The organism is Bradyrhizobium sp. SZCCHNR2028 (genome assembly GCF_032380995.1).
GTDB lineage: Bacteria > Pseudomonadota > Alphaproteobacteria > Rhizobiales > Xanthobacteraceae > Bradyrhizobium.
Window position 1 is genome coordinate 1 of the sequence record NZ_JAUHJF010000029.1, and the last position, 54414, is coordinate 54414.

The 54414-nt window shown below is 65.6% G+C and carries 60 protein-coding genes and 1 pseudogene (1 of these 61 only partly in view); 27 read left to right on the plus strand and 34 right to left on the minus strand.

Annotated elements, in window-relative coordinates; all coding sequences use genetic code 11:
• Positions 1-449: 449 nt before the first annotated feature.
• Complete coding sequence (locus QX121_RS28960; RefSeq protein WP_315813666.1) at positions 450-2426, minus strand: hypothetical protein; 1977 nt, start codon at positions 2424-2426, stop codon at positions 450-452.
• A 240-nt stretch (positions 2427-2666) separates the two neighbouring features.
• Here QX121_RS28960 and QX121_RS28965 point away from each other — a divergent pair, with 240 nt between their 5' ends.
• Together QX121_RS28965 and QX121_RS28970 are read left to right on the plus strand one after the other, a co-directional pair.
• Positions 2667-4979, plus strand: a complete 2313-nt coding sequence (locus QX121_RS28965; RefSeq protein ID WP_315755711.1) for an NADP-dependent malic enzyme — start codon at positions 2667-2669, stop codon at positions 4977-4979.
• Between the two features lie 148 nt (positions 4980-5127).
• On the plus strand, positions 5128-5583 hold the full coding sequence (locus tag QX121_RS28970; protein WP_315774570.1) for a DoxX family protein: 456 nt from the start codon (positions 5128-5130) through the stop codon (positions 5581-5583).
• A 9-nt stretch (positions 5584-5592) separates the two neighbouring features.
• Here the strand turns inward: QX121_RS28970 and QX121_RS28975 are convergent, their stop codons facing one another.
• The 4 genes from QX121_RS28975 to QX121_RS28990 all read right to left on the minus strand — a co-directional run bounded on the left by QX121_RS28975 (position 5593) and on the right by QX121_RS28990 (position 9815).
• Positions 5593-6153, minus strand: a complete 561-nt coding sequence (locus tag QX121_RS28975; protein ID WP_315813667.1) for a dihydrofolate reductase — start codon at positions 6151-6153, stop codon at positions 5593-5595.
• 19 nt (positions 6154-6172) lie between these two features.
• Entirely contained in the window at positions 6173-7135 is a 963-nt protein-coding gene (locus tag QX121_RS28980; protein WP_315813668.1) for a polysaccharide deacetylase family protein, read from the minus strand.
• A gap of 161 nt (positions 7136-7296) precedes the next feature.
• Positions 7297-7872, minus strand: coding sequence for a glutathione peroxidase (locus QX121_RS28985; RefSeq protein ID WP_315813669.1), 576 nt, complete (start codon positions 7870-7872; stop codon positions 7297-7299).
• A gap of 155 nt (positions 7873-8027) precedes the next feature.
• Positions 8028-9815, minus strand: coding sequence for a L,D-transpeptidase (locus QX121_RS28990; RefSeq protein ID WP_315813670.1), 1788 nt, complete (start codon positions 9813-9815; stop codon positions 8028-8030).
• 226 nt (positions 9816-10041) lie between these two features.
• On the opposite strand from QX121_RS28990, the gene QX121_RS28995 reads away from it, so the two are divergent.
• Complete coding sequence (locus QX121_RS28995; protein ID WP_315741115.1) at positions 10042-10593, plus strand: CreA family protein; 552 nt, start codon at positions 10042-10044, stop codon at positions 10591-10593.
• Here the strand turns inward: QX121_RS28995 and QX121_RS29000 are convergent.
• Positions 10583-10792 (minus strand): hypothetical protein, encoded by a 210-nt coding sequence (locus QX121_RS29000; RefSeq protein WP_315741116.1) that lies wholly within the window; start codon positions 10790-10792, stop codon positions 10583-10585. The genes QX121_RS28995 and QX121_RS29000 overlap by 11 nt on opposite strands.
• Positions 10793-11168: 376 nt before the next feature.
• On the opposite strand from QX121_RS29000, the gene QX121_RS29005 reads away from it, so the two are divergent.
• Positions 11169-11561, plus strand: coding sequence for a hypothetical protein (locus QX121_RS29005; protein ID WP_409999382.1), 393 nt, complete (start codon positions 11169-11171; stop codon positions 11559-11561).
• 53 nt (positions 11562-11614) lie between these two features.
• On the opposite strand, the gene QX121_RS29010 is transcribed toward QX121_RS29005, so the two are convergent.
• Both QX121_RS29010 and QX121_RS29015 read right to left on the minus strand, forming a co-directional pair.
• Positions 11615-12418 carry a hypothetical protein gene (locus QX121_RS29010; protein ID WP_315813671.1) on the minus strand — a complete coding sequence of 268 codons (804 nt, stop codon included), beginning with the start codon at positions 12416-12418 and terminating at the stop codon, positions 11615-11617.
• Between the two features lie 10 nt (positions 12419-12428).
• A complete protein-coding gene (locus tag QX121_RS29015; protein ID WP_315813672.1) occupies positions 12429-14150 on the minus strand; it encodes a type I secretion system permease/ATPase in 1722 nt (573 codons plus the stop codon).
• A gap of 126 nt (positions 14151-14276) precedes the next feature.
• On the opposite strand from QX121_RS29015, the gene QX121_RS29020 reads away from it, so the two are divergent.
• Positions 14277-16013, plus strand: coding sequence for an adenylate/guanylate cyclase domain-containing protein (locus QX121_RS29020; protein ID WP_315813673.1), 1737 nt, complete (start codon positions 14277-14279; stop codon positions 16011-16013).
• Positions 16014-16024: 11 nt separating this feature from the next.
• On the opposite strand, the gene QX121_RS29025 is transcribed toward QX121_RS29020, so the two are convergent.
• From QX121_RS29025 to QX121_RS29035, 3 genes are all read right to left on the minus strand, one after another.
• Positions 16025-17371 (minus strand): HlyD family type I secretion periplasmic adaptor subunit, encoded by a 1347-nt coding sequence (locus QX121_RS29025; RefSeq protein ID WP_315813674.1) that lies wholly within the window; start codon positions 17369-17371, stop codon positions 16025-16027.
• A 112-nt stretch (positions 17372-17483) separates the two neighbouring features.
• Complete coding sequence (locus tag QX121_RS29030; RefSeq protein WP_315772245.1) at positions 17484-17753, minus strand: DUF6719 family protein; 270 nt, start codon at positions 17751-17753, stop codon at positions 17484-17486.
• Positions 17753-17905 (minus strand): hypothetical protein, encoded by a 153-nt coding sequence (locus QX121_RS29035; RefSeq protein WP_315712328.1) that lies wholly within the window; start codon positions 17903-17905, stop codon positions 17753-17755. The genes QX121_RS29030 and QX121_RS29035 overlap by 1 nt, the downstream gene beginning before the upstream one ends.
• Positions 17906-18051: 146 nt before the next feature.
• Between QX121_RS29035 and QX121_RS29040 the strand changes: the two genes are divergently transcribed.
• From QX121_RS29040 to QX121_RS29050, 3 genes are all read left to right on the plus strand, one after another.
• The gene (locus QX121_RS29040; RefSeq protein ID WP_315813675.1) at positions 18052-19332 is read left to right on the plus strand and encodes an ArgE/DapE family deacylase; all 1281 of its coding nucleotides are present in this window, start codon (positions 18052-18054) and stop codon (positions 19330-19332) included.
• Between the two features lie 126 nt (positions 19333-19458).
• Complete coding sequence (locus QX121_RS29045) at positions 19459-19857, plus strand: PaaI family thioesterase (protein WP_315755696.1); 399 nt, start codon at positions 19459-19461, stop codon at positions 19855-19857.
• Between the two features lie 126 nt (positions 19858-19983).
• The gene (locus QX121_RS29050) at positions 19984-20640 is read left to right on the plus strand and encodes an N-acetyltransferase family protein (RefSeq protein ID WP_409998061.1); all 657 of its coding nucleotides are present in this window, start codon (positions 19984-19986) and stop codon (positions 20638-20640) included.
• A gap of 95 nt (positions 20641-20735) precedes the next feature.
• Here QX121_RS29050 and QX121_RS29055 read toward each other — a convergent pair whose 3' ends face one another.
• The 3 genes from QX121_RS29055 to QX121_RS29065 form a co-directional block, all read right to left on the minus strand.
• Complete coding sequence (locus tag QX121_RS29055; RefSeq protein ID WP_172109527.1) at positions 20736-21041, minus strand: hypothetical protein; 306 nt, start codon at positions 21039-21041, stop codon at positions 20736-20738.
• Positions 21042-21118: 77 nt separating this feature from the next.
• A complete protein-coding gene (locus QX121_RS29060) occupies positions 21119-21817 on the minus strand; it encodes a DUF2161 domain-containing phosphodiesterase (protein WP_315741125.1) in 699 nt (232 codons plus the stop codon).
• A gap of 95 nt (positions 21818-21912) precedes the next feature.
• Complete coding sequence (locus tag QX121_RS29065) at positions 21913-22593, minus strand: SDR family oxidoreductase (RefSeq protein ID WP_315755694.1); 681 nt, start codon at positions 22591-22593, stop codon at positions 21913-21915.
• Positions 22594-22724: 131 nt separating this feature from the next.
• Here QX121_RS29065 and QX121_RS29070 point away from each other — a divergent pair, with 131 nt between their 5' ends.
• Positions 22725-23423 carry an SGNH/GDSL hydrolase family protein gene (locus tag QX121_RS29070; protein WP_315813676.1) on the plus strand — a complete coding sequence of 233 codons (699 nt, stop codon included), beginning with the start codon at positions 22725-22727 and terminating at the stop codon, positions 23421-23423.
• A gap of 94 nt (positions 23424-23517) precedes the next feature.
• The gene (locus QX121_RS29075; protein WP_315780518.1) at positions 23518-23733 is read left to right on the plus strand and encodes a hypothetical protein; all 216 of its coding nucleotides are present in this window, start codon (positions 23518-23520) and stop codon (positions 23731-23733) included.
• Positions 23734-23764: 31 nt separating this feature from the next.
• Here the strand turns inward: QX121_RS29075 and QX121_RS29080 are convergent, their stop codons facing one another.
• Both QX121_RS29080 and QX121_RS29085 read right to left on the minus strand, forming a co-directional pair.
• Positions 23765-24508 carry a tyrosine-protein phosphatase gene (locus QX121_RS29080; RefSeq protein WP_315774582.1) on the minus strand — a complete coding sequence of 248 codons (744 nt, stop codon included), beginning with the start codon at positions 24506-24508 and terminating at the stop codon, positions 23765-23767.
• 263 nt (positions 24509-24771) lie between these two features.
• On the minus strand, positions 24772-24966 hold the full coding sequence (locus tag QX121_RS29085) for a DUF2735 domain-containing protein (RefSeq protein WP_315741128.1): 195 nt from the start codon (positions 24964-24966) through the stop codon (positions 24772-24774).
• A 544-nt stretch (positions 24967-25510) separates the two neighbouring features.
• Between QX121_RS29085 and QX121_RS29090 the strand changes: the two genes are divergently transcribed.
• The 3 genes from QX121_RS29090 to abc-f all read left to right on the plus strand — a co-directional run bounded on the left by QX121_RS29090 (position 25511) and on the right by abc-f (position 28916).
• Positions 25511-26545 (plus strand): glutamine synthetase beta-grasp domain-containing protein, encoded by a 1035-nt coding sequence (locus tag QX121_RS29090; RefSeq protein WP_315712320.1) that lies wholly within the window; start codon positions 25511-25513, stop codon positions 26543-26545.
• Positions 26546-26732: 187 nt separating this feature from the next.
• A complete protein-coding gene (locus QX121_RS29095) occupies positions 26733-27191 on the plus strand; it encodes a hypothetical protein (protein ID WP_315741163.1) in 459 nt (152 codons plus the stop codon).
• A gap of 102 nt (positions 27192-27293) precedes the next feature.
• A complete protein-coding gene (gene abc-f / locus QX121_RS29100) occupies positions 27294-28916 on the plus strand; it encodes a ribosomal protection-like ABC-F family protein (protein ID WP_315813677.1) in 1623 nt (540 codons plus the stop codon).
• Between the two features lie 58 nt (positions 28917-28974).
• Here the strand turns inward: abc-f and QX121_RS29105 are convergent, their stop codons facing one another.
• The 3 genes from QX121_RS29105 to QX121_RS29115 all read right to left on the minus strand — a co-directional run bounded on the left by QX121_RS29105 (position 28975) and on the right by QX121_RS29115 (position 31013).
• A complete protein-coding gene (locus tag QX121_RS29105; protein ID WP_315813678.1) occupies positions 28975-29970 on the minus strand; it encodes a DUF3592 domain-containing protein in 996 nt (331 codons plus the stop codon).
• Between the two features lie 194 nt (positions 29971-30164).
• Complete coding sequence (locus QX121_RS29110; protein WP_315741131.1) at positions 30165-30410, minus strand: hypothetical protein; 246 nt, start codon at positions 30408-30410, stop codon at positions 30165-30167.
• Between the two features lie 168 nt (positions 30411-30578).
• Complete coding sequence (locus tag QX121_RS29115) at positions 30579-31013, minus strand: DUF1810 domain-containing protein (RefSeq protein WP_315780526.1); 435 nt, start codon at positions 31011-31013, stop codon at positions 30579-30581.
• 226 nt (positions 31014-31239) lie between these two features.
• Here QX121_RS29115 and QX121_RS29120 point away from each other — a divergent pair, with 226 nt between their 5' ends.
• Positions 31240-32283, plus strand: a complete 1044-nt coding sequence (locus tag QX121_RS29120) for a DUF2778 domain-containing protein (protein ID WP_315741164.1) — start codon at positions 31240-31242, stop codon at positions 32281-32283.
• A 66-nt stretch (positions 32284-32349) separates the two neighbouring features.
• On the plus strand, positions 32350-32607 hold the full coding sequence (locus QX121_RS29125; RefSeq protein ID WP_315712312.1) for a hypothetical protein: 258 nt from the start codon (positions 32350-32352) through the stop codon (positions 32605-32607).
• A 1235-nt stretch (positions 32608-33842) separates the two neighbouring features.
• Here the strand turns inward: QX121_RS29125 and QX121_RS29130 are convergent.
• Positions 33843-34301, minus strand: coding sequence for a hypothetical protein (locus QX121_RS29130; RefSeq protein WP_315741133.1), 459 nt, complete (start codon positions 34299-34301; stop codon positions 33843-33845).
• A gap of 363 nt (positions 34302-34664) precedes the next feature.
• Between QX121_RS29130 and QX121_RS29135 the strand changes: the two genes are divergently transcribed.
• Both QX121_RS29135 and QX121_RS29140 read left to right on the plus strand, forming a co-directional pair.
• Positions 34665-34901, plus strand: a complete 237-nt coding sequence (locus tag QX121_RS29135; RefSeq protein ID WP_315712310.1) for a hypothetical protein — start codon at positions 34665-34667, stop codon at positions 34899-34901.
• A gap of 129 nt (positions 34902-35030) precedes the next feature.
• On the plus strand, positions 35031-35621 hold the full coding sequence (locus QX121_RS29140; RefSeq protein ID WP_315798487.1) for an NAD(P)H-dependent oxidoreductase: 591 nt from the start codon (positions 35031-35033) through the stop codon (positions 35619-35621).
• An 82-nt stretch (positions 35622-35703) separates the two neighbouring features.
• Here the strand turns inward: QX121_RS29140 and QX121_RS29145 are convergent, their stop codons facing one another.
• Complete coding sequence (locus tag QX121_RS29145; protein ID WP_315741135.1) at positions 35704-35952, minus strand: hypothetical protein; 249 nt, start codon at positions 35950-35952, stop codon at positions 35704-35706.
• 380 nt (positions 35953-36332) lie between these two features.
• Between QX121_RS29145 and QX121_RS29150 the strand changes: the two genes are divergently transcribed.
• The 4 genes from QX121_RS29150 to QX121_RS29165 all read left to right on the plus strand — a co-directional run bounded on the left by QX121_RS29150 (position 36333) and on the right by QX121_RS29165 (position 40905).
• Positions 36333-37220 carry a LysR substrate-binding domain-containing protein gene (locus QX121_RS29150; RefSeq protein ID WP_315813679.1) on the plus strand — a complete coding sequence of 296 codons (888 nt, stop codon included), beginning with the start codon at positions 36333-36335 and terminating at the stop codon, positions 37218-37220.
• Between the two features lie 121 nt (positions 37221-37341).
• Positions 37342-38643 carry a 4-aminobutyrate--2-oxoglutarate transaminase gene (gabT, locus tag QX121_RS29155; RefSeq protein WP_315813680.1) on the plus strand — a complete coding sequence of 434 codons (1302 nt, stop codon included), beginning with the start codon at positions 37342-37344 and terminating at the stop codon, positions 38641-38643.
• A 40-nt stretch (positions 38644-38683) separates the two neighbouring features.
• Entirely contained in the window at positions 38684-39982 is a 1299-nt protein-coding gene (locus tag QX121_RS29160; RefSeq protein ID WP_315813681.1) for an ArgE/DapE family deacylase, read from the plus strand.
• Positions 39979-40905 carry a glyoxylate/hydroxypyruvate reductase A gene (locus tag QX121_RS29165; RefSeq protein ID WP_315741165.1) on the plus strand — a complete coding sequence of 309 codons (927 nt, stop codon included), beginning with the start codon at positions 39979-39981 and terminating at the stop codon, positions 40903-40905. The genes QX121_RS29160 and QX121_RS29165 overlap by 4 nt, the downstream gene beginning before the upstream one ends.
• 12 nt (positions 40906-40917) lie before the next feature.
• On the opposite strand, the gene QX121_RS29170 is transcribed toward QX121_RS29165, so the two are convergent.
• Both QX121_RS29170 and QX121_RS29175 read right to left on the minus strand, forming a co-directional pair.
• Positions 40918-41301, minus strand: a complete 384-nt coding sequence (locus QX121_RS29170) for a hypothetical protein (protein ID WP_315780533.1) — start codon at positions 41299-41301, stop codon at positions 40918-40920.
• Between the two features lie 141 nt (positions 41302-41442).
• Positions 41443-41676: a DUF6894 family protein gene (locus QX121_RS29175; RefSeq protein WP_315741140.1), complete on the minus strand. Its 234-nt coding sequence runs from the start codon at positions 41674-41676 to the stop codon at positions 41443-41445.
• Positions 41677-41884: 208 nt separating this feature from the next.
• Here QX121_RS29175 and QX121_RS29180 point away from each other — a divergent pair, with 208 nt between their 5' ends.
• The 4 genes from QX121_RS29180 (at position 41885) to QX121_RS29195 (ending at position 44672) form a co-directional block, all read left to right on the plus strand.
• The gene (locus QX121_RS29180) at positions 41885-42067 is read left to right on the plus strand and encodes a hypothetical protein (RefSeq protein ID WP_315741166.1); all 183 of its coding nucleotides are present in this window, start codon (positions 41885-41887) and stop codon (positions 42065-42067) included.
• 222 nt (positions 42068-42289) lie between these two features.
• Positions 42290-43174 carry a hypothetical protein gene (locus QX121_RS29185; RefSeq protein WP_315813682.1) on the plus strand — a complete coding sequence of 295 codons (885 nt, stop codon included), beginning with the start codon at positions 42290-42292 and terminating at the stop codon, positions 43172-43174.
• Positions 43164-43553 (plus strand): cytochrome C, encoded by a 390-nt coding sequence (locus tag QX121_RS29190; RefSeq protein ID WP_315813683.1) that lies wholly within the window; start codon positions 43164-43166, stop codon positions 43551-43553. Before QX121_RS29185 ends, QX121_RS29190 begins: the two co-directional genes overlap by 11 nt.
• A 282-nt stretch (positions 43554-43835) precedes the next feature.
• Positions 43836-44672, plus strand: a complete 837-nt coding sequence (locus tag QX121_RS29195; RefSeq protein WP_315741143.1) for an HD domain-containing protein — start codon at positions 43836-43838, stop codon at positions 44670-44672.
• A gap of 9 nt (positions 44673-44681) precedes the next feature.
• Here QX121_RS29195 and QX121_RS29200 read toward each other — a convergent pair whose 3' ends face one another.
• The 6 genes from QX121_RS29200 to QX121_RS29225 all read right to left on the minus strand — a co-directional run bounded on the left by QX121_RS29200 (position 44682) and on the right by QX121_RS29225 (position 50693).
• Entirely contained in the window at positions 44682-45356 is a 675-nt protein-coding gene (locus tag QX121_RS29200) for an HAD family hydrolase (protein ID WP_315780537.1), read from the minus strand.
• Between the two features lie 203 nt (positions 45357-45559).
• Positions 45560-45967 carry a hypothetical protein gene (locus QX121_RS29205; protein WP_315798494.1) on the minus strand — a complete coding sequence of 136 codons (408 nt, stop codon included), beginning with the start codon at positions 45965-45967 and terminating at the stop codon, positions 45560-45562.
• 107 nt (positions 45968-46074) lie between these two features.
• Positions 46075-46281: a hypothetical protein gene (locus tag QX121_RS29210; RefSeq protein WP_315712292.1), complete on the minus strand. Its 207-nt coding sequence runs from the start codon at positions 46279-46281 to the stop codon at positions 46075-46077.
• A gap of 133 nt (positions 46282-46414) precedes the next feature.
• Positions 46415-47305, minus strand: coding sequence for a hypothetical protein (locus QX121_RS29215; RefSeq protein ID WP_315813684.1), 891 nt, complete (start codon positions 47303-47305; stop codon positions 46415-46417).
• Between the two features lie 522 nt (positions 47306-47827).
• Positions 47828-49894 carry a PAS domain S-box protein gene (locus tag QX121_RS29220; RefSeq protein ID WP_315813685.1) on the minus strand — a complete coding sequence of 689 codons (2067 nt, stop codon included), beginning with the start codon at positions 49892-49894 and terminating at the stop codon, positions 47828-47830.
• A 61-nt stretch (positions 49895-49955) separates the two neighbouring features.
• Positions 49956-50693, minus strand: a complete 738-nt coding sequence (locus QX121_RS29225) for a Crp/Fnr family transcriptional regulator (RefSeq protein ID WP_315712288.1) — start codon at positions 50691-50693, stop codon at positions 49956-49958.
• A 253-nt stretch (positions 50694-50946) separates the two neighbouring features.
• Here QX121_RS29225 and QX121_RS29230 point away from each other — a divergent pair, with 253 nt between their 5' ends.
• Entirely contained in the window at positions 50947-51276 is a 330-nt protein-coding gene (locus QX121_RS29230) for a hypothetical protein (protein WP_315813686.1), read from the plus strand.
• Positions 51277-51392: 116 nt separating this feature from the next.
• Here QX121_RS29230 and QX121_RS29235 read toward each other — a convergent pair.
• The 5 genes and pseudogenes from QX121_RS29235 to QX121_RS29255 form a co-directional block, all read right to left on the minus strand.
• A pseudogene (locus QX121_RS29235) lies at positions 51393-51536 on the minus strand (DUF305 domain-containing protein); the annotation flags it as partial.
• Positions 51537-51562: 26 nt separating this feature from the next.
• On the minus strand, positions 51563-52357 hold the full coding sequence (locus QX121_RS29240) for a DUF72 domain-containing protein (RefSeq protein ID WP_315813693.1): 795 nt from the start codon (positions 52355-52357) through the stop codon (positions 51563-51565).
• 95 nt (positions 52358-52452) lie between these two features.
• Positions 52453-52659 carry a hypothetical protein gene (locus QX121_RS29245; RefSeq protein ID WP_315755673.1) on the minus strand — a complete coding sequence of 69 codons (207 nt, stop codon included), beginning with the start codon at positions 52657-52659 and terminating at the stop codon, positions 52453-52455.
• Positions 52660-52788: 129 nt separating this feature from the next.
• Positions 52789-52986, minus strand: coding sequence for a hypothetical protein (locus tag QX121_RS29250; protein ID WP_315755672.1), 198 nt, complete (start codon positions 52984-52986; stop codon positions 52789-52791).
• The gene (locus tag QX121_RS29255) at positions 52959-53180 is read right to left on the minus strand and encodes a DUF2231 domain-containing protein (RefSeq protein WP_409998062.1); all 222 of its coding nucleotides are present in this window, start codon (positions 53178-53180) and stop codon (positions 52959-52961) included. Before QX121_RS29255 ends, QX121_RS29250 begins: the two co-directional genes overlap by 28 nt.
• A gap of 488 nt (positions 53181-53668) precedes the next feature.
• On the opposite strand from QX121_RS29255, the gene QX121_RS29260 reads away from it, so the two are divergent.
• On the plus strand, positions 53669-54414 hold the 5' portion of the coding sequence (locus QX121_RS29260) for a 3-hydroxybutyryl-CoA dehydrogenase (protein WP_315741150.1). It continues 106 nt past the right edge of the window; only the first 746 of its 852 coding nucleotides appear in the window; its start codon is at positions 53669-53671; the stop codon falls past the right edge of the window.

Sequence of the window (54414 nt, forward strand, 5' to 3'; positions counted from 1 at the left end):
GGTGGTGTGGGAGGGGTGGAGTCGCGAGACTCCCCCCTATCCCGATAGGCCTTCACCCGGCATTCCCTGCGCCCTCTTCGAATGGCAGAGGGCCGAACGACCGGACGAACTCGGGCGGAGAACGCCGCGAGATCGTGGAGGCGCGGGTTGAGTTCATGCGCATGAATCGGCGACATGGTGAGAGCGGACGTTATGGGTCCCGCGCGGTCCTCACCGTCGGCGCCGATGTCAGCCCATGCGGAATCCCTCCGTCGTCGTTCCGGGGCGCGCGCAGCGCGAGCCCGGAATCCATACTCCCGAACAGTAGTTGGTGAAGAATGTCGTGCGTTCAGGCGTCTCGATCCTCGCGCAGAGTCGGGACTATGGACTCCGAGCTCGCGCTGCGCGTGCCCCGGAATGACGGAGGAGAGAGGCGGGTACTCGCTCCTCCTTCCACGTCACGGCTCAAGTTACGGCGCGGTCTGCGCCTCGATCTTGAACTGCGCCAGCGCGCTCGGCGGGTCGATGGCGATGAGCTGGGCGAGCTGCAGGGCCGGGACCTTGGCGCGCGGCGAGAGCTTCAGCGTGAAGGTCTGGTGCGGCCGCTCGACGAAGCGGCTGATCGCATCGACGGCACCGGCGACATCGACGTTGTCGGCCGCGACCTGCGCGCCGATTGCCTTGATGCTGTCGACCAGCGCCTTGCGCGCGGCGTCCCGCGTGATCGAATGACCGCGCGCATAATTGGCGACGAGCACGTCGACCGCGCCGAGATCGCGCAGGGTCAATTCCAGCCCGCTGGCCTCGATCTGCGCCGCGGCCGTCGTCGCCTGCTGCAGGTCGATGGTGAACACGTCGCGCGGCACCTGCGACAGCGACATGCTGGCCGAGGCTGCGATGAGGTTGCTGACCTCGAGCTTGAACGGTTGAAGCGCGAAGGCGCCCGAGCTCTCGGTCCAGCCGAGGCCGAGATCGGCGTCGAAGGCGGCGGTGTCGATGCCGGCGACCAGCAGCGGCAGCAAGGCCGGATTGGACGTATCGAGCGGTCCGGCCATCTTGGCGACCAGGTGTGCCTGGGTCGGGATGGGACCGACGAACTGGCCCCAGTCGAGGCTGAAATTGTCGATCTGGACCGGCTTGGTGCTCGCCTTGTAGGACGTCGTCAGCGCCTTCAGCTCGATGCCGCCGATCAGCTTGAACAGCGCCAGGGCTTCGGCCGGACCTGGCTTGGCTCCCGGTACGGCGAATTTGGCGGTGTGGCGCAGCAGGCCGCCCATGTCGAAGCGCTTCACGGCGAAGCGGCCGAGCTTGACCGGTCCGTTCGGGGTCCGGCCGTCGAAGCCCTCGAACGCGACGTCGCCCTTGCCGTCGTCGAGGTCGAACCGCGTCAACGCGACCTTGACCGGGCCGTCGGGAGTCTCGACCGCGAGGCCTTTGACCTCGACGTTCTTGAACAGGACGCCGTCATAGATGCTGGCCACCTTGTCGATGAGGTCCGGCGTCATGGCGCTCGTTCGCGGCGAGGTCGGCGTCAGGGCGGCGACCAGCGCCGGCAGTTGGATGCGCGACGGCCGCACGCCGAACTGGTCCATCGTGAGGCTGTCGATGTGCATGCGCATGCCGAGATCGGACGTGATCTCGTAGAGGCCTGCCCCGGCGACGCCGCTCAGGCGGACGACACGATCGTCGGTGGCGGACTCGGGCGCGAGCAGAGCGACGATGGCGTTGACGTCGATGTCCTTGGTCACGACGTCGAGCATGCGGCCGCGCACCGTCTCGACCTTGCCGTTCGGCGGTTGCGCCGCGGTGCTGAAGGTGACCTCCTGGATCTTGTAGTTGCCGATGCGGCCGCCCTTGATGTCGTCCACCACCAGCCCGGAATAGCCGAACTCGGTCGGCCCGACCGAGGGGCCGCCTTCCATCGTGCCGGTGACCCGCGGCACCGTGGCCGAGGTGGCGCTGATGGTGGCGAGCTGTTGGGTGAGCGCGTGGGAGGTCTCGAGCATGCCGGCGCCGGCCGGGAGCGCGGCGAACCGCGCCGGGCCGGCATAATCCTTCACCAGCAGTTGCGGCAGCTTGTAGCTCAGCCGGAGCGGCGACGGGCCGGGGATCTGGCCGGCCATGGCGATGTCGCTTATCTCGATGCTGGCGGCCGTGACATGCTCGGAATCAGGCTGGCTCAGCCCGGTCGCGGTGATGGTGCCGAGCGTGACGCTGGCCGGCGGCTGGGCGGCCGATTCGAGCTTGACGTCGGCGATGGTCAACTTGCGGCTCCACAGGTCGAAGGCGACCTTGCCATGGGTGGCCGTGGCGCCGCTCTGCCGGATCTGGGCAAAGCTGGCCTCGACCTCGCGCTCGGCGCGGCTCTGGGCGTACCAGGGCAAGCCGACGAAGCCGGCGACGGCCAGCGCGGCAGCCGTGAGAATTCCGATCAGGATACGGGTCATTTGATGTGCTCCGCCCAAGGCTTAGGCAGCAAGTGATGATGGTCTCAATGAAATCGATGGAGTAGGGATGTGCTTCTGCGAACTGGGGAATCGCTGGCCCGGGATGCCGGCGAACATGGTTTCGGATGTTGCATGAAAGCCGCCCAACGTGCATCACATGCACTTCCACCGGCCGGAAAAACCGACGTCTGACCGAGACTCAAGAGACCAAAAATCCGGGTCGGAAACGCTGGAGCACGTATGTCGTCGTCCTATTCTGAAGATCTTCGTTCCGCAGCCCTGGCCTATCACCGGCTGCCACGGCCGGGCAAGCTGGAGATCCAGGCTACCAAGCCGCTCGCCAACCAGCGCGACCTGGCGCTGGCCTATTCGCCGGGCGTTGCCGCCGCCTGCACCGAGATCGCCAACAGCCCGGCCGAGGCCGCCACGCTGACTGCGCGCGCCAACCTGGTCGCCGTCGTCTCCAACGGTACCGCCGTGCTCGGCCTCGGCAATATTGGCCCGCTGGCGTCCAAGCCGGTGATGGAGGGCAAGGCGGTCCTGTTCAAGAAATTCGCCGGCATCGACGTGTTCGACATCGAGATCGCGGCCGACACGATTGATCGGGTGGTCGAGACGGTCGCGGCACTGGAGCCGACCTTCGGCGGCATCAACCTCGAGGACATCAAGGGACCGGAGTGCTTCGAGATCGAGGCGCGGCTCAAGGAGCGCATGAAGATCCCGGTCTTCCATGACGACCAGCACGGCACCGCGATCATCGTCGGCGCCGCGATCAAGAATGCGCTGTCGCTGGCCGGCAAGCAGCTCTCCGAGGTCAAGATCGTGACGTCGGGCGCCGGCGCCGCCGCGATCGCCTGCCTCAATCTGCTGGTCTCGATGGGTGCGCAGCGCAAGAACATCTGGGTCTGCGACATCGACGGCGTCGTCCATGAGGGCCGCAACACGCTGATGGACCCGTGGAAAGCGGTCTATGCGCAGAAGACCGACAAGCGGACCTTGGCCGAGGTGATCGGCGGCGCCGACATCTTCCTCGGGCTGTCCGCCGGCGGCGTGCTGAAGCCGGAGCTGCTCAAGCAGATGGCCGAGAAACCGCTGATCATGGCGCTGGCCAATCCCAACCCGGAGATCATGCCGGAGGAGGCGCGCGCGGCGCGGCCGGACGCGATGATCTGCACCGGGCGCTCGGACTTCCCGAACCAAGTCAACAACGTTCTCTGCTTCCCGTTCATCTTCCGCGGCGCGCTCGACGTCGGCGCCACCGCCATCAACGAGGCGATGAAGCAGGCGGCGGTCGACGCGATCGCGCAGCTTGCCCAGGACCCGCCGTCGGACGCGGTCAGCCGCGGCTTCGACACCGGCGAGACGCAGGGTTTTGGTCCGGGTTCGCTGATCCCCTCGCCATTCGATCCGCGCCTGATCCTGCGCATTGCGCCGGCGGTGGCGAAGGCGGCGATGGAGTCCGGAGTCGCGACGCGGCCGATCACCAATTTCGACGAGTACACCGCGCTGCTGGAACGTTTTGCGTTCCGCTCCGGCCTGGTCATGAAGCCGGTGTTCGCCAAGGCGAAGACGCAGCCGGTCCGCGTGATCTATGCCGAGGGCGAGGACGAGCGTGTGCTGCGCGCCACCCAGGTCGTGCTGGAGGAGAAGCTGGCGCGGCCGATCCTGGTCGGCCGTCCCAGCGTGGTCGAGGCCCGCATCAAGCGCTTCGGCCTGTCGATCAAGGCCGGGCGTGATTTCGACCTGATCAACCCCGAGGACGATCCGCGCTACCGCTCCTATGTGCAGAGCTACATCGAGATCGCGGGACGGCGCGGCGTGACGCCGGATGCGGCGCGCACGGTGGTGCGTACCAACGCCACGGTCATCGCGGCGCTCGCGGTCGTCAGGGGCGAGGCGGATGCGATGATCTGCGGCGTCGAGGGGCGCTACATGAGCCATCTGCGCCACGTCCGTGAGATCATCGGCTTCATGCCGGGGGTCAGCGACTACGCGGCGCTGGCGCTCACCATCACCAGCAAGGGCGCCTATTTCATCGGCGATACCCAGGTGCGGCCGGATCCCACGGCCGAAGAGCTCGCCGAGATGGCGTCGCTCGCGGCCAACCACGTCACGCGATTCAACATCAAGCCGAAGATTGCCTTCGTCTCGCATTCCGATTTCGGTGGCTACGACACCGAGTCCTCGCGCAAGATGCGGCAGGCGACGGCATTGCTGAAGCAGCATCGTCCCGACCTCGAGGCCGACGGCGAGATGCAGGGCGACACCGCGCTGTCGGCGACCGCGCGCAAGGCGATCCTGCCGCATTCGGATCTCGAAGGCTCGGCCAATGTCCTGATCATGCCGAATCTCGACGCCGCCAACGTCGCCTATCAGATGATCAAGGTGCTGGCGGATGCGGTCCCGGTGGGGCCGATCCTGATCGGCCCGGCGCGCCCGGCGCACATCCTGACGCCGTCGGTGACGGCGCGCGGCATTCTCAACATGACGGCGGTGGCCGCGGTCGAAGCCCAGGAACGGGCGGGGAGGGCGCAGCCGACGCTGTTTGCGTGACGTTGTTGGCGTGATCGAAGTGTGGCGGAATTCGTCCGGTTTCGGTCGTATTCCGCCCGCCTTTATTGTTGAAAAGCGTTCGCGACGTCACATATCCGGCCCGGTGGGCCGGCGACACATCGTTTGAAGTTGATCCGTGAGGGCGAGAATGCCGGGTTTCATTACATTCGGGCGCGTTCTGTTCGCCGTGATCTTCATCTACACGGGCGCGACCAAGCTGTTCGGCATTCCCGCCACCGCCGATCTCATCGCCGCCAAGGTCACGATTCCCACGATGCTCGCGCCCTATGCGGCGCAGCTCGAGGCCGCTGCCAGGATGCCGATGCCGCAGATCCTGGCGATCGCGGCCGGCGCGTTCGAGGTGCTCGCCGGCGTGATGATCGCGCTCAATTTTCTCGGGCGTTTCTTCGCGGCTCTGATGATCGTGTTCGTCGGCGCGACCATCTTCTACTTCCATGACTTCTGGAACCAGGCCCCGCCCGACAACGCCAAGACCCTGATCGACGCGCTGAAGAACCTGTCGATCATCGGCGCGCTGTTCATGATCTTCGGCTACGGCAAGGGTCCGAAGGCACCGGAGCAGAGCGCGTATGGAGACATCTAGAGGGGAGCCTCAAGCGGTGCGTTTCCAGGCGGTCACGCTGACGTCGTGGACGGGATCGAGCATCAGCTGATTGGCGGGCGTGTAGCCGTGGGCCGTCAGCACCTGCTGCGGCGAACGGTCGGGACCGATGCCGGGAAAGCACGGCGCGCCGCCGGGCAGGGAGACGTGGGGCGCGAGCGACAGGAAGAAGGTCTCGTAGCGGTCCATGAACATCTCGAACACGACGGGGCCGCCGATCACCGCCACCGTGCCAGAGCCGACGCCCGCGGCTTCACAGGCGGCTTCGAACGAGGCACCCGCCGGATTCCAAAGGGTGGAGAGCGGCTTTTCCGGATCCGGCGCCAGCCCCGCGACCTTGCCGGTCACGACGATGCGCCGGCGCTTCGGCGAATTCGGCTGGTCCTCATAGGAGTTGCGGCCGTGGACGATCAGATCGGCGCCATCGAGGGCCTGGGAAAAGAATGCGGCGTCGCCGGGAAATTTCAGGGCGGGCGGCATCGCATTGCTCGCGTCGGCCAACATCCCGTCGGCCGACACGATCACGTAACCTTCGAGACGAAGCTTGGTCACTGACGAAAGGAATCCTGTCTCATTCGGACACTGTCGTCACAACGCTCGAGACCGGCCGTTGGCTCACCGTCGGCAGCTTCGCGACCTTGCTGAGCTGCTCGTCATATTGCGGCAGCGACTGCACCGGCGCCTTGGCGCGCATCGCGACCACCTTGTAGCCGCCGGCCTTCAGGCGGCGCAGCAGCTCGGGCAGGGCCTCGGCGGTGTGCTTGTGGAAGTCGTGCATCAGGATGATGCCCTTGCCGAGCTTGTCGAGCTTCTTGAAGGTGACGTCGATCACCGCCTGCGCATTGCGCGCCTTGAAGTCGAACGAGTCGAGATCGCAGGAGAAGATGCCGATGTTGCGGGTGCCGAGATAGGTCACGATCTCCGGCGGATGCTGCAATGCCGGGAAGCGGAAGAACGGCGCCGGCGAATTGCCGCCGAGCGCCCATTTCACGGCGCTGATGCCGAGCTCGATCTCTTCCTTGCGTTGATCCTCGGTCAGCTTCTTGTTGGTCAGCGCCGCGTGCGACCAGGTGTGCGTGCCGACCGTGTGGCCGGCATTGTAGACCTGCTTCAGGATCTCCGGATAATAGGTCGCATGCTTGCCGATGATGAAGAAGATGCCGGTGGTGCACTGGTCGGCAAGCGCCTTGAGCACGCTGGGCGTGTTCTCCGGCCATGGGCCGTCGTCGAACGTCAGGACCACTTCATGATCCTTGAGGAAGTCGAGGTCCTTGAAGTGCTCGAAGCCGAATCCCGGACCGCCCGTCGTGTCGATCTCGACGGTGCGGCCGACGCCGAGCGCATCGGGGTTCATGCAGGGTGCGCGCGGCGGCTGCGTCTGGGCGGCCACGGCGGGAACAGGGGCCGGTGCGGGACCAGCAGCAGCCGGGGTCGGCGCCGCCGCCGTGCGCTGCGCCTGCGACCAGGCCGCGCCAGACGTCAACAGCGAAGCCGCCAAAGAACTCGCGAACACCAATCCTGCTGCAATCCGCATCGTGTTTCCTCGGGGTTGTTGCAACGGGAGCGCCAGCGTCGAGAGTCGCTCCGTCATCCGGTTGGGGATACTAGCCCAGCTGCCGGATGGGCGCCAAAAGGAAACGAGGCAAAAACACGGGGGAAGTTGCCGGCTTCCGCCGCATTCCTGCCGAGTGTTGCTCAGCCGTCCGCCAGCAGCCGGGCGACCGCGGTCTTGACCCGCGTATCCGTCGGCTCGACCGAGGAGGCGAACACGTCGGTGATGTAGCCGTCACGGCCGATCAGATATTTGTGAAAGTTCCAGCGCGGCGTCTCCTTGGGCCGCGCCTCGGCGGCCCAGCGGTAGAATGGGTGGGCGTTGGAACCGGTGACCACCGCTTTTGCGGTCATCGGGAAGGTGACGCCGTACTCCTTGTTGGCCAGCTCGGCGATGTCGCCCGCGATGCCGGGCTCCTGGTTGAAGTCGTTGGAGGGGACTGCGATGATCGCTAGCCCGCGCTGATGGAACTCGCTCCACAGCTTCTGGAGGCCGGTGTATTGCGGGGTATAGCCGCACTGGGAGGCCGTGTTGACCACCAGCACCGGCTTGCCCGCGAAATCGGCGAGCCGGATCGGCTCACCGGCCAGCGCGGGGAAGGAGAAGCGATAGGCGGTCATCTTGCTCACCGCATTGTCGGCATGAGCAGCCTGCGACGTGAGCGTCGCGCCCGACAACGAGGCGCCGATGCCGAGAACAACCATCCTGCGATCGATCATTGTGAATCTCCCTGAGCAGAGCCAGCCCCGTCAGCATGAATGTGCCCGCGCTCGACCGGCCGCTGCTTGAACGGCCGCGACGTGGCGCTGGATCAGACTGCGTTCCGGCACGGGATACCCCTGCCGTGGGGCGGAAAGAGGGACGTCGTCGGTCGTCAGCGCAGCGAAAGGATGAACTCCGTGCCCTCGCCGGTTTCGCCCTGGTTGATGCCTTGATCGGAGACGATCAGCGAACTTCCAGTCGACAGGGCTTCGCCGAGCCACGCCATGACGTCGGCGGGAATGGTGATGCGATCGAGCGCCTCGGCTGCGCTGCTCAGCGGAACGACCTGTTTCAGCTCGGCATCGGCGCCCGCGGACCTCTTACCGCGCCGGGCCGCCTTGGCCGCGACATCGGTCGCCGCGGCGCTCCGCGCCGAGGAGGGCAGCGAGACGACCGACCAGCGCATCGTCGCCGGATCGGCCTTGTCAGCCGTCGCGGTGAACACGTGGGTGCCGAGCGGCTTGTCGCCCGGTGCGATGGTGACGGGGGTGTTGAACACCGGAGCGAAGTTCTGCCGCACGTACAGCTTCGAATCCTTGCGGCTGATGAAGATCGCGATCTGGCTGTTGCGCTTCAACTCGGGCTTGGGCGCAATCGGCTTGTCCGGTGCGGCAACACGCGACTGATCCTTGGCGAGATCGTTGGGGTCGACTGGCTTCGCCGGTGCCTCTGCCGCCGGTGTGGGCGGCGGCGCAGGCTGGTCCGCGATCGCGGCGTCGGCAGGCTTGGACTCAGCCGACTTGGAATCAGCAGGCTTGAGCTCGGTTGAACCGGTGGCTTCGGCATTCGCCGACGCCGCAGCCGGCCTCTCGATAGCCGGAGCGGCCACCTGCGCAGCAGTCGTGGGCTGCCTCGCCGGAGCTACTTCGCTGGGGGCAGACTTGGCCTCGTCCTGCTCCTCGATCCTGACCCCGGCCGGGGCGCCTGGCTTGGCCTCTGCGTCGGCGGTCGCGTGCTCAATCATGGTCTCGGCGACACTGGGCTTCAGATCGGCAGCATCGCTCCGAACCTCCGCCGCGGGTGAACGCGGTGGTTCGGCGCTTGGCGAAGCGTCCGAGATCTTCGGTGGCAGCCCATTGGCGTTGGTGGCATCGGCGGTCCGCACCTGGCCCGACGCGGTTGGCGATCCTTCGAAGCGGGGGCTCTCGGCATGACCGATCGTGGCGCGCAGATCCGTCGTCGCGACTGTGATCGCGGTGGTGATGGCGGTGCCCTTGTCCGACTTGATCGCTGCGGGCGCAGTCGCATTGGGTTGCACCGATGCGCTCGGCTGCGGCGCCTTCAGTGCAGCGAGCATCGGATGCGAGAAACTCGCAGGAGCCACCTCGCTCGGCGTGACCAGGACCCGGGATCCCATCCGCGTCCAGCCATAGATGCGGGTTGCAAAGCTTGCCGGCATGCGGATGCAGCCATGCGACGCCGGGTAGCCCGGCAGCACGCCCGCGTGGAGCGCGACGCCGGACCAGGTGATGCGCTGCATGAACGGCATCGGGGCGCCGCTGTAGATGTTGGAGCGATGGTATCTCTGCTTCTGAATGACGCTGAACACGCCCATCGGCGTGGAATGCCCCTTCATGCCGGTCGAGACGGGTGCCTCCGCGAACAGGCCGTTTGCGTCGTAGACCTTCAGCTGCTGCTTGTTGATCGACACCGCGATCGTGAGCGGCGCTTGCGGCTTGGCAGCCTCCTTCTCGGTCTTGGTCAGCGTCTCAAGGTGGCGCGCCTTGGGCTTGCGCGGAGCGGCCGGGCGTACGGTCGGAGCAATGGTGATGGGCTGCGCGTCGTTCCAGTAGTAATAAGACGCTGCGCCAGCCTGTGAGGTCACTGCTATGGCAAGCGGGACTGAAACGATTGCTGCACAATAGAACCGCCCCCTGGCGGCTGCACGAACGCAGAGCATTCCGGCAAATCCTCAAGAACCATCTGGTCTTTAGTGTCGCAGACGGAGTCTGCGTTCACCAGCTTGGGCTTCTGCCCTGCGTGATTTCGTTCCAATCGTAGCAGAAAAGCCTCACATCCCGTTAAACGGGGTAGTGGAAGGTCAGGGGCTGGAGCGCCTTCCTTGCAGGCATTTGTGTCCCTACATGGGCGGTATGCCGAGCATCGGCGGTATAACGGAGACCGACATGTCGTTCAGAGCCACCAAACGGTTTGATCTGTGGCTGAAAACCCTCGTTTGCCTACTGCTTATCGGATTGTCCTCGCCTGTGATCTCAGCATACGCCGCAGACGAGCCGGATCTGATCTTCCGTCGGTCGACCGTGTTCAAACTGCTCAGCCCGAATGACAAGCTCGCGACCTATGGCGTTGATGATCCAGAGGTAGAGGGCGTCGCCTGCCACTTCACGGTGCCGCAGAAGGGCGGCTATGCCGGTTGGCTGGGCCTGGCCGAGGAAGTCTCCGACATCTCGCTCGCATGCCGGCAGATCGGCCCGATCAGGTTCAAACGCAAGCTCGAACAGGCCGACGACATGTTCCGGCAGCGACGGTCGCTGTTCTTCAAGAAGATGCAGATCGTTCGCGGCTGCGACGCCAAGCGCAACGTGCTCGTCTACATGGTTTACTCAGACAGGCTGATCGAGGGATCGCCGAAGAACTCGACCTCCTCCGTTCCGGTCATGCCTTGGGGCAAAGCCGACGACGGCGTGGTCCAGAAGTGCGGCGATTTCATTCAATAAGGGACCTGCCAAGAGACGATCGGCTGCCGAAAGCCTTGCCGGGCAATTTGTGCTTGGCAGGATCGTGGCAGCCGATCAGCCGCACCAGGCTCTGTGGCGTCGAGCCGGCGTAGCTCTCGGTTCGCTGCTGCGCCATCGGTGCAGCCAGGGAGCTGCGGCGTGATACCTTCGGTTTGGGTGTGTGCGAGCGCTTGTCCATGGTGACCCTGAGGGAGCAACGTCGTCTCCCAACGCGCCGCGCGCTGCTGGGTTGCCGTGGTGAGCTGGGAGGTTCTCCCTGCCGGCCACAGTTAACGTAAGGTCGTTAAGAAGCTCGCCATCGGCAGAAATGGCGGCTGCCCCGGAGGGCGCTGGCTCGCCCAAGGCAAGTGAAACATTCTTCTGCTTGGGGTTTTAGATCACTCTCGTTTTGATTGTATTTTGTGTCGTCGGGTCGGTCGCGATGAAACGAAGCGGCGGGGCCATGAAACCATTTTGGGCCTGTGCCGCAGGCCGCTTGAAACGTGAAGCGGATATGAAACCAATGCTGGCGTCAGCGACATGCGAATCGTGTCGTCCGGGCCCGCGTGGATGACATGACGAAAAACGAATACCAGCGGTCCACCATGCGTTTTCGACTGGGTGCTGCGGCGCTTGCCGTGCTGTCGTGCCTCTTCTGGTCCTCCGTCGAGGCGCGGATAACGACCCGATTGCCCGATCTGCGCAGCGAGTTCGTACGGCAATGTGCGCCTCATATGCTTGACCGGTGGGCGCATCCTGAAGCTGTCTGCTCCTGCCTGCATGATCATGCGGCCGCGATGGTGGAGGATGCCGACTTGCGAGAGGCGCTGCTGCGCGGCATCAGTGAGACCGGCGTGCCGACCATCGAGACCGATTGGGTGCCCGCGCCGAAGCAGGCCGAGATCGGTCCTACGTTCACCAAGATCGCGAAGCCTGCCCTGCAGTGCATGTTCGATCCGGCCAGCTGATCAGCCGCCGGACCTGACGTCGATCGGCGTCCATCGTCCGGCGGTGCTGGTTGTCAGTCCAGGCCATACTGCGACATCAATGACTGCACCTCCGGCCGGCGCATGATGCGCGAGATCCGCGTGCTGATGGCGTCGTCGTCGCTGTGCCTCGACGATCTCGCACTCGGCTTGGGAGCAGGGCGGGCCGCTGACGCATCGGCACTCGTCGGCTGATGCCGCGCAAGTGCAGTCTTTTCGGCGGATGGCAAGGTCGTCGCTTTCGTCCGCGTCGTCTGCGTGGGCGCCGCGGCCGTCAGACCGGGCTGGGTCGGCGCGGCAGCAGGAGCGACTGCGGGGACGATGGCCGGTGAAGCTGCGGTCGTGGCGGGCGGCGTCGCGGTCGGTGCCACAGGGCGTGTTTCAGTGGTGGCCGCCACGGGCGGAGTTGCGAGCACGGCATTCGACGCCTTGGCAGCTTCAGCAACGGGCGCGGCGGCCGTGAGCGAGTTGGTACGCGATTGCAACAAAGCCCCCTCAGGTGCCGGGACGGGCACGGCCAATGCGGTGAGCGTCGATGCTGGCGCCGAGATCGGCGTCGGCGGCTCGATTACCGGAAGCGGGGCTGCGATGGAAGCACCGCCCGAGGCGGCGGACTCGCTGACGATCCTTTCACTGCTGTCCGGCGCCGGCTGCTTGATGTCGCCGGGGACGTTGAGAGCTTGGGTTTGCGCGTGGGCCAGCATCTGACGCGCGGTCATCGGTGTCTCCGCTGAAGCCGACATCGGCAGCAGGACGGCGGTCGCGAGCGCCAGCTGGAGTGTCCGTGCGTGCGATGTGAACTTGATCATGGCTGGCTCCTTGCGGTGTGCGATCTGCATTGGGGTCCGTTCAGGCCGCGGCGCTGGCCGTCGCCCGGTCGTGGGCGACGACGACACGCTGGCCGCGCATCTTGGCGATCACCTCGTCGCGCGGGCCGAACGCCAGCGTCTTGCCGAAGGCCATCACCATGATGCGGTCAACATGCGCCAAAAGCTGCGGCCGGTGCGTGACGACGATCACGGTTCGGCCGGCGGCCTTCGCCTGGGCCATGGCCTGCGCCAACGCCCGCTCGCCGTCCTCGTCGAGGTTCGAGTTCGGCTCGTCGAGGATCAAGAGCCGTGGATCGCCGTACAGCGCGCGGGCCAGGCCGACGCGCTGGCGCATGCCTCCGGACAACGCCACGCCGCCTTCGCCGATCGGAGTGTCGTAGCCGTTGGGCAGGCGCAGGATCACCTCATGCGCGCCGGCGGCCTTGGCGGCAGCGACGACGGCGGCCTCATCCACCTTCGCAAGCCGGGCGATGTTGTCGGCGACGGTGCCTGCGAACAGTTCGATGTCCTGTGGCAGGTAGCCGATATGCTTGCCGAGCCGGTTTGGGTCCCACTGGCTGTAGGCGGCGCCGTCGATGCGGATCACACCTTCGCGCAGCGGCCAGACGCCGGCCATGGCGCGCGCCATACTCGACTTGCCGCTGGCGGAGGCGCCGACGATCGCGAGACTCTCGCCGGCCTTGAGCGAAAAGCTGACGCCCTTGACCGAGGGACGGCCCGCCGCCGGTGGCCACACCACGGCGTTCTCGACGTCGATGTCGCCGCGTGGCGTCGGTAGTGCGGTCGGCGCAGCCGTGACCGGCAGCGCCTGGAACAGGTCCTCCAGCCTGCGATAGGCGGAGCGGAATGCGATGATGCGCTTCCACTGGCCGACGACCTGCTCGACCGGGGCCAGCGCGCGGCCCATGATGATGGAGGTCGCCATCATCGCGCCGGGCGAGATCTGCTGCTCAATCGCGAGCCACGCGCCGATGCACAGCAGCGAGGTCTGCACCGCCATACGCGCGAACTTGGTCACGGAATGCATCGCCGCGCCGCGCTCGACGAGGGTGCTGTGGGCATCGACCATCGCCGACTGACGGCAACTCCAGCGGTCCAGGACGATGTCGCCCATGCCGAGGCCGCGCACGACCTCGCCATTGCGCAGCGCCGCCGCGACGAAGCGCGAGGCCTCGTTGGCCAGCGCATTGGTGCGCTCGACGCTGGCGCGCGTGTAGAATTCGGTGAGCAGCGCCAGCGAGAACAGCACTGTCGCGCCGAGCAAAGAGAGGATGCCGAGATAGGCATGCTGCAGAAAGCACAGCGCGACGAACACCGGCGTCCACGGCAAATCGCAGGCGATGGCGGCGGTGCCGCTGGAGATGCAGTCGCGGATGGTCTCGGCGTCACGGATGATCTGCTGGCCGAAGCGATGCCGCGGCGACAGCTCCGCCTTCATCATCGTCTCGAACAGCGGGTGGCGCAGCGTGCCTTCGAACTGCACGCCGGCCCGGGCCAGCACGCCGGAGCGTGCGAATTCCAGGACGCCGTACAGCACGAGGAAAACACCGACAATGAGCGTCAGCATGACCAGCGTGCCGAGATTGCGGCTGGTGAGGACGCGGTCGTAGACCTGCATGGAATAGAGGGGCGAGGCGAGCATGCTCGCATTGATGAAGAGGCTGAGCACGAAGGTCGCGGTGAGCGCGGGAAAGCAGGCGCGGAGCGCGGTTCCCAGCGGGCTTCGGGTGGTGCTCGTCATGTCGGATCCCCTTGCGATGGTGCTGGAGAACTTCGCCTGGGGCGCCCGTCGTCGACCGTGATTGACCTCACATAGCTCGAGGCTGATCTGCCAGCGCTTGAGTTGGCCGGTTGCAGCCGCTACCGGATGGATCAGCCGTGCTCAGATTTCGCAGCTTGCCTGAATCACAGTGACCTCATGCCTGCCGTAACGTCCCAGAACATCCGGCTCGTGTCGGGCCTCGTCCTGTTTGCGTTCGCCGCGACGCATTTTCTCAACCATGCGGTGGGTCTGTTCAGCCTCGAGGCGATGGACGAGGTGCAGGAATGGCGGCTGGTCGTCACCCGATCGTGGCCGGGGATGATCGTGCTGGCGGCGGCATTGCTCGCGCATGCCGCGCTTGCGTTCGTCAAGACGGTTCAGCGCGGCACGTGGCGGCTGTCCTCGTGGGAGTTTGTTCAGATCGCCACGGGATTTGCGATCCCGCTATTGTTGCTGCCGCACGTCATCGAGACCCACATGGCTCATGCGCTGTTCGGCGTTCAGGATGGCTACCTCTATGCGCTGGCGTTGATGTGGCCCAAGGCGGCCTGGATTCAGACCGCTCTGCTGCTGCTGGTCTGGATCCACGGCTGCGTCGGCCTGCATCACTGGCTGAAATTCCGGAGCTGGTACCGCCTCGTCCAGCCGCTGCTGTTTGTCCTCGCCGTCGCGGTGCCGATGGCGGCGCTGATGGGTTTCGTGGTGTCCGGGCGTGCCGTCGCCGCGTTGCTCAGCAATCCCGGCATGGCCGAGCAGATGCGCCAGGTCACCCATTGGCCGAGCGAACTCGACGGGAGGTGGATCGCCTTGCTGCAAATTTCGGCGCAGATCGCAGTCGTCGCGCTGCTCGTTGCAGGCGTGACGATCATCGTGTTCCGCCACGTCGCGTCGCTCGCGGCGCCGAAGATCGTCATTGCCTTCACGGGTGGCGCGACGGTGCGGGCCGCGGTCGGTCCGACGCTGCTGGAGATCATCGGCAGCAACGATCTTTCGCAGCGGTCCGAGTGCGGTGGCCGTGCCCGCTGCGGTCTTTGTCGCGTCCGGGTTGATGAAGGTGCGGAGACGCTGGCACCGCCCGGCCACGCGGAGCGCGTCATGCTCGCCAACTTGGCGGCTCCGGCGAATGTGCGGCTGGCCTGCCAGATTCGCCCGGTGGCGCCGCTGACGATCACGCGTCTCCTCGGCGGCGCTCAAGCGGAGAGGGCGCCCCTCGTCGACCACCTTCCCGCCGAGCGCCGTGCGGTATGCCTGGTCCACGTCCGCGTCCGTCCGCTTACGGCCATTGCGCGCGACCGGCTGCCCTCCGACCTCGGGTTCATGATGAACGAGATCTTCGGCGCCATTGGCAGGGCGATCGAAGCCCATTCCGGGCGCATCGATCGCTTTCTCGGCAATGGCGTGCTCGCCGTCTTCGGCGAGGAGCAGGGAGCAGAACAAGGCTGCCGCGATGCGCTGCAGGCGATCGGTGCCATGGACGTGGTCATGGACCGCGTCAACGAAAAGATCGCCGCGGAGATCGGTCGGCCCGTCGAGTTGACGATTGGTGCTCACCTTGGCGACATCGTCGTCGGGCAACTGACCCTTGGACGCACGTCGCAGGTGGCTGTGCTCGGGCTCGGGACGGAGTGGCCGGCGCGTCTGGCTGAATTGGCGGAGACCAGAGGTTGGCAGCTCGCGATGTCCGGGGGCGTGGCGACTGCAGCCGGCCTTGCTGATCTGGATGGAGCGATACGTGAGAGGCTTGCCGATCCGGAGCAGGGCAGCGAGCTGGACGCCATCGGCGTGCGGCGTGCCCGCGACCTTGCTGTCGTCGCGGGCGCGCCACCGGTGCCGTCGGCCTAGGTGCTCTCGGCTCATTTCTCACGGAACGTCTTGGCGAGCGTGTTGAGCAGCGGCCCGACCAGATATTCGAGCACGGTGCGCTCTCCCGTGGAGATGATGACGTCGGCCTGCATGCCCGGCAGAATCTTCTCGGCGATCTCGGGCGGGATGGTCGAATAGTCGATCACGACCCGCGCCGAGTAGTAGCTCTGCTTGTTCGCCTCGTCCGACATCGCATCCGCCGAGACGCTCGAGACCTTGCCGAAGATCGTCGGCGTCGTGCGCGAGGAGAAATTGGAGAAGCGCACCTCGGCCCTCTGGCCGATGGCGACGCTCTCGATGTCGCGCGGCGAGACGTGCGCCATCACGTCGACGCCTTCGCCGACCGGGACGATCTCGGCGAGCGTATCGCCGGGCTTCACGACGGCGCCCACGGTGTGGACTTTCATGTTCATGACGATGCCGTCGCGCTCGGCGCGGATGTCGACCCGGCGCAGCACGTCCTCGGCGATGACGAGCTTCTCGCGCAGGTCCGACAGCTTGGCACGGGTGCCGTCGAGCTGCTGGCCGACTTCGGTCAGATATTTCTGCAGCGTCTGATCGATCTGCAGGCGCGATTGCGCCGCCGTCTGCGTCAGCCGCGCCACGTCGGCCTGCGCCTGGCCGAGATCGCCTTCGACGCGGGCGCGCTCGCGTTCCAGTTCGAGGAACTTGTTGCGCGGATAGTAGCCTGCGGCGACCGCCGGGCGCACATTGTTCATCTGCGTCTCGAAGCTTGCGAGCTGCGCGGAGAGCGCGGCGCGCTGGCGGTCGCGGCCGGCGAGCTCCTGCTGCTGCTGGGCGATCTGGGAATTGAGGATGTTGATCTGGCTGATCAGGCCATTGCGGCGCTCGATGAACAGCCGCTGCTGGTCGGCGATGGCAAGCGCCGCCTCCGGCACGTTCTGGCGGTTGAGCAGCGCGTCGGGAAACGTGATCATCCGCGCATTGCCGCGCTCGGCGAGCAGGCGCGCTTCCTCGGCGAGTGCGGCATCCATCTGCTTGCGCAGGAGATCCGTGTTGGCCTGTGCCTCGGTCGGCTGCAGCCGGAACAGCAGGTCGCCGCGATGCACGGCGTGAGTCTCCTTGGCCAGGATGTCCCGGATGATTCCGCCCTCACGGTGCTGGACGACCTTGTGATCGCCGGAGACGGACACGGTGCCCGGTGCGATCGCCGCGCGATCGAGGGGGGCGTAGGCGGCCCATACGCCGAAGCCGCCGAACACCAGCGCCACCGAGAGATAGCCGAGCAGGGCGTAGCGGCTGAAATCGGCCTTGACCGGCTGCGGCCGGTCGGCCGGTTCGAAGAAGCCGTGATCCTGCACCGCTGACATCGACATGCTGCGTCCCCGCTTGTCCACGGGCAGGAGCATCATCGATGCGCGGCTACGGGACTGTGCGGAAGGTCACGCGCCGGAGGTCGGCGGCGAGAGCCGCATCAAACGAGATCAGCTACTTCTTCTTCGGCCCGAAGCGCGGCACGCATTTCGTGGTGCGGACAATACCGGTTTCGGCCATCTTGGAGCCGGAGACCTCCTTCACCTGGCCAGCGGGGCAGGTGCCGTCATCGACCAGGACGCGCTGGCCAAGCCGGAGATCGGTGACGTCCTGCTCGCGCCCGACATATTGCGCCTGCGCGGGTGCGGCAACCAAAAGCAAGAGACCGAGGACGCCGAGAGGGCGGGCTGCGACATTCGCGAACGAGGAGATTTGAGAACGCATCACTTTCCTTCGATCTTCAGGCCGTTGGGCCCAATATTGATCTGGACACCCTCCGGCTGCTTCTTGGCCTGATAGAAATTGTAGCCGAGCACGATGATCGCCGCGCTGAGAATGCCGAGGAGGAAATAAAGGATATTGCGGTGATCCGACATGCCAAATTCCAAAGTATGTTGCGGTCATTTTCGTATGCGCGAATGTACGGGCGGCCTTGCGATTCTGAAAGCAGCGGCGAATCCGGTGCAACTCTGCATGAGATTGTGATTTGCTGCAGTCATCGGCAATTGGAACCTCGACAGGCATGATCACCCAGGACATTACGCAGCGCATCGTCGACGCCGTTGATGCCGACTTCGACCGGCAGCTTGCGACCACGAGCGACTTCGTCGCCATCCCCTCGACCCGCGGCGCCGAAGGGCCGTGCCAGGACATGTTCAGCGATCTCCTGCGCTCGCGCGGCTACGAGGTCGACGACTGGCACATCGATCTGGACGATCTCAAGGAGATGCGCGGCTACGGCCCGATCGAGCACGATTTCTCGAGAGCACGCAGCGTGGTCGGAACCTACCGGCCGGCGACGTCGGCCGGGCGGTCGCTGATCCTGCAGGGGCATTGCGACGTGGTGCCGGCCGGTCCGCTCGACATGTGGGAGACGCCGCCGTTCTCGCCGGTGATCCGCGACGGCCGGATGTATGGCCGCGGCGCCTGCGATATGAAGTCCGGCACCATCGGCGCGCTCTATGCGCTCGATGCCATCAAGGCTGCCGGCTTCAAGCCGACGGCGCGCATTCACATCCAATCCGTCATCGAGGAGGAGAGCACCGGCGTCGGCGCGCTGTCGACCCTGCAGCGCGGCTACCGCGCGGATGCCTGCTTCATCCCGGAGCCGACCAGCGGCAAGATGGTGCGTTCTCAGGTGGGCGTGATCTGGTTCCGCCTGAAGGTGCGCGGCTTCCCGGCGCATGTGTTCGAGGCCGGCGTCGGCGCCAATGCGATCCAGGCGAGCTATCATCTGATCCATGCGTTGGAGAAGCTCGAGGCAGACTGGAACAAGCGCGCCAAGAGCGACCGTCATTTCAAGACGCTCAATCATCCGATCAACTTCAATCCGGGCATCATCAAAGGCGGCGACTGGGCCTCGAGCGTGCCGGCCTGGTGCGACGTCGATTGCCGCATCGCCATCCTGCCGGGCTGGTCGGTCAAGGACTGCCAGAACGAGATCCTCGCCTGCGTCGCCGCGGCCTCACGTGATCATCGCTTTCTCTCCAACAATCCGCCGGTCGTCGAGTGGTCGGGCTTCCTGTCCGAAGGCTACGAATTGACCAATTCCGCCGAGCCGGAGGCGGCGTTCGGCAAGGCATTCACCGCCGTCTACGGCGGCGAGGTCCAGGATCTCGTCTTCACGGCGCTGACGGATACCCGCTTCTACGGGCTCAACTACAACATCCCCAGCCTCTGCTTCGGCGCGACCGGCGCCGCGATGCACGGCTTCAACGAATATGTCGAGCTCGACTCGTTGCGCCAGGCCACCAAGACCATGGCGCTGTTCATCGCGGAGTGGTGCGGGATCGAGAAGGCCTGAGCGGCGGCACGATCGGACCGAAGCAATGACCTTTCAGGTCATTGCTTCGGGTTCGAAGCCCGGCGCATCCAGATGCGGCGCTCGACTCGCGGAGACGGGGCGTCCGATCAAACGGGAAGGGAAGGCATGACGCCACTCGACAAGATCAATTCGCTGAAGATGCCGTTCGCGGACTTGAAGGGCGTCACCTTCACCGAGGCCAGCGCCGATCGCGTCGTGGCGCAGATGCAGGTGCGGCCGGATCTCTGCACCCTGCATCACACCATCCATGGCGGCGCCGTCATGGCGCTGGCGGATTCGGTCGGCGCGGCCGCGACCGTGATCAACCTGCCGCAGGATGCCAAGGGCACCACCACGATCGAGAGCAAGACCAACTTCATCGGCGGCGCCAAGGAGGGGACCGTGGTGACGGCAACCGCCACGCCCGTGCATCGCGGCCGCCGCACCCAGGTATGGCAGACCCGGGTGGAAACCGAGGACGGGCGTCTGGTCGCGATCGTGACCCAGACTCAGCTCGTGCTGTGATGATTCGTACACAAACGAATCGTTAACTCACGCGATCCTTGCATGGCCGCATGTTCTCTCCGTAGAGCATGGGGCTTGAAATGAATGTTGCGATGCACAATATAGCTCCTGTCTAGGGAAAGACGTCTGTGCGAGGGCTCTCGAGAGGAGTCTCAGGCAGTGTCACAGGTAGATACTTTTCGTCCCCGGCCGGGCTTCGGCTATGTGCGGACGCTCAGCCAGCACGAGGAACTGCCGTTGCTGCGCGATCATCTGTTGCGGCTCGATGCGGAAAGCCGGCACGATCGATTCAACGGCTTCCTCGATGACAGTTTCATCGAACGCTACGCGGCCCGCTGTGCGGCCGACGGCACGATCGTCGTCGCCTACATGGAAAACGGCCTGGTGCGCGGCGCCGCCGAGTTGCATCCGCCGGAGCAGTCCGAGGACGGGCTTCCGGAGATTGCGTTCAGCGTGGAGGCTTGCGTGCGTCGCCGTGGGGTCGGCAGCCTGCTATTCCAGCGCGTGATCTCGGAGGCGCGGTGGAAGGGCTATCGCAAGCTTCGCGTGACGACCGGATCGCAGAACCATGCGATGCGGGCGCTGGCAGCCAAGTTCGGTGCGCATCTGGCGTTCCGTCACGGCGAATCGACCGGCACGATCGATCTGACCGAGCAGCCCCAGGATGAGCTGGCGAAGCTCGTGATCGAAGCACCGATCGCGGCAGCGCGGGCGTTCTTCACCCTCAATCGCGCCTGCTGGAAGCTCGTGACCCGGATGTACGGCGACAAGCGCGCCGCCTGAGCCGAGCCGTTGCTGCGACGACAAAGGCGCGACAGCGATCACCGCTGCCGCGCCTTTTCGTTTGATTGCATTGGCCGATGCGCCCCGGAGGGCGTTCAGGTGCCGGTGCGCTTGTCGAAATTGAAGCGGCGCACGGTGCGGCGCTCGACCACGACGGCGCGCTGCTGCGTGCCCTGGTCGGCCGTGATGACGCGCGTGTTGGTGCGCGCGGCAACGCGGACTGCCTTCTTGACCTCGGGGAGCACCTGCTCGAGCGGCAGACCCATCAGCGCCGACGCGATCTCGGCCTGGGCCTGGACGTCGTCGGTGATCCCTGACGCAGCGAAGATCGCCTCCTCCAGAGTCGGGGGATCACGCCTGACGCGACGCGGACCGTACTTGGTGTTCCAATCTTCGCTCATGGGGGCCTCGTGAATCGTCCCGGATACCTAGAAGCAGGATTGTTGCATTGCAATATATATTCCGCGAGGCAGCCCAGCTATGCGTTCACCATGTCGCGATCGGGCAACGCTGCCTGCGTCATGTGGATATCCTGGGGCCAGCGGCGCAAGGCCGCGAGCCCGGCTTTCGTGAGGACATAGACGCCGCGCTCGGCGCGGTCGAACCAGCCATAGACGTTACGCTGCAAGATCTTCGGCGCATCCGGAATGTCCGCGCGGAGGTCGCGGACGCGTCTCGGCCCGTCCGACAGCGCCGAAGCGCAGGCCAGCGCCTGCTGCCGATAGGCCGTCATGATGGGTGCGCGGGTCGAGCCGCCCGCGACGGGGTCGCCCTTGCGCCGCTGATGCTCGATCACAAGACGCGAACGCTTCTTGGGATTCTTGCGCGGCGCGGTGGTGGGCGGCTGCACCAGCACTTCGATGTCTCCGGCTGAGGTCACGGTCAGCATGCCGAAGCCGAGCCGGCGGCACAGATTGCGATAGCGCGCGTCGCTCTCGCGGCCCTTGCCGCGTGCCGACAGCTTCGCCGCGATCCAGACCTCGTCGCAGGCACCGGCCCGGTCGACCGCCTGCAGCAGCAGTTCCAAGTTGAAGACCTGCTTCAGCTCGCAGACGACCACCACCGGCGGGTCGTCGCCCTTGAGCGCCACCACGTCACAGCCGCCGACTTCCCCTTTGACCGAGAAGCCGAGGTTTTCGAGGAAGCGTTTAACGGGAAGGTAGAGCGCGGTTTCCAAGGGGCCGTCCGATGTGTGCGACTCAGAGCGCGCGCGAGTCTAGCCCGCCGAGTCCCGTGATGTCAGCGCCAAGTCGGGGTGACCGGCTGGCTTCGCTACACCCGGCCGATAACCGGTATCAGTGCGCCGGTCACACCGCTCGCGGCGTCGCTGGCTAGAAACAGAATGACCTCTGCGAGTTCCTGCGGCGTCACCCATTTGTCGAAATCGGCCTTGGGCATGCTGGCGCGGTTGGCCGGCGTATCGATCGTCGACGGCAGGACGGCGTTGACGGTGATCTTGCCCTTCCATTCGGCCGCGAGCGCTTCCGTCAGGCGATGCACTCCCGACTTGGAGGCCGCATAGGGGCCCATGCCGGCACTGGCCTGGAGCGCGCCCATGGCCCCGATGTTGACGATGCGGCCCGTGCTGGAGCGGACGAGATGCGGTATAGCCGCGCGCGATGCGTGCAGCGCGGTCATCAGGTTTCGCGCATGCATCGTCTCCCAGACGGAATCGTCGCCATCGGCGGTCGTCTCGAACGCGAACGCGCCGGCGATGTTGATCAGCGCATCCAGAGTGCCGAAGTGGGCGGCGACGGAGTCGATCGCGACCTTTGCCTGCTCGGGGTCGGAGAGATCGACGCCTCCGAGCTCGATGCGGTCGTCACTCGCCGGGATTTCGGCCTGGGCATGGTCGATCCCGGCCACATGTGCGCCCCGTGCGAGCGCGAGATCGGCCACGCTGCGCCCGAGCGCCCCTTGCGCACCCGTTATGACAATCACTGCTCCGTTCATTCCGTCCCTGGTCTCCGTTGACGCGCCCCACAGCGCCGCTTGCTATACTATGATCCTGCCGATGAGTTGCAATGGCCGGGCGGCCGGGGCATGGAATTGCAATCAGAAGGCGTGGTTCGTCAGAGGTGACCATGACCGCGACAGGCTCTCTCGAATTTCCTAACGTCCCCACCAGTTTTTCTCGTCCGATCAGACGTTTCAGACAGAGTCTGGATGCGCAGCGCAAGACCCGGATCGTGGCGCTGGGCTCATCTTCCACCGTGGGCACCAACGGAATTATCGCTTTCCCGGCCCGGATCGAGCAGTCGCTGCGCAAGGCCAATTTCGGCTGCATGATCGACGTCCTCAATCGAGGTGTGGGCGGACAGGAATCCCCGGACCAGCTCTCGCGCTTCGAATGCGACGTGATTGCGGAGCAGCCCTCGCTCGTCATCTGGCAGGTCGGCACCAACGCCGCCTACAGACCCGAGGTCTACAGTCCCGATGACGTCGAGGCAGCGCTGCGCGTCGGCGTTCGATGGCTGGCGGCGCTGGCCATCGACGTCATCGTGATCGACCTGCAATACACGGCTGCGATCGTGACGGTGCCGAACAGGCTGGCGCGTGCCGAGGACATTCAGCGACGGATCGAGAAGGTCACGTCTGCGGCCAACGTCAACCTCTTCGGGCGCTGGAATTTGATGAAGAGCTGGTATGAGGCCGGCCAGATTCCGTTGTCGGCGCTCGACGACGGGCACGGTGACCGCTTGCATGTGAGCGAAGCCGCCACCGCGAAGATCAGCGACGTTTTGGCCAGCGCCATCCTGACGGCGCCGGTTGCGCTGGCCTGATCGATAAAATTTGCCGGACTTTCGTAAGTGGATTGCCAGCGCAGCCCGCTAGCCTGTCGCTATGCCGCTTGAGGGGCGTTGGAGCTTTGACATGATGAGACATCTGCCGGACCATGGTTTACCGCTGGTGCAACTGAAGGAGCAGCGGCGGGATCTGGTGGTCGCCCTGCAGAACCGGGCAGGTCCGGTGACCGGTTGGGAATTGATGCAGATCGCGGCGGTTCAGCAGGCGATTTCCGCATTCGAGGAGGTGATTGCCGATCTCGACGCGATGGAAGCCGCCGAGACAGCCGATATCGAAGCGGCCTGATCGGGCTCAAGCGTATTCGCGCCACACCGGCTCACGGCGTGAGATAGCGCTCCTGTAACGTCTTCCGTGCTGCGTCGTCGATGCCGAGACCGTCGCGCAGGTAGGTGTCGACGTCGCCGAAATCATCACGCATGGCGTCGAACGCAGCTGCGAGGAACGACGCCTGGACCATCCCGATCGTCTGGACGACATCAGCGGGAAGATCTGGGTGAGCCGCGGTCTCGCGACGATAGAGCTGGTTCGTGAGCAGGTAGTCTTCCAGGATGACGTCATCCGCAACGTCGAGCGCGTGTAGGACCAGCGCGCAGGCCACACCGGTGCGGTCCTTGCCGGCCGTGCAATGGATCACCAACGGGACGTCCTCATTGAGAACATGCTGGAACAGCGCGCGGAAGCGCGGCGTGTAGTTGCGGATGTAGTTGCGGTAGGACTCGCGCATCAGCTCCAAGGCATGGTCGGTCGTGAGCTGTCCTCGTGTCGCCAGGGCCCGCAGCGCCGGCACGACGCTCGGCTCGATCGGCACGGAGTGCACGGTGATCTCGGCGATCGTGCAGAGGCCGGCCGCGCGCTCGTTGCGACCGCGGAAATCGAACGCTGCGCGAATGCCGAGCTCCCGCAGGACCGCGACGTCGGGCTCGGTCAGCTGTCCGAGATGGTTCGACCGAAACAGCCGCCGCCATCGCACGTGCCGGCCATCCCTGCTGGGATATCCGCCGAGATCTCTGAAGTTGCTGGCGCCGTGAAGGCCGAGATGGCGAAGTGGATAGGCGGACATCGTCTTGTTCTAGGGGACGCGGGCTTCGATGTGAAACGCCGTTTCATCGACGGACGCGACGCCGCAGGCACAGCCCTTCGACAGGACAGGGAAGACCATGAAACGGGTCACGACGGCGGCTTGTTTGACCCGGCAGGTCGAGTCCGCCGGCGACCGTCAGCAGCGGCGAGAGACATGCAGACGGCAGCGCAAGAAAAAGGGCCGGAACCTTGTCGGTCCGACCCTTCAGCAAAGGCGTGATGGCGTCACGGTACGGTCTGACATCAGCGATCCCACGCCGGCTTGGCTTCCTGGATCGCCTCGTCATGATACCAGCTGCCGCTATAGATCGTCGGCTGGATCGACGGCGCGATCAGCGGCGCGGGCGATGATCCGGATTGGCGGGGCGCAAGACCCGCTCGCCCTCCGCGCGGAAATTGGTAGATCCTGGCGGATCCCTCGTCCACATTTGTGTCCATTCCTCAGTCTCCTTCCAGCGGGCCACACATCAGGTTGCGCCCGACTCGTTCTCTTGTGGTGACCAGTCTCGATATCAGTGCTGCCCGGAGGGAATGCAACATGATCAAAACGAAATCACATGTTGCGCGTTTTGCAGGCATTTTTTCTTGTGCTCCCTCCGCAGCAACGCGCCGCTGACCAACACTTGGGCTGGACCAAAGGTTGCGAAGTGGAGCTCAAGTCTTTTCGAAAATGTCCGGGAGGTGCTGACGGCTTGTTCGGCCTCTCTTGCGCATCGCCGCAAATGCTAAGGAATCAAGCGGGTTTTCGACAGGCTCTTTTCTCCGCCATGCGCTCCGTGCAATCCCGGTCGCGCTGCTTTGCCGCACCCCTGACGTGCAAAATCCGCCGCTGGCTCCGCCCCGATTGGTCTCCGTCCATGCGACGGGACGTCGCGGGATTTGGCACGTTCCATGCTTAAGAGTGCGCTGGCCGATCGTGGCCGGGTAAGCGGGGAGCCTTCGATTGCTGGGCTCCCACCTTTCGATAAGACAGAGAGGCTCAATGACGAAATACAAGCTCGAGTACATCTGGCTCGACGGCTACAAGCCGGTGCCGAATTTGCGCGGCAAGACACAGATCAAGGAATTTTCCTCTTTTCCGACCCTGGAACAGCTGCCTCTTTGGGGCTTCGACGGCTCGTCGACGATGCAGGCCGAAGGCCATAGCTCCGACTGCGTGTTGAAGCCGGTTGCCGTGTATCCCGACGCCGCCCGCACCAACGGTGTGCTGGTGATGTGCGAAGTGATGATGCCGGACGGCAAGACCCCGCATCCGTCGAACGCCCGCGCCACCATCCTGGACGATCCAGACGCGTGGTTCGGCTTTGAGCAGGAGTACTTCTTCTATAAGGACGGCCGTCCGCTCGGCTTCCCGGAATACGGCTATCCGGCCCCGCAGGGCCCGTACTACACCGGCGTCGGCTTCAAGAACGTCGGCGACGTCGCCCGCAAGATCGTCGAAGAGCATCTCGACCTCTGCCTCGCGGCCGGCATCAACCACGAAGGCATCAACGCCGAGGTGGCGAAGGGCCAGTGGGAATTCCAGGTGTTCGGCAAGGGCTCGCGCACGGCTGCTGACCAGATGTGGATGGCCCGCTACCTGATGCTGCGCCTGACCGAAAAGTACGGCATCGACATCGAGTTCCACTGCAAGCCGCTCGGCGACACCGACTGGAACGGTTCGGGCATGCACTGCAACTTCTCGACCAAGTACATGCGCGAAGTCGGCGGCAAGGAGTATTTCGAGAAGCTGATGGACGCCTTCAAGGAAGCTCGTGCCGACCACATCGCGGTGTACGGTCCGGACAACCACATGCGCCTGACCGGCAAGCACGAGACCGCCTCGATCGACACCTTCAGCTGGGGTGTGGCCGACCGCGGCGCCTCGATTCGCGTGCCGCATTCCTTCGTGAACAACGCCTACAAGGGCTATCTGGAAGACCGCCGTCCGAACTCCCAGGGCGACCCCTACCAGATCGCGTCTCAGGTCCTGAAGACGATCGCGATGGTTCCGACCGGCGCGAAAGCCGCAGCCTAAGACGCCGAACACAACACCCCGGGGCCGGGGGCTGATATGATGATCCGCCGAGGCAGCCGCTTCGGCGGATCATTCGTCTGGCGGGCTCGAACGATCGGAGGCGGCCTTGGCCTTGATCAATCGCAAGTCCGGTTTCGATCGCAGCGGTATGTCTTCCGTAGCGGTTTGTTTGGAAGCGGGGCATGGAATGAGCTATCGCAAGTGGGTTTCAGGCGTTCTGGTCGCCTGTTCGGCCATCTCCCTGGCTGCAGCGCAGTCGCAGTCAAATGCAGAACAATATCTGCCGCGGCTCGGCGACATCATGAATCTGATTCAGGTCAGACACGCGAAGCTCTGGTTCGCGGGACAGTCCAAGAATTGGGATCTCGCGTCCTATGAGCTTGCCCAGTTGAGGCAGAGCCTGACTGACGCTGCGGTCTTCTATTCAGGCCTGCCGGTGGACAACGTCACCACGCTCGGCCAGCCGATTCAGTCGATCTCGGACGCCATAGCCGCCAAGGATGGCAAGCGCTTCGCTTCCGCCGTGACCGAATTGACGTCGGGATGCAACGCATGCCACGCGTCGATGGATCGGGGCTACGTCGCGATCCGCATTCCGACCGACAAGCCGTTCGGCAACCAGGATTTTCGGCCTCCAGGCCGCTGACCGGCTCCGCTCGAGGCGTGAGTTGCGCTGCAAAATTGCGCCTTCCACCGGCGGCGCGCATCGACTAAGAGCGGCGGCAACCTGTCCACCGCCTGAGCCCTCATGATCCGCCTCGATAACGTCTCCAAGCAAGTCGGCCACCAGATTCTCTTCATCGAAGCCTCCGCCGCCCTTCAGAAGGGGGAGAAGATCGGACTGGTCGGCCCGAATGGGGCCGGCAAGACGACGCTGTTCAGGATGATTTCGGGGCGCGAGCAGCCCGACGAGGGGCAGGTCTCGATCGATCGCGGCGTCTCGATCGGCTATTTCAACCAGGATGTCGGCGAGATGTTCGGTCGCAGCGCCGTGGCGGAGGTCATGGACGGCGTCGGGCCGGTGTCGTCGGTGGCGGCCGAGCTCAAGGAGCTCGAGGCCGGCATGGCCGATCCGGACCGTGCCGACGAGATGGACGACATCATCGCGCGCTATGGCGAGGTCTTGGCGCGGTTCGAGGAGCTCGACGGCTACGCGCTCGACAGCCGCGCCCGCGAGGCGCTGGCTGGCCTCGGCTTCTCCGAGGAGATGATGGACAAGGATGTCGGCCTGTTGTCCGGCGGCTGGAAGATGCGCGTCGCGCTGGCACGCATCCTGTTGATGCGCCCCGACGTCATGCTGCTCGACGAACCGTCCAACCATCTCGATCTCGAGAGCCTGATCTGGCTGGAGCATTTCCTCAAGGGCTACGAGGGCGCGCTGCTGATGACCTCGCACGACCGCGAGTTCATCAACCGCATCATCAACAAGGTGATCGAGATCGACGCCGGCCAGCTCACGACCTATTCCGGCGACTACGACTTCTATGAGCAGCAGCGGGCGCTGAACGAGAAGCAGCAGCAGGCGCAATATGAGCGCCAGCAGGCGATGCTCGCCAAGGAGATCAAGTTCATCGAGCGCTTCAAGGCGCGGGCCTCGCACGCGGCGCAGGTGCAGAGCAGGGTCAAGAAGCTCGACAAGATCGAGCGGGTCGAGCCGCCGAAGCGGCGCCAGACCGTGGCGTTCGACTTTCTGCCCGCGCCGCGCTCGGGCGAGGACGTGGTGGCGCTGAAGAACGTGTCCAAGAGCTATGGCAGCCGCCGCATCTACGACGGGCTGGACTTCATGATCCGGCGCCGCGAGCGCTGGTGCGTGATGGGCGTCAACGGCGCCGGCAAGTCGACTTTGCTGAAGCTGGTTGCCGGCACCGCCGAGCCCGATGACGGCTCGGTGGCGATCGGGGGCAGCGTCAAGATGGGCTACTTCGCCCAGCATGCGATGGACCTGCTGGACGGCGACGAGACCGTGTTCGAGTCGCTCGAGCATTCGTTTCCGCAAGCTGGTCAAGGCTCGCTGCGGGCGCTGGCCGGCTGCTTCGGCTTCTCTGGCGACGATGTCGAAAAGAGATGTCGGGTGCTGTCGGGGGGCGAGAAGGCGCGGCTCGTGATGGCGAAGATGCTCTACGATCCGCCGAACTTCCTGGTGCTGGACGAGCCGACCAACCATCTGGACATGGCGACCAAGGAGATGCTGATCGCGGCCCTGTCGAGCTTCGAGGGCACCATGCTGTTCGTCTCGCACGACCGCCATTTCCTCGCCGCGCTCTCCAACCGCGTGCTCGAGCTGACCCCTGACGGTCTCCATCAGTATGGCGGCGGCTATACCGAGTATGTCGCCCGCAGCGGCCACGAAGCGCCGGGCCTGCGCAGCTGACGACGCGGCCATACTCGTCGCTCGTGCTCTGCTTGCGCTTTGTTCGCATCATCCCCGGCTAGCTCATCTGGACGTGGGTGAAGACGAACAGGAACAGCGCGCCGATCGCGATCAGGAAGATGCCGACCCAGAGCGGCGCCGCGACGCCGCTCTTGTTTGTGGGATCGAGCACGGCCGTCTCGGGTTGTATCGGATCGTAGTAGACGGTGACGTCGGTGTTGACCGGATATTGGGCGGCGACGGCTTCAGCGCTCGACCTGTCGGAATGCTGCGCGGTCCAGCCCCAGTTCCAATGCGTGCTGTGGAAAGAGCGACCATCCACCGTGTAGCTGTATTCGATCGTGACCCGGAAACGCTCCTCTTCCGTTTCTCGTCCGCGATCGTCCTCACGTCGTGTGATCTCCATCGTTACGCCGGAGCGCGTGATGCGCCCCGGCGCAGTCGGCCAGGAGCGGCTCGCCAGGCGCTCCTGCCGCAGCTTCCAGTAGGAGGCGAGTGCGACGGCTCCGAAGCCGAACAGGGCGAACGGCATCAGGAAGGCGAACAACGGCACGCCAGCCTCGGTCGTGAGCACCTTGCCGGCGAGCGAATGCGCCACCAACACGGCGGTCACGGCCGACAGCACGACGAACAGCACCACAAGTGCCGCCGTGCCGCTGGCATTGGTGGGCTCGAGCACCGATTGCGAGGGGCGTTTCGGATCGTAAAAAACGCGAACCTTCGCGCCTTGCGGATATTTGCCGGCGAGCTCGTCGGCTTGCAGGCGCGTGACGCGGCTCGGGCTGCCGAAACGGATGCGGCGACCTTCGTAGCTCTTGCCCAACACCTCGTAACGGTAGCGGATGTCAGGCTTGGCATCGGTGTCATCTGCGGACCGATGCGTCGCCGCGACAGACACCGCCGAGGCCACGATCTCCCCCTCGACGACCGGCCAGTCGCGGCCGCCGCTGGTCTTCTTGCGCTGAAGCCAGAGTCCGTAGCCGGAATTGAGGGCGAGAAAGCCGAAGATGCCGGCGGCGACACGGGTCCAGAGCAGGGCGGATGCGGTGAGCATGATGATCTCGCATGGGCCCGCCAGGGCGGGCGACATGCAGTGGTGTCCTGCGGGTTCCCCTCGGTTCAACAGTGTGCCGGTCCTACGACGCGGGGAGGCGAGCACCTCGATGTCGAACGGCTTGGACCCCGCCGGCATGGCTTTGCCCCGCCAAGCATCATGGCGGGGCGCCAGTGTCGTCAGCCGCCAGCGCGTCAGCCGCCGGCCTCGCACTTCTTCATGAAGCTGGTCTTGGCCGCGCCGGAGAGCTTCTTGCCGTCGGAGCCGACCGCCTTGGTTTCGCAGGTCTCGGCCATGCACTTCTTCATGAACGAGGTCTTGGCGGCGCCGGCCAGCACTTTGCCGTCCTTGCCCACGGCCTTGGTCTCACAGCTATCTTGGGCGAAGGCAGATCCGGCGGCGAAGGTCGCGAGCGCGGCAATCAGGAAAAACTTCTTCATGAGTGTGTCTCCTTGGGACAAACAACGCGGCGGATGGGAGCCGCAAATCTTGGCGCGATCAAGTTTCCTGTTCGGGCTTGTCACCCGAAATCCGGCCGCACGGCAGAGCTGGTTCATTGCCGTGTCGGCCGTATGAGGCCGAGATGCGCGTCTGCGGTAACCGTGTGCTCATGCGGTGCGGTGCTGCAGAAACGCGAGCGTCGCCGGGTCCCGCGCACCGTCGCAATAGCGATCGAGCGCCCGAGCGAAGATCCCGTTCGGGCTGATCGAATCGAACAGCGTCATGCAGGAGCGGAATTTGGCATCGTCCGGAACACCCAAAATGTCGCGCAGCGACTTGCCCTGCACCGCGAGCACCAGACGGGTACATTCGAGCAGTCGCGGGCCGAGCAGGGGATGCGTCAGATAGGCCTCGGCCTCGGCACGGGAGCGGATCGCGTAGCGCTGGGCCATGGCGGAGTGGCCGAGCCCTTCGACCTGCGGAAACACGAACCACATCCAGTGGCTTTGCTTGGCGCCGGCCGCAAGTTCGGCGGTCACACGCGAATAAATCGAATTCTGTGCGTCGATAAATCGGCCGAGAGCATCACAATCCGCCTTCATTGGCTGCTCCAAATATTTGAATGATCGAGGTAATTTCTTGTTCTGGGAAGACATGGCGGCGCCAGGGCGGCCCGATCCCCCCTGGGGCGCCGTGGCACTCCGGGCTGGCGTTTGTCTAGATTATGCCGCACTCTTGCCATCCTATGTCATGACGGGTCGAATCGTACCCCTTGGGGTCGGGCACCTTTCCCGGGTGGTCCGAAAAAGGGGGTATATCGGGGACGTGATGGCTTCCAGTGAAGCAAGCGTAGACGTTCTGTTGTCGCAAGGCCGCTTCGGGCGCTCCGAAGCGATCGCATTCGTGCTTGCAGCACTTGCGATCGCGGCGGGCGCGGCTGCATGGGTCGGCGCCAACAGCGAGGAGACGTCGCTTGCGACCGCGGCGCTGCCGGCCGCCGGCGCGCCGTCCATCACCTTCGAGACACGTTTCGCGCCGGCCTCCGCCTCGGCCACGGCCTATTCGGAAAAAGACGCGATTCGCGCGCTCGACCGTTTCGCCCTTCGCGGCGCGATCGACCGCCAACTGCTCGATGCCCGGGCCGCGCTGGTCAAGGGCATGGAAGCGCGCGATTCGGGCGGGCGCGACCCCAGCAACAGCGATTGGCGGCCGATGCTGACGGAGGGCAATACCGTCACGATGCCTGCACCGGGCGTGCCGCTGCCGCGACCGCGCCCGTCCGTCGCCAACCTGCCGACCAGCCTGGTTTCGGCCAGTGCGCCTGAAGCGGTCGGACGCGTCGACGATCGCTCCATCCTGCAGAAGCTGTCCGACCTGTTGCCGAGCCCGACCAAGTTCGCCTCGCTCGGTCCGGATAGCGGCATCGTGCGCTCCGGGATCGATCTCGGCGCGCTCGGCTATGACAAGACCGCCGTGTACGACATCAAGGCCAGGATGGTGTATCTGCCGTCCGGCATCGGGCTCGAGGCCCATTCCGGCATGGGCAGCCTGCGCGACGACCCAGAGCACGTCAATCAGCGCATGGTTGGCGCGACCCCACCCGCCACCTATGACCTGAAGCCGCGCGAAAAACCGTTTCACGGCGTGCGCGCCCTGCGCATGAACGTGGTGGAAGGATCGACCCTGGGCCGGAGCGGATTGCTGACCCACCCCTATATGCTGGGTCCGGAGGGTGATTCGAACGGCTGCGTCTCGATCAAGAATTACGATCGCTTCCTGAAGGCGTATGATGACGGCGAGTTCAACCGACTCGTTGTCGTCGTCGGGCTCGAGGCTGGCACCCCGACGCGGACCGCGCAAAAGACCGAGTGACGTTTTGTTGCTGGGCCTCGGCGCGACCTCGGCGGTGACGCCCGTCGCATCTTCCGGAAGGTCCCCATGATTGATCCCGCAAACTCGGAAACGCGTCTGCGTACCACCTTCAACATCAAGGTGAACGGCAAGCCAGTCGTGATTTCGACGGTCGGGCAGGCCCATCAGTTCCTCACCAGCCTCAATGCCGTCGAGTGGATGGAGTTCAAGTCGCTGCACGACCAGGCCATGGCCGCGCTGCAGGCCGCGGCCGACAACGCGATCATGACGGTGCAGGCCACCAACGCCGTGCGCACGCTGTTCGTGAGCGCGAAGCTGTTGTGATGCAGACGATGACGCGTTTGAGACAACGACCTCGCGCGGCCTTCCGGGCCGAGAATTCCTGCTCGGCGTCATCGCCCGGCTCGGCCGGGCGATCCAGTATTCCGGGACGGCAGTGATCGACCCAAAGGCCGCGGCGTACTGGATGCCCCGCCTGCGCGGGGCATGACGGCCGTGAGATGGGCCATGACCTCGCTCCACCGTCATGCCGGGGCGCGCGGAGCGCGAGCCCGGCATCCATAATCCAGAGCGGGCATGTGAGGCATGCTGGTCACTCCATCTCGTTTCATAAGTTCTGCTGCGGCATATGGATCCGGACTCGCGCTCCGCGCGCCCCGGAGTGACGACGTGTGTGTTGAGGCGCCTCGCGAACAAGCGCCTCCCGCCATCCGCCATCATCCACCCATGATCTCGCGATCTCGCGACGCATCCTGCGTCCGAGTGATTCCATTCGTCTTGCCCTCCGCACGGCAGAGGGCGCGGGGAATGCCGGGATGCTGGCCGCAACCCATGGCCCGCCTGCAGAAAAAAAGCAGGCGGCAGTCACCACAGGTTCCGCCGGGCAACCGGCATTCCCCGCGCGATGATCTTAACGGCTGCTTCGCGCGCTCCCCGGTGCGCCGGGCTTTCTGGTCACCGTGCACGACAACGCGCTTTGGGCGCGCCACCGTGGGGGCATCAGCGTCGGGATGCCAGGACCACGCGACTTGACCGTACGCGACATCAGCGTTCGTCGGCGCAAAGATGCGCTGCGCTGCCATCGCGTCCACCGCTCCTCCCGCTCCACGTCCGTGACGACCGCGATACGCCCCTCTTGCGAGCGAGAGATGGCACGACAAAAGCACTGAATCCGATTTAGGAAAAGCGGAATATCTCTGACGATGGGACTGGACAGGCCAAATCAGCTTGATGGGCCTGCCGAAAATCGCTTCTGCGCGCACCGCCGTTGTTGCCGATTCAGGCCGTGGGGGCGACGCCGCCGGATGGAAATGCGCTTTGATTTGCCCGGCGGGCAGGCGGTTCTTCGTTCCAATGATCGTTGTTCGATCGAAAGCCGCGCTGCGAACATGTTTGTTACTCGCCGGTCGCGCGAGGAAGCGACGGCGCGCCGAAGCACACTCGGTCCGCACCACAGCCGTCCCACATCGTTGCTCGGCAGGGCTCGGATCAGGCTGCCGCTGGAGCGGTTCTACGACGGCGACGACTGAAGCCGGCGATGCTGCGGCGCGGCGGCGATATCAGTCGGCCATCTCGGCGGCGTCGAGTGCGATCTCCTCGCGCTCGGCCTTCTCGGCCGTCGGAGCGTTGGCGGTCTCGGCCGTTTCGAAATCGTCCTCGGCGATCTCCTGGACCGCAGCTTCCTGGACCTCGGCCGTCTCGACCTGCTCGGCGGCGAGTTCGGCGGCCACGATGGCCTCCGGCTCGGCGTCGTCATTGGCCGGCGTCGAGAACAGGTTGGGGGCTGGGATGGTGGTGGGCACCACCGGCCGCTGCTTGGCCTTATACCAGGACGAGAATTTCTGCGAGATGCCAGCTTCGAACTCGGCGAGCGGCAGGCTGTTGCCGTCCTCGTCGGTGATGACGACCTGCCAGCCTTCCGCCTCCATCACCTGTGCGTTGGCGAGAACGATGAGGGCGCTTTCGCGCTGCTTGCGGATTGTCTGCTGCTCCCGCTCAGCCACCATCGTGTACGCCATGAACCTGACTCCCACACCTAAACTCGGGACACGTGATGGTCCGAAGCACCATCAGCACGCCGCCACTACGCCGTGAGAGTGTGAGCGCGGCTGGGCCGGATTGCGTTCGCCTAATGACAATTTGGCGGCGTCTCACGGGGTCCGGCAGCGCAAAAGGAGTCGAAGATGCAACAGGCCGCAAAATTGTGGTGCAGGAACGAGAGCGCTTGTTGAAGGCGCGCCGCGACGTGTCATCATTTGATTCTGCGGCGGCAACTGCTTCGCGACATCAGCGAAAGCAGCGGGTGAACCGGACAAACAGCGGGCGAATTGGGGACGGCGATGCGAACTCATCTGTTCAGGATGCGGAATTGGAATGTGGCAATGGCAGGGCTTGCGCTGGCGATGGTCGCCAGCCCGCGCGCGGGCCATGCCTTCACGGAGGACGACCAGCGGCGGCTGTGCACCGGCGACGTGTTCCGGCTGTGCTCGTCCGAGATTCCCGATCGCGACCGCATCATTGCCTGCATGATGAAGCAGCGCGCCAGCCTCAGCGACGGTTGCCGCAGCGTGTTCGGCCGGCCATCCGAGCGCTCCGCTTCGGCCACGGTGACGCGCTGAGCGTGCCACGCCTCGTTTCCGCCAACCACGCGCCGCCGGTCGATCGATCCGCGGCGTGACCATAGTGACCTCGATGGCAGTGCGGCGTGGTAGTCTGGCGCGGATCGTCCGGCCAGGAGTTGACGCGCCATGAGCTTCCGCATCCTCGTCCTCTACGGCTCCTATCGCTCCGACCGGATGGGCATCCGGCTCGCGCAATTCGTCGTGGACGGGTTGCGCGCCAAGGACCAGGACGTCGAGCTGATCGACGCCAGGGCGGTCGGCCTCCCGATGCTCGACCGCATGTACAAGGAATATCCGCCCGGCCAGGCGCCAGCGGCCATGGCCGAGCTTGCGGCCAAGATCCGTGCCGCCGACGGCTTCGTGTTCGTCACCGGCGAATATAATTGGGGCATGCAGCCGGGACTGAAGAACCTCACCGACCACTTTCTCGAGGAATGGTTCTGGCGTCCGGCGGCGATCGCGAGCTATTCCGCCGGCCGGCTCTCCGGGGCACGCGCCGCCACCGCGTGGCACGGCACGTTGTCGGAGATGGGGATGGTGGTGGTGTCGAGCACGCTTGCCGTCGGCCCGATCGGTCAGGCGCTATCTGCCGACGGCAAGCCGACCGGCGATTCCGGCCAGGCGCTGGAGCGCGCGTTTCCGCGCTTTGCCGACGATCTGTTGTGGTGGGTCGAGGCGGGCAGGGAGCAGCGGGCGCGCAGGGCGCCGCCCTACTGAGCGCGGCACCAGCGCAGGCCGGAGCGCAGGCGCTCCGGCTCTCGTGCCAAGTCCGCTAACCACACGTCCGTAACCAAGTCCGCTAACGTTGTTCCGCGCTGCCGGCCCCGTTGGTGACCGCGCGCTGACGCGCCGGCGCGCTTGCGCCCTGGCCCTGACAGGGCCGCTCCATCCATGTCCCGTCGGGAGCCTGCTGGTAGGCGCGGCACGGCAGGGACGATGTGGCCTGATCATCCGGTTTGGGCGTCTGGGAGCTTTTCGCCAGTGCGGGGGCGGCCGTCGCGACGAGGGCTGCCAGCGAACCGACGGAGATCATTTGGCTGATCCGCATCTTGGGGGTTCTCCTGCTCGAAGCACTGCCGATTCAAAGTTGAATTGTGGAAACTTTTTGGCAAATGGCGGACTGCCATGGCCGCAGGCTTAAGGATCGTTTGCGACGCGGCTTGCCACGTTAAGACGTCCGCGGAGGTCGCTCCCGCGAGTGTGGCTTTCTCTGGGCTGGCATTGCGCCGATGCTGACGGTAAGAGCGGCATGACGCGCGCAAGCGCCCTCGTGACCGCGATGCGGCGCTCCGCCCGGAACGCCTCGTGCGGTCAACGGACGCCGCCAAGGCAGCCGGCGCTCCGACATCAGCCGCGCGACAGACGGATCGTGGCGGTTCCCGCTTGAGGGCGGGGAGGGGGATCGCGCAGGCTGAGAACTGTGCGAGCATGACGAGACCTCGATTGCCCTCCCTGATCGCGCTGCGTGCCTTCGAGGCCGTCGGCCGCAAGGGCAGCGTGCGCGCCGCAGGCGACGAACTCGCCGTCAGCCACACCGTGGTCTCGCGTCATCTGCAGAATCTGCAACGCAGCCTGGGCGTGGCGCTGGTGCGTGCCGAGGGGCGGGGCCTCGCGCTGACCGAGGCCGGGCGCCAGTTTCATGCCGAGGTCAGCCAGGCCTTCGACATCATCGCCCGCGCGACAATTTCGGTGCGGCCCGCAGCGCGTCCGACCCTGAACATCTGGTGCATTCCAGGCCTCGCCAATCGCCGCCTGCTGGCGCGGCTGCCCGAGCTGAGCGGCCCGCCGCGCAACTGGGACATCAATCTGCAGCCGACGCTGGCGCACCCCGACCTGCAGCGCGGCGAAGCGGATGCGGAGATCGTCTATGCCGAGGCGATCGACCGGGGCGGCGGCGTGGTCGCCGAGGAGCTGGTGCGCCCACGTGTATTCCCGGTCGCAAGCCCGGCCTATCTGGCAAGGTTTCCGGCGATCGCGACACTCCCGGGCCTCGCCAGGGCCTCGCTGATCCACGAGGAGTCCACCGCGCAATGGGAGCAATGGTTCGAGCTGGCGGGGTATCGGGAGCCGGTCACGTTGCGCGGGCAGCGGCTGTGGCACGCGCATCTCGCCATCGAAGCCGCCCGCTTCGGCCAGGGCATCGCGCTCGCCAACGAGGTGCTGGTCGCCGATGATCTGCGCAGCGGTGCGCTGGTCGAGGTGATCCCCTCGGCACTCCACATGGGAGCCTATCAGCTCGTCGCGCTCCGGGAGCGCTGGGACGAGCCCGCGATCGTGGCGCTGCGGGCGTGGCTGAAGAAGGTGCTCGCCGCGTAGCCGCGCGCTCATCCCGCTGGGTCTGGTGCATTGCAGGCACCTGTCATCGGGAACAAGCTGATTGATCGCGACGGCTCTCGGCGTAGCCTTCTGCTCGATTTTTCCCACGAGGAGTTGAGCCATGGCTGCAATTTCGGCTGCAATTTCGGCTGCGAACGAAGACCTGCTGGCGCGACGACACGAGGCCGTCGTCAGGGGCGTGAGCTATGCGACGCCGCTGTTTGCCGACCGCGCCCTCAACAGCGAGGTGTGGGACGTCGAGGGCAAGCGCTATGTCGACTTTGCCGGCGGCATCGCGGTGCTCAACACCGGCCACTGCCATCCGCATGTCGTTGCCGCGATCCGGGCGCAGCTCGACCGCTTCACCCACACCTGCTTCCAGGTGCTGCAATACGAGCCGTATGTGCGGCTGAGCGAACGGCTCAACGCGCTGGCGCCGATTTCGGGGCCGGCCAAGTCGATCCTGCTGACGACCGGCGCTGAGGCGACCGAGAACGCGATCAAGATCGCGCGCGCGGCCACGGGACGCAGCGGCATCATCGCCTTCACCGGCGCCTTCCACGGCCGCACCGCGCTCGCCAACGCCATGACCGGCAAGGTGATGCCGTACAAGAAGCATTTCGGACCGCCGCTGCCCGGGGTCTGGCACGCGCCGTTCCCGATCGCCGGCAGCAGCGTGTCGGTCGAGGACACGCTGTCCTACATCAACTTCATCTTCAAGGCCGACATCGACGCCTCACAGGTCGCGGCCATCATCATCGAGCCGGTGCAGGGCGAGGGCGGTTTCCACCAGGCGCCGCCGGAGCTGATGCGGGGCCTGCGCCGGATCTGCGACGCCCATGGCATCGTGCTGATCGCAGACGAGGTGCAGACCGGCTTCGGCCGCACCGGCAAGATGTTCGCGATGGAGCACTACGACGTGCAGCCGGACCTGATCTGCGTCGCCAAGAGTCTCGCCGGCGGCATGCCGCTGTCCGGCGTGATCGGACGTGCCGCGATCATGGACGCCGCGGAGCCGGGCGGCCTCGGCGGCACCTACGGCGGCAATCCGCTGGCCTGCGCGGCGGCGCTCGCCGTGCTCGACGTGTTCGAGCAGGAGAAGCTGCTCGACCGCGCCAATGCGATCGGCGACCGATTGCGCGCGGCGATCGAGCGCTTCTCGCGCGCCAACAACCTGGTTCCGGTTTCCGGGCCGCGCGGTCCTGGCGCGATGGTTGCATTCGATATCCTGAAGCAGCGCGGCAGCGACGAGCCGGATTCCGAGATGACCAAGCGCGTGACCCGCGTCGCACACGAGAACGGACTGATCCTGTTGTCCTGCGGCGTCACCGCGAGCACCATCCGCATTCTGGTGCCGCTGACCGCGTCCGACGAGATCGTGGACGAAGGGCTCGCGATCCTGGAGAAGTGCCTGGCCGCCTGACGCGCGGCCGAGGTGAATGGGAAGGCTGGAGGTTTGAGACGTGACTGACGCTGCGGCGGCTGTGCCGAATGACGTGATGGAGCGGCTCGCCGCCGCTGTTGATGCCAACTTCGCCAAGCAGGTTGCCTTCCTGCAGCAACTCGTCCAGTTCCGCAGCCTGCGCGGCGAAGAGGCGCCGGTGCAGGACTGGCTGGCCGGCGAGTTCGAGACCCGCGGCTATCAGGTCGACCGCTTCAGCCTTGAAGACGTCGACCTGATGCGCCATCCCAAGGCGGCGCCGATGGACAGCATCGCACTCGACGGCTCCAAGCAGGTGGTGGCGACGCTGGACGGCGCGGGCAAGGGACGCAGCCTGATCCTGCAGGGCCACATCGACGTCGTGCCCGAGGGCCCGACCGATCTCTGGAACGATCCGCCCTATGAGGCGATCGTGCGCGACGGCTGGATGATCGGCCGCGGCGCGCAGGACATGAAGGCTGGTGTCTCCGCGATGATCTTCGCGCTCGATGCCATCAAGGCCGCCGGCTTCGTGCCGGACGGGCGCATCCATCTGGAGACCGTGACCGAGGAGGAGAGCACGGGCAACGGCGCGCTCTCGACTCTGATGCGCGGCTATACGGCCGACGCCTGCCTGATCCCGGAGCCGACCGGCCACACGCTGACCCGCGCGCAGGTTGGCGCGATCTGGTTCCGGCTGCGCGTGCGCGGCACGCCGGTGCACGTCGCCTATGCCGAGACCGGCACCAATGCGATCCTCTCGGCGATGCATCTGATCCGCGCCTTCCAGGAGCACACGAAAGAGATCAACGCGCGTGCCAAGTCGAACGCCTGGTTCGCTGCGGTCAAGGATCCGATCAAGTTCAACGTCGGCATCATCAAGGGCGGCGACTGGGCGAGCTCGACGCCGGCCTGGTGCGACCTCGATTGCCGGCTCGGCGTGCTGCCGGGCGAGACGCCGGCGCAGGCCATGGCCGGCATCGAGCAGTGTCTCGCGAAGGCGCAGGCCGCAGACAGCTTCCTGTCGGAGAATCCGGTCGAGCTGGTGTGGAGCGGCTTCCAGGCCGATCCTGCGGCGTGCGAGCCCGGCAGCGCCGCCGAGGCGGCGCTGGCCGAGGTACATGCACGGGTATTCGAGAAGCCGCTCGACGTGCGGCTCTCTACGGCGGTCAACGACACCCGCTACTATCAGGTCGACTATGGCATCCCGGCGCTGTGCTACGGGCCCTATGGCATCGGTCCGCACGCGTTCGACGAGCGTGTCGATCTCGACAGCGTGCGCAAGACCACGCTGTCCATTGCGATGTTCGTCGCGCAATGGTGCGGACTGCGGCCGGCATGATCACGGTCGCGCTTCTCAGCCGTCCCGGACTGATGGATCCGATGCAGGCGCTGCTCGCGCGCGAGCTGCCGGGCGTGACCGTCGCGTCATGGCCGGAGTCGGCGGCACGCGATGCCGAGCTTGCGGTGTGCTGGAAGCCGGAGCCCGGCGCGCTCGCGACGATGCCGAAGCTGAAGCTGATCCATTCGATCGCGGCGGGCGTCGACAACATCCTGTCCGATCCGACCGTGCCGGATGTGCCGCTGTGCCGGATCGTCGATCCCGATATCTCCGCGGCCATGACCGAGTTCGTGCTGTGGGGGACGCTGTATTTCCACCGCGACTTCGATCGCGTGGTCAGCAATGCGCGCAACGGCGTGTGGCGTCGGTACGAGCAGCGTGCCGCGAAGGACCGTCGGGTCGGCATTCTCGGGCTCGGCGAACTCGGCTCCGCGGCGGCGATCCGTCTGGTCGAGCTGGGCTTCGCGGTGAGCGCGTGGTCGCGCTCGCCCAAGGCGCTCGCCGGCGTGCGGACCTACAGCGGCGCCGATGCGCTCGACGACTTCCTGGGTGAGACGGAGATCCTGGTCTCGCTGCTGCCGCTGACGGCCTCGACCGTGGGCCTGCTCAATGCCGGGCGCCTGGGCCGGCTGCCCAAGGGTGCCGCGGTGATCCTGTGCAGCCGCGGCGAGCATCTGGTGACGGAGGATCTGGTCGCGCTGCTCCGCAGCGGCCATCTGCGCGGCGCCGTGCTCGACGTCTTCGAGCATGAGCCATTGCCCGCGGACCATGCGCTGTGGCGCGAGCCGGGCGTGCTGGTGACGCCGCACATGGCGGCGATCGCCTCCTGGGAGGTGATCGCGCAGCAGGTGGCGGAGAATGCGCGGCGTCTGCTGCGCGGAGAGACGTTGCTGAACGTCGTCGATCGCGCCCGCGGCTACTGATTTACCAGCGGTCTACTCGAGTGTCTGTACCGGCGGCGCCACCGGGCCGCGCGGCGCCGGCGGAGCGACAGCAATGGTCCGTGCAGGCGGTGGTGCGCTGCGCGGCGCCGCCTGCGGCTGCTGCTGAGGCTCGGTCATCGCAGCCTGGCTGTCCCTGACTGGACGCCGGACCTGCTGCGACCGGGCTGCACGCGAGCGGCGGAAGCCCCAGGAGCGCGCGATCGAAGGACCTGCGGTATAGCCGACGACGGCGCCGGCAACGGCTCCCACCGGTCCGAATACGACGGCGCCCGACAAGGCGCCCAGCGCGGCATCGCCGCCGCGGTGCTCGTCGGCCATCGCCGCCGATACCGTCAGTGTCAGCGCCAAGGCCGCGGTCGTCAGCAGTCTGGTCATGAGATGTCCCCTCCGTCGCATCAGCGCCGAAATGGCGGACAAATGTGGCGATAAGAATGCGAGGAGCGGAACCTGTGAGGGAGCCGGTAACCCTAATGCGGACACAATGTCTCAGCGCCGCGGCAGGGCGCGCAGCTCCGTTCAATGCATCGGGCCGAGCACCGACGCGAACGGCATGGCGATGATTTCCTCGCCGAGATCGTCGGAAATGTGCAGCACCCAGTCGCGCCAATCCTCGTCGCTTTCGGAGGAGATCAGCGAATGCATGACGCGCTCGGCGTGATCACAGGCCTCGGCGAGATCGATGACCGCGGTTCCACGCCGATCGACGAGGAACTCATCGGGATTGGAGCAGTGGAAGAAGACCTGCGTCATGTCCGTCTCCTCAAATCGCCATCCGGCGAATCTCAGTCAGAAGTAACAGTGCGGCGGCGTGCGTGAAATCGGATTGATCACGTAAGGTAAATTACGGGGCGCAGTCTGAACCGGTGGAACCGGACGTGCAGTGATCCAGCTCACGGAACGCATCGGTGTAGAGAAAGTTGTCGCGGACCATTCGATCCGGCGACAGGAGCTCGACATGATGTCTGAAGTCCAGATCCACGCGATCGCCCGGCAGATGCTCGAGATGCACGGCGCCTCGGCTGTCGCACAAGCTGCGCAAAAGGCACAGCAATGCGAGGCCAGTGGCGAGGCCGAGGAGGCCCGCGAATGGCGCCACATCTCGGACGCCATGAGGATGATGCGCGGTCCCCATCAGAGCTGACATCGAATCCCAATTTTCAGAATATGCCGCGCGTTCCGGCGGCCTCGCTCGACTCTGCCCGGCCGCAGCCGGCGGTGGATACGTTTCGTCAAGGGGAACGTGTGCCGCATCTCATCCTGGTTTCCGACCCATTTTCCACGCAAGAATCGGGCAACATGATTCGGCAGTGGATTCGCCGCTGACCAACGTTGCCGGCGCGCCCGCCGTCCAGGGATTATTGCCATGGTCTTTTTCAAGCGTGAGCTGAGCCCCGTCGAGATCTTCGAGCGTGCGCTGAAGGACAAGCAGGCCGCGCGGCGGCGGCTGACGGATCGTCTCCGGGTGGCCGAGGCGGCGCTGGACGAGAAGCGCGTCGCCGCGGAGCGGCTCGCCAAGGCAGGCGCCAGCAACGGGCAGCTCGATCGTGCCGAATCGAAGATGCAGGCGGTCGAGCAGAAGGCCAAGGCGCTGCGCGCATCGGTCGCCGAATGCGACGAGCAGATCATCCTGGCGGAGCGCGCCTTCGCCGACGTGGTGGCACAGCGCGACCGCGACCGCGCCGCCAACGACATCGAGGCCGTCGCCACCGCAATCGAGCAGGCGGTTCCTCGCTTCGAGATCGGTGCGGCGGCGCTCGTCGATGCGGTCACGCGCGGCCGTGCGGCGCTGAGCGAGGCCAGCCGCTTCGCGTCCGATGTCGATGACATCCGACGCGAGGTGCTGTCCGCCGCGGAGCTGATCTGCTGGGAGCTGCGCGCGGCCGCGAGCCGCACGCGGGCCGGCAACATCAATGTGGCCCTGCTGGCGCCGCCCGAGGTGAGGCAACTGCCTGCGCCCGAGACCGACCGTCAGATGATCTACACGCTGAGTCCGCTGACCTGGCGTGAGGGTGAGGAGGTGAAGCGCGTCGCCGCGTTCACCATGACCGCGCTGCCGAAGGCCCTGCTGCCGCTGGCGCTCGCGCATCAGCACGTCGACTATCTCAACGCGCGCCGGGTGCAGACGCTGATGCACGTCCATGGCGGCGGACAGCAGCAGAGCGAGCCGATGCCGGACGATCCGGCGCTGGTCGATCTCGATGCGCTGGGTGTGCAGGCGGAGGAAAGCCCGCGGGCTGATGTCGCCTGAGCGTGTCCACGCGCGCGGGCGCGCCGGGGCGCGGCTGGGGTTTGTTGGATCGGCCGCGCTGCTGCTGATTGTCATCAGCAGTGCACAGGCGGAAGATCTCGATGCCGGCAAATCCGGCGCGCGGCTGTTTGCGGACAGCTGCGCCACCTGTCATCGCTCGGCACGTGGGCTCGCCAAGGGGCGCTTTCGCCTGACGCTCTATTTGTTCCTGCAGAAGCACTACACCAGCAGCGACGACTCCGCGTCGGCCTTGAGCACCTATCTGCAGTCGGTCGATGCGCCGGCGGCCGCGCCGGCCCGCCGTTCCCCTGCGCGGCGACCGGCCTATCGCGGTGAGACACGACCGCCACGGCCGCCGCTGCCGGTGCGGGGACGTTAGCGATCGACCTCGATCGCGTCAGATTCAGTCGCTTGGCCCGCAGTTTTCCGGTGTGTGCTCGTCCGGGTGTGGCCGATATCCGCAACCTGGGCTATGCTCGTCGGTCAAGGTGCTCGAACGCTCCGGGGGGCCGATCTCGCGCGTGTCCGTGCGAAGCTGGCCGTCCTGAGCCGTGTCGTCCTGACGTCTCAGTCGTGCCGCGAGCCGCGCTATCGTGATTGTGTTTTCGGGCGTTATGTCTTTTGACGTTGTGTTTGGGCTGTCTGAGGCGGGGCAGCGGCGATGATGACCTTACCGGAGCTCGCGGCAGCGGCGTTGGAGCGTTTCCTCAGCTCCTATATGCGACGCCGTTTCGGATCGTCTCATACCCAGTTGACGGAGATGCTTCCGGCGGCTGCGCGCATCGCGCTGGAATGCATCGGCAACAGCGATGCGTTGTATCACAACGTCGAGCACACCTTGCTGGTCACGCTGGCCGGCCACGAGATCCTGCGCGGCCGCGCGCTGCACAGCCACATGACGGCGGACGACTACGTCCACGTCATCTTGGCCTGCCTGCTCCACGACATCGGCTATGTCCGCGGCTTGTTCAGGGAAGACGACGTCGACGGCTTCGTCATCGATCGCGGCGGCCGCAAGATCTGCCTGCCGCGCGGCGCCTCCGACGCCAGCCTGATGCCGTATCACGTCGACCGCTCGAAGCTGTACGTGATCAACCGCATCGAAGGCATGGCGCCGCTGGACAAGGATCGCATCGCCCGCGCCATCGAGGGCACGCGCTTTCCGCCGCTCGCCGGCCAGCAGTTCGACGAGGAGCAGTCGATCGTGCGCGCCGCCGATCTGATCGGACAGCTCGGCGACCCCAACTACATCCGCAAGGCCAACGCGCTGTATTACGAGTTCGAGGAGGTCGGCATCAACCGGCAGCTCGGCTATGAGTCACCGGCCGATATCGTCAACCGCTATCCGCAGTTCTATTGGAACAGCGTCGCCCCGCACATCCAGACCGAGATCCGCTATCTCAACATGACATCGACGGGGCGCCAGTGGATCGCCAACCTCTATGCCAACGTGTTCCGCGCCGAACGCGACATCTCGCTGTCGGGCCCGCAGAGTTGACCGGCTGAGTTAGCGCCGGCCGCCGACCTCGTCGATGTGGCCGAGCAGGTCGGCCGGATCCTCGTAGACGCGGATGGCGCCGGACTGGCGCAGTTCCTCCGAACCATAGCCGCCGCTCAACAGGCCGACGCCGAGCGCCCGGCAGCGGGTTGCGGCGAGCATGTCCCAGATGCTGTCGCCGATCACGACCGCGCGCTCGATCGGCGCGTCGAGGCGGGCGGCGGCCGCGAGAAACAGATCGGGATCAGGCTTGGCGTAGCGGACCTCGTCGCGTGTCACGACAGTGTTGGTCTTGGGATCGACGCCGAGCGCGGCGAGATTGACGGCCGCCGTTTCCATTCTCCCGCTGGTCGCGATCGCCCAGGGGATACCGGCATCGGTCAAGAAGCCGAGCAGCTCGCGTGCGCCGGGCAGGGGCCGAACCTGGCCTCCGAGCTTCTGATAGGCCGCGGCATGCGCTTTCCGCAGCCGCTCGATCCGATCGGGCTCGATGGCAAAACCCGTCTCGCGCAGCAGCTGGTTGGTGAACAGGCCGCCGCTCATGCCGATCTTGCGGTGGATGCGCCAGACCGAGAGCTCGATGTTCTCGGCATCCAGCGCCGTTTTCCAGGCGAGCACATGCTGATAGACGCTGTCGACCAGCGTGCCGTCGAGGTCGAACAGGAAAGCGGTTTCGATTCGCATGGCTCGCTCCGGGCCGGATGTCTGCTGCATAGCAGCTGCAAGGCCAAGCGGCAGCGGTCATCCGGGTTCCTGCTCGCCGCGGGGCTGTGCCATGCCCGCTATGGCGGTGCGCAGACCGACGAACGGTGCGTCGTTCGGCCATGGCCGGCAAACGTGCCGTGCGGTCTTTCCACTCCGTCGGCAGCCCCGAGGCCGCTCCCGGGTCAGCCCTTGGGACGGATGAAGCCGGCCAGCGTCTTCTTCTGCTCCTCGCACCAGTTCGTCATGCCGAGGCGGCGCTGATCCATGTCGATGGCCTGCGTGGCGACGGCCACCTCCGCCATCAGATCGTCGTCCTGCTTCTCGCCCATCTTGCCGCCGGTGTGCATGTAGGCGATCGCCTTGCGCACCTTCTCGGTCGTGCCGTCAGGCATCTTCATGTCCTGCGCCTTCTGGACCAGATCCTGATAGACGACATCGACGCCGGGACATTCGACCTTGGTGGCGAACGCCTCCAGCACCATGGTGGTATACATATGGCGTGGCTCGGCGCTGCCCGGTGTCAGGGGCGCCAGCAATGCCGCAGTGGTCAATGCCGCAAGGGTTGACGTGTAAAGCAGACCGTTTCGCATCCTCTGGCTACCTCCCGCTTGTTTTCGGCGAGGCTAGCCTGTGGGCGACGCGCGGGCAACAACGAGCGCAGTGCAGCACGCGCGAAATGATCGAAGGGGCCGGCCGGCTATTTGTTCAGCCGCCGCTCCTGCTCCTTGAGCAGAACGTCGAGCTCCTCGCTCTGCTGCGCGAGGCGGTCGGCGTTGCGCTCCTCGTCGGCCGCACCCGACTGCGAAGCGGCCTGCTCGGTGATCTGGCGGATGTTGTCGCGCAGGATCGCGATGCGGTCTGCGAGGTCGGAGGCGGACAGGACGGTCGGATCGGTCAGGCTCATGAACCCCTCGGCGATGCGCATTGTCAGGCGCAGTTCCTTAGCTCGGAAAGCCGCGTCGCGACAAGTGCATCGACGAAATCGATCACCGCCGCGTCGATCGGCGCGGACCAGCGCGGGCGCCTGTGCGGATCCCTCAGCGCACCGGCATTGGCGGACGCACCACGGGCTGGTCCGGATCGACCGGCGCCGACGGCAGCGGCATCGGAGCAGGCGGCGGAGGAGCCATGCCGGCTGCGGCCGGCGGCGGCGTGCGCGGCCGGTGCACAGCTGCTGCACCAGGCAGTGCCGGGGTCACGGCCGCGGTCGCAGGGCGTGGGGCCGGGCGCGGCCGGATCGTCTGCTCGATGGCGCGCGGATCGAACGACCGTGCTTCCGCGGTCCGCTCGCTCGACCGCTCGGCGGGCCTGTCGCTGGGCTTGGCCTCGGCGACCCGCGCCATGTCGCGGACCATCTGCTCCTGCCCGGCCTTCAACTGTGCGAGGCTCGTCTTCAGCTCGCCGATCTGCTGGCTCAAGGCAGCGAGGTCGTGGGCCATCGATTGCAGCAACTGCTCCTGCGACGCGGTCGCGCCAACCGCGCTCGTTGCGTGCTCCTGCGCCTCAGCCGGCGCTTCGGCGGCCGTCTGCTGGGGCGCGGTCGCGGATGGCTGTGCCGCGGCGTCCTTGTCGGCGTTCGATGCCAGCGTGATCCGCGGCATCCAATGCGCGATCATCTCCTGGGCTTGATCTCCATAGCTCTGCCAGGCGGCCGCGGCGACCGCGCTGCCGACGGCGAACAGCACCGCCAGAATGGTGCGCACGGCCCAGGTGGCGAACGTGCTGCGCTCTCCGGTGACCGCGAGGTCGCTCGCCGCCTGCGTCCTGTAGTCAGGGTCGATCTTCGGCAAGGGGACATCCGGCGGCCGTTGCGAGCTGCGCCTGTCCGCTTCGGCGGCGGTGCGATCCGCGCGGGCCGCCAGCACGATCTCGGGATCGATCATGGCATGAGGCTGCTGATCGCCGTCTTTGGTCGTCGTTGCAAGCATTGACGCTCCGTCCTCCGTTGTCGTCCGCCTCGCAGGCGGCGCTCGGCTCTGTACCGATGTGTCGTCCTAACCAACGCCCTCGTGCACCAATGCTCCGCGTACTCACGCTGCATCGTACCTACGCTTCGTGACACCAACGTCGGATGACGACGGCGCCACAGGACGCTCGGCCTCTCGGCCGCATCAGCACAGAACCTGGATACCGGTTGTCCCTCGTGCCCACGCACCTGCATGTTCACGGTGATTCATCTTGGCCAGAGCCGCATGCTCAGGAACGTCCCATCATCGTTCCGTCGCGTCGACGTTCGGCCGATTCCCAATCTCATCGACACTTGGTCATATCCGCCCAAACCAAGGCGAAGACATGGCGGTTGCGCGACCCATGCGACCTCCACCTCTGGCCGCAGGCGGAGCATACCCCGAATGCACCGCGAAGGCTATGCCGACGGCGTTTCTCCGCGCCGACGAGATCCCGGCCATTGTTGCCGACCGGTGCCGCGAAATGAAGCTTCGATCGGCCCGTCAACGCTTGAGAATGTCGTCGGTGGGCAGCCTGATCTCGCAGCAGAGGCCGCTCGGCTCGAAGCGCCGCACGACGCGGGCACCGACCTCGTACGGCAGCATTTGTTCCAGCAGCACGGTTCCAAAGCCCTGGCGCTGCGCACTCAGCGTGCGTCCGGACATGCCGGTCTCGGTCCAGTCGATGACCAGCCAGTCGGCCGCGTCGTGCTTGTCGAGCCGCCATTCGATCCTGATGAAGCCCCGCGGCACCGTCAGCGCGCCATATTTCAGCGCATTGGTCGCGAGCTCGTGCATGGCAAGCCCGATGCTCTCGGCCGCCTTCGGCTTCAGCCGCACCTGGGGGCCCAACAGCGAGAATTGCCTGTCCTCGCGCGCGGCTCCGGCGCGCAGCTCATCGGCGATCAGCTCGGCCAGATCGAAACCGGCGAGGGGATCGCGCGTGACGACCGCCTGGATGCGCGACAGCGCCGTGATGCGGCCTTCGAGGTGACTGGCGAAATCCTCGACACTGTCGCTCGAGTCGCCCGTGCGGCGGATGATCGAGCGGATCACGGCGAGCATGTTGCGGACGCGGTGCTGCAACTCGGCGAGCAGCAGCTTCTGGTGCTCGGAGGCCGAGACCAGCGCCGTGATGTCCTGGGTGATGCCGCCGATGCGCTGCACCTGCCCCACCTCGTCGACCATGGGAAAACTACGGATGCGCAGCCAGCGCGTGACGCCGTCCGGCTGCCTGACGATACGGACGTCCAGGCTGTCGCGCTGGCCGCGCCGGGCGCGCTCCAGGCTCTCGAGGGCGCGGGGCCGGTCCTCCGGCAGCATGAGTTCGGTCCACGATGCGAGATGGTCGCCGCGGAGCACGGCGGTGCGCGGGACGCCATAGATCGTCTCGAATGCAGGGCTGAGATATTCCCATTGCAGGGTCTCGGCATCGCGGATCCACACCACGTCGGAGGACGCTTCGCCGAATTGGCGGAAGCGCGCCTCGCTGTCGCGCAGCGCGGCCTCGGTACGCTTGCGGTCGTCGATGTTCATCACGAGCTCGACGAGGGTGCCGTCGCCGAGGTCACGGCCGGCGAACATCATCCAGGCGCGTTCGCCGTTCTTGCGAAAATACTGCTTCTCATAGGGACCGAGCCGGCCGGTCTGCCGCAGCAGCTCGATCTGGTCGCTCGAAGTGCGCATCCATTCCGGGGGGGTCAGGCTCTTCCAGGTCAGCTCGCCGCTGTTGATCTCCTGGCGCGAATAGCCTGTCATCGCCAAGAAGGCCTCGTTGGCGTCGATCAGGGTGCCGGCTGCATGATCGAAGAACAGCACGCCGACCGAATCGATCTCGAGGAGGCGGCGCAGTCGATGATCGCTGGCATCGCCGCCATTCGAATGCGGCTGCTGTGCGGGCGGCCCAGCGTCCGGCAGCTCGCTGCAGCCGAGGCAGACGGCGAGCTCAGGATCGGCCTGTGCGAGGGCAAGCACATCGGAATCGATCGTGAGCAGGTGAGCATCGGCCCAGAAATGCGCTGTGCGCAGATAGGCGAGGAAGGCCGCCAGCAGATCGAACCTGGTGTTGCCGAAAGCGTGTCGGATCGCGCGCCGCGAGCGGTCGGAATCAGCACTTTGCATGAACAGCACCGACGCGGCCTCGAACAGGTCCGCCTCGCCGTCGCTGCCCGGCTCCGGGATGTCGAGCGGGGGCTGGAGAATCTCAAGCCGGCCCAGCGCCGCCGCGGTGCGCACGGGATCCGCGAGCGGCCGCGCGAGCAGTTGACGCGCCCGATCGATCGTCTCGGGGCGGGATGCCGAGTCGCCCGCGGGCTTGCCCAATCCGACCAGAAAACCGAAATGCCGGGTCAGACAATAAGGCGAATGGTTGAGGCGCGACAGATGGACGGCGAGCCGCTCCTTGAACAGGGCCGGCAGCGGGGTGTCGAGATAGGCGGATTTGGCGAACTGCCAGAGCTGTCGGGTCGCCTCAGGCGCTGACGGCGCCGACCTGAACAGGTTGGGCATCAGCCCGAGGCGCTGCACGATCTCCTGCTCGAAGGGTCCGTCAACCATGCGCTGTTCGACCATCGCCGTTTCCCCGGCAGAGTGCCGAGCCGGTCAGCATAGCGCAAGCGCCGCTCCGAACCTCTCACTCATTCGCGTCGAGCTGACGGCCTTCGCGGTCCAAATGCAAGTAATTCGCGTTGAACAGGCCTGCGCTCATCAGGCGCTCGAGGTCCGGAAGTACCAGCATCTTGCCCTTGAGCACGATCAGGTTGCTGGCGCGCAGTTCCTGCAGCGTGCGGTTGACGTGGACCTTCGACAGGCCGGTCGCCTCGGCGAGATCGGCCTGGGTGAGCGGGAAGCTGCAGCTGCTGTCGTCGGCGAGACCCGCCAGGCGCAGCCGGAAGAACAGTTCGCACAACAGGTGCGCCATGCGTTCGGACGCGGTGCGCTGCCCGAGATTCATGGTCCATTCGCGCTGGATCGCGGCATTGACCAGCGTCTCCCACCAGAACGCCGTCGCAATGCGCGGATAACCGGCGCTGATCTCGTCGAAGAACTCGCGCGGCAGATCGGCGATCGACACCGGCGTGATGGTGCCGATCGAATGGTCCATCTCGCGCAGAATGAAGATGTTGAGATCGCAGATATCGCCAGGAAGGAAGAACGAGACGATCTGGCGGCGGCCGTCCTCGAGCTGCTTGTAGCGGCAGGCCCAGCCATTCAGGATCAGATGCACGTCCTTGGGCTTCTCGCCTTCGCGCGCGATGTCGGTGCGTGGCGCGAAGGTCCTTACCCGCTGAGCCGCAGCGCGGTTGAGCATCAGGCGGTCGGCCGCAGAGAGGCGGACGAAATTCTCGAGCTTGCGTACCAGATGACTCAAAGAGCGGTTCCCCCGAGTTAGTTTATTGGGGTTCCATGTGGTGCGACTTCAATAACTTATGTTAGCATTGTACCGCGTTGACCGCTGGATCTTTCTACACTTGCATGAGGACTGCATGAGGAACCAGCGCGGGCCCGGAGTCGGAGAGATTGCCGCGGCTTCTTGCGCTGCCCGTGCTCCCAAGCGATGCTCGAAGCACGAGCAACATCGCGCGATCCCGACCAACCCTTCGCGCCTCTGTCGTGGAACTCTCATGAAAACTGATGAGGACCACCGTCGAAGCCCGTTGATTTACGGGAATCGACGCGTGGTGGCGACGATCTGGCGCCACGCCAGGTCAGCGGATTTAAGACCCCCTCAGGCTCCGCTTCCTAAGTTGATCAAAACAATCAACTGGAAATGCATCATGCGAGTCGGTCAGCTCTTTGCGGTGTCGATGCTCTCGGTCACGGCGCTTGCCTGTGTTCTCGGGGCCCCGGCGATCGGCGCCAAGCGCCCGCTGGCTGCGGTCGAGTACTCCAGCATCGATCGCGCGCAAGGCCGGATCGCGGTCGATCGCGAACGGGATCGAATCGAGCATTGATCAACTCGGCAATCCTCCGAAAGTCGCGCAGGCGATGTCTGAGGCGGTCGAGGCGTATTTCACCAATGCAGCGGGACTGATCGAGAAGGAGACCGTGGTGTCGCGCAGCAATGCCGGCTGATGGCGACCTGCTTGACGAAGTCCTCCGTGCTCGGCGCAATGCCGAGCGCCGAATTCACCCCGGTCTTTTCGCAGATTGATTGGGCGAGGGCAGGGCCGGCGAGTACCAGGCAGCCAAGCGTGCTGAGTGTGCGTCGCATGGGTGGTTCCTCTCGTTGGTTGCGGCCTAAACCGAGAGATGTCCACGATGTTCTGTCGACCTCGCGCGCGCCGCGCCGTGTGTCCGGTGAGGGGACGCCGCGAGCAACCGGCGCAGCCGCAAAGCGTCGGCGGGCGCCGCGCTCTTCTGGTCGTTGTCGAAATAGACGTAGACGTCGATCCCGTGCGTCGCCCAGGCGCGAATGCGTTTGGCCCAGGTCGCGAGCGTTGCGTCGGTATAGTTGTCCTTGTAGCGGCCGTCGGGGCCGTGTCCGCGCACATAGACGAAATCGGCCGTGCGCTTCCACGGCGCCGGGGCGTCGTGATGGTCCGACAGGCAGAGCGAGATGTTCGCGTCCCTCAGCAGGCGCATGATGGCCGGCGTGTACCAGCTCGGGTGACGGAATTCGAAACTGTAGCGCCGGTGCCTCGGCAGCAGCGGCAGAAAGGACTTGAGGCGCTCGGGATTCGCTTCGAAATGCGGCGGCAGCTGGAACAGCACGGGGCCGGCCTTGCCGCCGAGCAGCGACAGCCGGCTCTCCATCAGCGCAATGCTGTTGACCGAGCGCGCGGACAGGCGCTTCCAATGCGTGATGAACTTGGAGGCTTTCCAGGCAAAAACGAAATCGGGGCCGGTCTGATCGCGCCAGCCGCGGACGGCGGCTTCCGTCGGCGTCCGGTAGAACACGCCATTCAGCTCGGTGGTCTCGAACTGGCTGGCGTAGTAGGGCAGCTGGTGCCTGATCAGAAGGCCCTGCGGAAAGAAGGCGCCGCGCCAGGACCCGTAATGCCATCCCGATGTGCCGACCACGACCCGGGCCATCATCGTCCTCTCGCCGAGACAAGAACTCGAGAGCAAAGCGTCGTGCCGGCGTTCGGGTTCCTCTCGCAATCGCGACAGATGACGAGGCGAGTGTCCTAACGCCCCGCGGCGTGCAGCACGGGCGCACTCAACAGCTCGTTGATATGCGCCGCCGTCTCGGCCTGCATCGCCTTCTTCAGCATGATGTCGCGTTCAGGGCCTACTGGAAGACGCGCTGCCGCCTCGCGGGCAGCGGTTGCAGCCTGCTGCAGCCGCTGGCCGAACGACGCTGTCTGCTTGCGCCGGTTCCGGTTGACCTTCATGGCGAAACTCCTGTTCCTTTTGGACAGAAGTGTGCGGCGCCGAGCCTGTGACGTCGCTAACACACGTTACCGTGCAGTTCACTATCCCTGGAGGTCATTTTGGACCCAACAACAAGGATGCCGTGCTGATTAGTTATTTGATCGATCGGGGTCGTTACCCGGAACGCTGAGGTGCACCTCATGACCCTGCTTGATGGCAAGCGTCGCGGCTGATGCCGCCGATTCGAACGCTGCTTCCTTGGTGGCATAGTCGCCGTGCGCGTTGCCGTCGTGCAGCACGCTCCAATGATCGTCCACTGCTACGATGGCGTATTGAGCCAGTCCCATGTCGTCCTCCGTTTCTCCGCGTCCAATTCGAGGAAGTCGATGAGGCCGGCGATGCCGGCCAGCACGCCCATGATCAGTCCGGCCAGCAGCAGCCAGGCGGAGATATCCGCCCACATGATTTCGGCGGTCCGCCAATAGGCGATGTCGGTGACGAGCGTTCCGATGAAGCAGACGATAGGGAATGGCACCAGCATCGGGTGGATCGAACGCCGTGCGATCTGCGCCGTCGGCTGCAGGGAAGGTCGGGTGGTTTCGGCGGTCGCCACGGGGGTCTCCTCGATTGGGCACGGCCTGTTGCTGCGTGGAGAACCGTCGGCCTGACCGGGCGTTCCGATGACGACGACGGATTTGGCGTGGCGCTCACGCGTGACACGCGACAGCGGGTCGACCGCCCGGTCACCCGTGCCTGCGTATCGGTCAGTGGTTCCTGTTCAGCGGTCCGCTGCCGCGCCCGGCGCGGCTCATCTCGCCGAGCACGAGACCAACCAGAGCAAGTTGCATCCGTTCCTGCGCATGCGGACGAACCTCGGGTGACGCGTCCGCTTCCCGACGCCGGCGAGCCGTGGGGCAGCCGGCCCGGTCTGGCTCGTCGTGTTGGGTCTACCCGGCCGGGCGATAGCCTGTTAAGCAACGGCGCAGGACGGGGCGGTCCCCGCGGATACGAGACTGAGAGGAAGCGGCAATGATTCAGACGGTCGGCATCATCGGAGCAGGCACCATGGGCAACGGCATCGCGCAGGTTTGCGCCGCCGCGGGCGTTCCGGTCGTCATGGTCGACATCTCGGAGCAGGCGGTGGCGCGCGGGCTCGCGACCGTGGGTTCCAGCCTCGACCGCCTGGTCAAGAAGGAGAAGATGACGGCCGCCGACAAGGACAGGGCGTTGTCGCTCATCACCGGCACTGCCGACAAAGCGAAGCTGGCGAGCTGTGACCTGGTCATCGAGGCAGCGACGGAGAACGAGGAGCTGAAGCTCAAGATCCTCAAGGACCTCTGTGCCGGCCTGAAGCCCGAGGCGCTGATCGCGACCAACACCTCTTCCATCTCGATCACCAAGCTCGCCACCGCCACCGACCGGCCCGATCGCTTCATCGGCATGCACTTCTTCAATCCGGTGCCGATGATGGCGCTGCTCGAACTGATCCGCGGCCTGCAGACCTCGGATGCGACCCATGCGGCCGCCGCCGAATTCGCCAAGCGGATCGGCAAGGTTGCGATCACCGCGAAGAACAGCCCGGGCTTTGCCGTGAACCGCATCCTGTGCCCGATGATCAACGAGGCGATCTTCGCATATTCGGAAGGCATCGCGACCGCCGCCGACATCGACGAGGGCATGAAGCTCGGCTGCAATCACCCCATCGGTCCGCTGGCGCTGGCGGATCTGATCGGTCTCGACACGATGCTGTCGGTGATGGAGGTGTTCTACAACGG

Coding starts and splice junctions, on each gene's coding strand:
- QX121_RS28960 (WP_315813666.1), bottom strand. CDS start 2,426: ATGACCCGTATCCTGATCGGAATTCTCACGGCTGCCGCGCTGGCCGTC.
- QX121_RS28965 (WP_315755711.1), top strand. CDS start 2,667: ATGTCGTCGTCCTATTCTGAAGATCTTCGTTCCGCAGCCCTGGCCTAT.
- QX121_RS28970 (WP_315774570.1), top strand. CDS start 5,128: ATGCCGGGTTTCATTACATTCGGGCGCGTTCTGTTCGCCGTGATCTTC.
- QX121_RS28980 (WP_315813668.1), bottom strand. CDS start 7,135: ATGCGGATTGCAGCAGGATTGGTGTTCGCGAGTTCTTTGGCGGCTTCG.
- QX121_RS28985 (WP_315813669.1), bottom strand. CDS start 7,872: ATGATCGATCGCAGGATGGTTGTTCTCGGCATCGGCGCCTCGTTGTCG.
- QX121_RS28990 (WP_315813670.1), bottom strand. CDS start 9,815: ATGCTCTGCGTTCGTGCAGCCGCCAGGGGGCGGTTCTATTGTGCAGCA.
- QX121_RS28995 (WP_315741115.1), top strand. CDS start 10,042: ATGTCGTTCAGAGCCACCAAACGGTTTGATCTGTGGCTGAAAACCCTC.
- QX121_RS29000 (WP_315741116.1), bottom strand. CDS start 10,792: ATGGACAAGCGCTCGCACACACCCAAACCGAAGGTATCACGCCGCAGC.
- QX121_RS29005 (WP_409999382.1), top strand. CDS start 11,169: ATGACGAAAAACGAATACCAGCGGTCCACCATGCGTTTTCGACTGGGT.
- QX121_RS29010 (WP_315813671.1), bottom strand. CDS start 12,418: ATGCAGATCGCACACCGCAAGGAGCCAGCCATGATCAAGTTCACATCG.
- QX121_RS29015 (WP_315813672.1), bottom strand. CDS start 14,150: ATGACGAGCACCACCCGAAGCCCGCTGGGAACCGCGCTCCGCGCCTGC.
- QX121_RS29020 (WP_315813673.1), top strand. CDS start 14,277: ATGGATCAGCCGTGCTCAGATTTCGCAGCTTGCCTGAATCACAGTGAC.
- QX121_RS29025 (WP_315813674.1), bottom strand. CDS start 17,371: ATGTCGATGTCAGCGGTGCAGGATCACGGCTTCTTCGAACCGGCCGAC.
- QX121_RS29030 (WP_315772245.1), bottom strand. CDS start 17,753: ATGCGTTCTCAAATCTCCTCGTTCGCGAATGTCGCAGCCCGCCCTCTC.
- QX121_RS29035 (WP_315712328.1), bottom strand. CDS start 17,905: ATGTCGGATCACCGCAATATCCTTTATTTCCTCCTCGGCATTCTCAGC.
- QX121_RS29040 (WP_315813675.1), top strand. CDS start 18,052: ATGATCACCCAGGACATTACGCAGCGCATCGTCGACGCCGTTGATGCC.
- QX121_RS29045 (WP_315755696.1), top strand. CDS start 19,459: ATGACGCCACTCGACAAGATCAATTCGCTGAAGATGCCGTTCGCGGAC.
- QX121_RS29055 (WP_172109527.1), bottom strand. CDS start 21,041: ATGAGCGAAGATTGGAACACCAAGTACGGTCCGCGTCGCGTCAGGCGT.
- QX121_RS29065 (WP_315755694.1), bottom strand. CDS start 22,593: ATGAACGGAGCAGTGATTGTCATAACGGGTGCGCAAGGGGCGCTCGGG.
- QX121_RS29070 (WP_315813676.1), top strand. CDS start 22,725: ATGACCGCGACAGGCTCTCTCGAATTTCCTAACGTCCCCACCAGTTTT.
- QX121_RS29075 (WP_315780518.1), top strand. CDS start 23,518: ATGAGACATCTGCCGGACCATGGTTTACCGCTGGTGCAACTGAAGGAG.
- QX121_RS29080 (WP_315774582.1), bottom strand. CDS start 24,508: ATGTCCGCCTATCCACTTCGCCATCTCGGCCTTCACGGCGCCAGCAAC.
- QX121_RS29085 (WP_315741128.1), bottom strand. CDS start 24,966: ATGGACACAAATGTGGACGAGGGATCCGCCAGGATCTACCAATTTCCG.
- QX121_RS29090 (WP_315712320.1), top strand. CDS start 25,511: ATGACGAAATACAAGCTCGAGTACATCTGGCTCGACGGCTACAAGCCG.
- QX121_RS29095 (WP_315741163.1), top strand. CDS start 26,733: ATGAGCTATCGCAAGTGGGTTTCAGGCGTTCTGGTCGCCTGTTCGGCC.
- abc-f (WP_315813677.1), top strand. CDS start 27,294: ATGATCCGCCTCGATAACGTCTCCAAGCAAGTCGGCCACCAGATTCTC.
- QX121_RS29105 (WP_315813678.1), bottom strand. CDS start 29,970: ATGCTCACCGCATCCGCCCTGCTCTGGACCCGTGTCGCCGCCGGCATC.
- QX121_RS29110 (WP_315741131.1), bottom strand. CDS start 30,410: ATGAAGAAGTTTTTCCTGATTGCCGCGCTCGCGACCTTCGCCGCCGGA.
- QX121_RS29115 (WP_315780526.1), bottom strand. CDS start 31,013: ATGAAGGCGGATTGTGATGCTCTCGGCCGATTTATCGACGCACAGAAT.
- QX121_RS29120 (WP_315741164.1), top strand. CDS start 31,240: ATGGCTTCCAGTGAAGCAAGCGTAGACGTTCTGTTGTCGCAAGGCCGC.
- QX121_RS29125 (WP_315712312.1), top strand. CDS start 32,350: ATGATTGATCCCGCAAACTCGGAAACGCGTCTGCGTACCACCTTCAAC.
- QX121_RS29130 (WP_315741133.1), bottom strand. CDS start 34,301: ATGGCGTACACGATGGTGGCTGAGCGGGAGCAGCAGACAATCCGCAAG.
- QX121_RS29135 (WP_315712310.1), top strand. CDS start 34,665: ATGGCAGGGCTTGCGCTGGCGATGGTCGCCAGCCCGCGCGCGGGCCAT.
- QX121_RS29140 (WP_315798487.1), top strand. CDS start 35,031: ATGAGCTTCCGCATCCTCGTCCTCTACGGCTCCTATCGCTCCGACCGG.
- QX121_RS29145 (WP_315741135.1), bottom strand. CDS start 35,952: ATGCGGATCAGCCAAATGATCTCCGTCGGTTCGCTGGCAGCCCTCGTC.
- QX121_RS29150 (WP_315813679.1), top strand. CDS start 36,333: ATGACGAGACCTCGATTGCCCTCCCTGATCGCGCTGCGTGCCTTCGAG.
- gabT (WP_315813680.1), top strand. CDS start 37,342: ATGGCTGCAATTTCGGCTGCAATTTCGGCTGCGAACGAAGACCTGCTG.
- QX121_RS29165 (WP_315741165.1), top strand. CDS start 39,979: ATGATCACGGTCGCGCTTCTCAGCCGTCCCGGACTGATGGATCCGATG.
- QX121_RS29170 (WP_315780533.1), bottom strand. CDS start 41,301: ATGACCAGACTGCTGACGACCGCGGCCTTGGCGCTGACACTGACGGTA.
- QX121_RS29175 (WP_315741140.1), bottom strand. CDS start 41,676: ATGACGCAGGTCTTCTTCCACTGCTCCAATCCCGATGAGTTCCTCGTC.
- QX121_RS29180 (WP_315741166.1), top strand. CDS start 41,885: ATGTCTGAAGTCCAGATCCACGCGATCGCCCGGCAGATGCTCGAGATG.
- QX121_RS29185 (WP_315813682.1), top strand. CDS start 42,290: ATGGTCTTTTTCAAGCGTGAGCTGAGCCCCGTCGAGATCTTCGAGCGT.
- QX121_RS29190 (WP_315813683.1), top strand. CDS start 43,164: ATGTCGCCTGAGCGTGTCCACGCGCGCGGGCGCGCCGGGGCGCGGCTG.
- QX121_RS29195 (WP_315741143.1), top strand. CDS start 43,836: ATGATGACCTTACCGGAGCTCGCGGCAGCGGCGTTGGAGCGTTTCCTC.
- QX121_RS29200 (WP_315780537.1), bottom strand. CDS start 45,356: ATGCGAATCGAAACCGCTTTCCTGTTCGACCTCGACGGCACGCTGGTC.
- QX121_RS29205 (WP_315798494.1), bottom strand. CDS start 45,967: ATGCGAAACGGTCTGCTTTACACGTCAACCCTTGCGGCATTGACCACT.
- QX121_RS29210 (WP_315712292.1), bottom strand. CDS start 46,281: ATGAGCCTGACCGATCCGACCGTCCTGTCCGCCTCCGACCTCGCAGAC.
- QX121_RS29215 (WP_315813684.1), bottom strand. CDS start 47,305: ATGCTTGCAACGACGACCAAAGACGGCGATCAGCAGCCTCATGCCATG.
- QX121_RS29220 (WP_315813685.1), bottom strand. CDS start 49,894: ATGGTCGAACAGCGCATGGTTGACGGACCCTTCGAGCAGGAGATCGTG.
- QX121_RS29230 (WP_315813686.1), top strand. CDS start 50,947: ATGAAAACTGATGAGGACCACCGTCGAAGCCCGTTGATTTACGGGAAT.
- QX121_RS29240 (WP_315813693.1), bottom strand. CDS start 52,357: ATGGCCCGGGTCGTGGTCGGCACATCGGGATGGCATTACGGGTCCTGG.
- QX121_RS29245 (WP_315755673.1), bottom strand. CDS start 52,659: ATGAAGGTCAACCGGAACCGGCGCAAGCAGACAGCGTCGTTCGGCCAG.
- QX121_RS29250 (WP_315755672.1), bottom strand. CDS start 52,986: ATGGGACTGGCTCAATACGCCATCGTAGCAGTGGACGATCATTGGAGC.
- QX121_RS29255 (WP_409998062.1), bottom strand. CDS start 53,180: ATGCTGGTGCCATTCCCTATCGTCTGCTTCATCGGAACGCTCGTCACC.